Origin of the sequence: Luteirhabdus pelagi, assembly GCF_016827595.1 — a bacterium.
GTDB lineage: Bacteria > Bacteroidota > Bacteroidia > Flavobacteriales > Flavobacteriaceae > Luteirhabdus > Luteirhabdus pelagi.
In genome coordinates this window covers 1-54,468 of record NZ_JAECMS010000007.1, presented here as the reverse complement: position 1 = coordinate 54,468, position 54,468 = coordinate 1, and the positions used below count along the sequence as shown (strand labels likewise).

The 54,468-nt window shown below is 40.9% G+C and carries 54 protein-coding genes and 1 tRNA gene; 24 read left to right on the top strand and 31 right to left on the bottom strand.

The features are described from left to right. Positions 1 to 642: 642 nt before the first annotated feature. Entirely contained in the window at positions 643 to 1,041 is a 399-nt protein-coding gene (locus tag I4Q58_RS14970) for a DUF1573 domain-containing protein (RefSeq protein WP_203296717.1), read from the bottom strand. A 127-nt stretch (positions 1,042 to 1,168) separates the two neighbouring features. Here I4Q58_RS14970 and I4Q58_RS14965 point away from each other — a divergent pair, with 127 nt between their 5' ends. Together I4Q58_RS14965 and I4Q58_RS14960 are read left to right on the top strand one after the other, a co-directional pair. Beyond that, positions 1,169 to 3,799: a valine--tRNA ligase gene (locus tag I4Q58_RS14965; protein WP_203296716.1), complete on the top strand. Its 2,631-nt coding sequence runs from the start codon at positions 1,169 to 1,171 to the stop codon at positions 3,797 to 3,799. A 105-nt stretch (positions 3,800 to 3,904) separates the two neighbouring features. After that, positions 3,905 to 4,147, top strand: coding sequence for a hypothetical protein (locus tag I4Q58_RS14960; protein ID WP_203296715.1), 243 nt, complete (start codon positions 3,905 to 3,907; stop codon positions 4,145 to 4,147). Between the two features lie 5 nt (positions 4,148 to 4,152). Here the strand turns inward: I4Q58_RS14960 and I4Q58_RS14955 are convergent, their stop codons facing one another. The 6 genes from I4Q58_RS14955 to rsfS form a co-directional block, all read right to left on the bottom strand. Beyond that, on the bottom strand, positions 4,153 to 4,419 hold the full coding sequence (locus I4Q58_RS14955) for an acyl-CoA-binding protein (RefSeq protein WP_203296714.1): 267 nt from the start codon (positions 4,417 to 4,419) through the stop codon (positions 4,153 to 4,155). Between the two features lie 4 nt (positions 4,420 to 4,423). Then, a complete protein-coding gene (locus tag I4Q58_RS14950; RefSeq protein ID WP_203296713.1) occupies positions 4,424 to 5,074 on the bottom strand; it encodes a phosphatidylserine decarboxylase family protein in 651 nt (216 codons plus the stop codon). Then, positions 5,064 to 5,867: a phosphatidate cytidylyltransferase gene (locus I4Q58_RS14945; protein WP_203296712.1), complete on the bottom strand. Its 804-nt coding sequence runs from the start codon at positions 5,865 to 5,867 to the stop codon at positions 5,064 to 5,066. Before I4Q58_RS14945 ends, I4Q58_RS14950 begins: the two co-directional genes overlap by 11 nt. Positions 5,868 to 5,870: 3 nt before the next feature. Then, positions 5,871 to 6,476, bottom strand: coding sequence for an LUD domain-containing protein (locus I4Q58_RS14940; protein ID WP_203296711.1), 606 nt, complete (start codon positions 6,474 to 6,476; stop codon positions 5,871 to 5,873). 109 nt (positions 6,477 to 6,585) lie between these two features. Continuing rightward, positions 6,586 to 8,646 (bottom strand): ATP-dependent zinc metalloprotease FtsH, encoded by a 2,061-nt coding sequence (gene ftsH, locus I4Q58_RS14935; RefSeq protein WP_203296710.1) that lies wholly within the window; start codon positions 8,644 to 8,646, stop codon positions 6,586 to 6,588. A 14-nt stretch (positions 8,647 to 8,660) separates the two neighbouring features. Further along, positions 8,661 to 9,032 carry a ribosome silencing factor gene (gene rsfS, locus I4Q58_RS14930; protein ID WP_203296709.1) on the bottom strand — a complete coding sequence of 124 codons (372 nt, stop codon included), beginning with the start codon at positions 9,030 to 9,032 and terminating at the stop codon, positions 8,661 to 8,663. Between the two features lie 82 nt (positions 9,033 to 9,114). Between rsfS and I4Q58_RS14925 the strand changes: the two genes are divergently transcribed. Further along, positions 9,115 to 9,846: a biotin--[acetyl-CoA-carboxylase] ligase gene (locus I4Q58_RS14925; RefSeq protein WP_203296708.1), complete on the top strand. Its 732-nt coding sequence runs from the start codon at positions 9,115 to 9,117 to the stop codon at positions 9,844 to 9,846. Here I4Q58_RS14925 and I4Q58_RS14920 read toward each other — a convergent pair. Both I4Q58_RS14920 and pyrE read right to left on the bottom strand, forming a co-directional pair. After that, positions 9,843 to 10,235 (bottom strand): SRPBCC family protein, encoded by a 393-nt coding sequence (locus I4Q58_RS14920; RefSeq protein ID WP_203296707.1) that lies wholly within the window; start codon positions 10,233 to 10,235, stop codon positions 9,843 to 9,845. The two genes, I4Q58_RS14925 and I4Q58_RS14920, sit on opposite strands and share 4 nt — an antisense overlap. A gap of 35 nt (positions 10,236 to 10,270) precedes the next feature. Then, positions 10,271 to 10,912, bottom strand: coding sequence for an orotate phosphoribosyltransferase (gene pyrE / locus I4Q58_RS14915; RefSeq protein ID WP_203296706.1), 642 nt, complete (start codon positions 10,910 to 10,912; stop codon positions 10,271 to 10,273). Between the two features lie 8 nt (positions 10,913 to 10,920). Between pyrE and I4Q58_RS14910 the strand changes: the two genes are divergently transcribed. After that, positions 10,921 to 11,550 (top strand): NUDIX hydrolase, encoded by a 630-nt coding sequence (locus I4Q58_RS14910; protein WP_203296705.1) that lies wholly within the window; start codon positions 10,921 to 10,923, stop codon positions 11,548 to 11,550. Here I4Q58_RS14910 and I4Q58_RS14905 read toward each other — a convergent pair. After that, positions 11,512 to 13,275 (bottom strand): M14 family metallopeptidase, encoded by a 1,764-nt coding sequence (locus tag I4Q58_RS14905; protein WP_203296704.1) that lies wholly within the window; start codon positions 13,273 to 13,275, stop codon positions 11,512 to 11,514. The genes I4Q58_RS14910 and I4Q58_RS14905 overlap by 39 nt on opposite strands. Positions 13,276 to 13,379: 104 nt before the next feature. Here I4Q58_RS14905 and I4Q58_RS14900 point away from each other — a divergent pair, with 104 nt between their 5' ends. Then, positions 13,380 to 14,225 (top strand): T9SS type A sorting domain-containing protein, encoded by an 846-nt coding sequence (locus I4Q58_RS14900; RefSeq protein ID WP_203296703.1) that lies wholly within the window; start codon positions 13,380 to 13,382, stop codon positions 14,223 to 14,225. 100 nt (positions 14,226 to 14,325) lie between these two features. Here the strand turns inward: I4Q58_RS14900 and kdsA are convergent, their stop codons facing one another. Both kdsA and I4Q58_RS14890 read right to left on the bottom strand, forming a co-directional pair. Beyond that, entirely contained in the window at positions 14,326 to 15,144 is an 819-nt protein-coding gene (kdsA, locus tag I4Q58_RS14895) for a 3-deoxy-8-phosphooctulonate synthase (protein ID WP_203296702.1), read from the bottom strand. Between the two features lie 66 nt (positions 15,145 to 15,210). Beyond that, positions 15,211 to 16,605 carry a T9SS type A sorting domain-containing protein gene (locus I4Q58_RS14890; protein WP_203296701.1) on the bottom strand — a complete coding sequence of 465 codons (1,395 nt, stop codon included), beginning with the start codon at positions 16,603 to 16,605 and terminating at the stop codon, positions 15,211 to 15,213. A gap of 281 nt (positions 16,606 to 16,886) precedes the next feature. Between I4Q58_RS14890 and typA the strand changes: the two genes are divergently transcribed. Next, positions 16,887 to 18,680 carry a translational GTPase TypA gene (typA, locus tag I4Q58_RS14885; RefSeq protein ID WP_236002956.1) on the top strand — a complete coding sequence of 598 codons (1,794 nt, stop codon included), beginning with the start codon at positions 16,887 to 16,889 and terminating at the stop codon, positions 18,678 to 18,680. Positions 18,681 to 18,754: 74 nt separating this feature from the next. Beyond that, a complete protein-coding gene (locus tag I4Q58_RS14880) occupies positions 18,755 to 19,696 on the top strand; it encodes an NAD-dependent epimerase/dehydratase family protein (RefSeq protein WP_203296700.1) in 942 nt (313 codons plus the stop codon). On the opposite strand, the gene meaB is transcribed toward I4Q58_RS14880, so the two are convergent. Continuing rightward, the gene (gene meaB / locus I4Q58_RS14875) at positions 19,693 to 20,775 is read right to left on the bottom strand and encodes a methylmalonyl Co-A mutase-associated GTPase MeaB (RefSeq protein ID WP_203296699.1); all 1,083 of its coding nucleotides are present in this window, start codon (positions 20,773 to 20,775) and stop codon (positions 19,693 to 19,695) included. The genes I4Q58_RS14880 and meaB overlap by 4 nt on opposite strands. 87 nt (positions 20,776 to 20,862) lie before the next feature. On the opposite strand from meaB, the gene I4Q58_RS14870 reads away from it, so the two are divergent. Further along, positions 20,863 to 21,291 (top strand): organic hydroperoxide resistance protein, encoded by a 429-nt coding sequence (locus I4Q58_RS14870; protein WP_203296698.1) that lies wholly within the window; start codon positions 20,863 to 20,865, stop codon positions 21,289 to 21,291. A 90-nt stretch (positions 21,292 to 21,381) separates the two neighbouring features. Here the strand turns inward: I4Q58_RS14870 and I4Q58_RS14865 are convergent, their stop codons facing one another. Beyond that, on the bottom strand, positions 21,382 to 21,939 hold the full coding sequence (locus tag I4Q58_RS14865; RefSeq protein WP_203296697.1) for a PA2169 family four-helix-bundle protein: 558 nt from the start codon (positions 21,937 to 21,939) through the stop codon (positions 21,382 to 21,384). Between the two features lie 153 nt (positions 21,940 to 22,092). Here I4Q58_RS14865 and I4Q58_RS14860 point away from each other — a divergent pair, with 153 nt between their 5' ends. Genes I4Q58_RS14860 through I4Q58_RS14850 form a run of 3 tightly spaced genes read left to right on the top strand, consistent with a single transcriptional unit; the run spans position 22,093 to position 24,596 of the window. After that, complete coding sequence (locus I4Q58_RS14860) at positions 22,093 to 22,632, top strand: RNA polymerase sigma factor (protein WP_203296696.1); 540 nt, start codon at positions 22,093 to 22,095, stop codon at positions 22,630 to 22,632. Then, positions 22,622 to 23,215, top strand: coding sequence for a hypothetical protein (locus I4Q58_RS14855; RefSeq protein WP_203296695.1), 594 nt, complete (start codon positions 22,622 to 22,624; stop codon positions 23,213 to 23,215). The genes I4Q58_RS14860 and I4Q58_RS14855 overlap by 11 nt, the downstream gene beginning before the upstream one ends. Further along, positions 23,193 to 24,596, top strand: coding sequence for a hypothetical protein (locus I4Q58_RS14850; protein ID WP_203296694.1), 1,404 nt, complete (start codon positions 23,193 to 23,195; stop codon positions 24,594 to 24,596). The genes I4Q58_RS14855 and I4Q58_RS14850 overlap by 23 nt, the downstream gene beginning before the upstream one ends. A gap of 57 nt (positions 24,597 to 24,653) precedes the next feature. Here the strand turns inward: I4Q58_RS14850 and I4Q58_RS14845 are convergent, their stop codons facing one another. Continuing rightward, on the bottom strand, positions 24,654 to 25,004 hold the full coding sequence (locus I4Q58_RS14845; protein WP_203296693.1) for a DUF6249 domain-containing protein: 351 nt from the start codon (positions 25,002 to 25,004) through the stop codon (positions 24,654 to 24,656). A 119-nt stretch (positions 25,005 to 25,123) separates the two neighbouring features. Between I4Q58_RS14845 and I4Q58_RS14840 the strand changes: the two genes are divergently transcribed. Further along, positions 25,124 to 25,723: an RNA polymerase sigma factor gene (locus I4Q58_RS14840; RefSeq protein WP_236002954.1), complete on the top strand. Its 600-nt coding sequence runs from the start codon at positions 25,124 to 25,126 to the stop codon at positions 25,721 to 25,723. After that, positions 25,707 to 26,099 carry a hypothetical protein gene (locus I4Q58_RS14835; RefSeq protein ID WP_203296692.1) on the top strand — a complete coding sequence of 131 codons (393 nt, stop codon included), beginning with the start codon at positions 25,707 to 25,709 and terminating at the stop codon, positions 26,097 to 26,099. Before I4Q58_RS14840 ends, I4Q58_RS14835 begins: the two co-directional genes overlap by 17 nt. On the opposite strand, the gene I4Q58_RS14830 is transcribed toward I4Q58_RS14835, so the two are convergent. The 4 genes from I4Q58_RS14830 to I4Q58_RS14815 form a co-directional block, all read right to left on the bottom strand. Next, positions 26,100 to 26,576 carry a DUF4199 domain-containing protein gene (locus tag I4Q58_RS14830; RefSeq protein ID WP_203296691.1) on the bottom strand — a complete coding sequence of 159 codons (477 nt, stop codon included), beginning with the start codon at positions 26,574 to 26,576 and terminating at the stop codon, positions 26,100 to 26,102. Positions 26,577 to 26,660: 84 nt separating this feature from the next. Continuing rightward, the gene (gene secA / locus I4Q58_RS14825) at positions 26,661 to 30,017 is read right to left on the bottom strand and encodes a preprotein translocase subunit SecA (protein WP_203296690.1); all 3,357 of its coding nucleotides are present in this window, start codon (positions 30,015 to 30,017) and stop codon (positions 26,661 to 26,663) included. Positions 30,018 to 30,247: 230 nt separating this feature from the next. Continuing rightward, the gene (locus tag I4Q58_RS14820; protein WP_008272287.1) at positions 30,248 to 30,469 is read right to left on the bottom strand and encodes a DUF2795 domain-containing protein; all 222 of its coding nucleotides are present in this window, start codon (positions 30,467 to 30,469) and stop codon (positions 30,248 to 30,250) included. Positions 30,470 to 30,592: 123 nt separating this feature from the next. Then, a complete protein-coding gene (locus I4Q58_RS14815) occupies positions 30,593 to 31,171 on the bottom strand; it encodes a cob(I)yrinic acid a,c-diamide adenosyltransferase (protein ID WP_203296689.1) in 579 nt (192 codons plus the stop codon). Between the two features lie 121 nt (positions 31,172 to 31,292). Between I4Q58_RS14815 and I4Q58_RS14810 the strand changes: the two genes are divergently transcribed. Continuing rightward, complete coding sequence (locus tag I4Q58_RS14810) at positions 31,293 to 31,949, top strand: sulfotransferase family protein (protein ID WP_203296688.1); 657 nt, start codon at positions 31,293 to 31,295, stop codon at positions 31,947 to 31,949. Here I4Q58_RS14810 and I4Q58_RS14805 read toward each other — a convergent pair whose 3' ends face one another. The 3 genes from I4Q58_RS14805 to I4Q58_RS14795 all read right to left on the bottom strand — a co-directional run bounded on the left by I4Q58_RS14805 (position 31,950) and on the right by I4Q58_RS14795 (position 33,738). Further along, the gene (locus I4Q58_RS14805) at positions 31,950 to 32,117 is read right to left on the bottom strand and encodes a hypothetical protein (RefSeq protein WP_203296687.1); all 168 of its coding nucleotides are present in this window, start codon (positions 32,115 to 32,117) and stop codon (positions 31,950 to 31,952) included. A 104-nt stretch (positions 32,118 to 32,221) separates the two neighbouring features. After that, positions 32,222 to 32,920: an ABC transporter ATP-binding protein gene (locus tag I4Q58_RS14800; RefSeq protein WP_203296686.1), complete on the bottom strand. Its 699-nt coding sequence runs from the start codon at positions 32,918 to 32,920 to the stop codon at positions 32,222 to 32,224. A 68-nt stretch (positions 32,921 to 32,988) separates the two neighbouring features. After that, positions 32,989 to 33,738, bottom strand: coding sequence for an O-methyltransferase (locus tag I4Q58_RS14795; protein ID WP_236002953.1), 750 nt, complete (start codon positions 33,736 to 33,738; stop codon positions 32,989 to 32,991). A 165-nt stretch (positions 33,739 to 33,903) separates the two neighbouring features. Between I4Q58_RS14795 and I4Q58_RS14790 the strand changes: the two genes are divergently transcribed. The 3 genes from I4Q58_RS14790 (at position 33,904) to I4Q58_RS14780 (ending at position 35,956) form a co-directional block, all read left to right on the top strand. Further along, complete coding sequence (locus tag I4Q58_RS14790) at positions 33,904 to 35,052, top strand: trans-sulfuration enzyme family protein (RefSeq protein ID WP_203296684.1); 1,149 nt, start codon at positions 33,904 to 33,906, stop codon at positions 35,050 to 35,052. Positions 35,053 to 35,062: 10 nt separating this feature from the next. After that, complete coding sequence (gene bshB1 / locus I4Q58_RS14785) at positions 35,063 to 35,779, top strand: bacillithiol biosynthesis deacetylase BshB1 (RefSeq protein WP_203296683.1); 717 nt, start codon at positions 35,063 to 35,065, stop codon at positions 35,777 to 35,779. Between the two features lie 101 nt (positions 35,780 to 35,880). Beyond that, positions 35,881 to 35,956 (top strand) — tRNA-His (locus I4Q58_RS14780). Positions 35,957 to 36,060: 104 nt separating this feature from the next. Here I4Q58_RS14780 and I4Q58_RS14775 read toward each other — a convergent pair. Together I4Q58_RS14775 and I4Q58_RS14770 are read right to left on the bottom strand one after the other, a co-directional pair. Next, entirely contained in the window at positions 36,061 to 37,068 is a 1,008-nt protein-coding gene (locus tag I4Q58_RS14775) for a M28 family metallopeptidase (protein ID WP_203296682.1), read from the bottom strand. A 178-nt stretch (positions 37,069 to 37,246) separates the two neighbouring features. Further along, entirely contained in the window at positions 37,247 to 37,732 is a 486-nt protein-coding gene (locus I4Q58_RS14770) for a ferritin-like domain-containing protein (RefSeq protein WP_203296681.1), read from the bottom strand. Between the two features lie 209 nt (positions 37,733 to 37,941). On the opposite strand from I4Q58_RS14770, the gene I4Q58_RS14765 reads away from it, so the two are divergent. Beyond that, a complete protein-coding gene (locus I4Q58_RS14765; protein ID WP_203296680.1) occupies positions 37,942 to 38,091 on the top strand; it encodes a hypothetical protein in 150 nt (49 codons plus the stop codon). A 55-nt stretch (positions 38,092 to 38,146) separates the two neighbouring features. Here I4Q58_RS14765 and I4Q58_RS14760 read toward each other — a convergent pair whose 3' ends face one another. Together I4Q58_RS14760 and I4Q58_RS14755 are read right to left on the bottom strand one after the other, a co-directional pair. Further along, positions 38,147 to 39,100: a transketolase family protein gene (locus I4Q58_RS14760; protein WP_203296679.1), complete on the bottom strand. Its 954-nt coding sequence runs from the start codon at positions 39,098 to 39,100 to the stop codon at positions 38,147 to 38,149. 26 nt (positions 39,101 to 39,126) lie between these two features. Continuing rightward, the gene (locus I4Q58_RS14755; RefSeq protein WP_203296678.1) at positions 39,127 to 39,972 is read right to left on the bottom strand and encodes a transketolase; all 846 of its coding nucleotides are present in this window, start codon (positions 39,970 to 39,972) and stop codon (positions 39,127 to 39,129) included. A gap of 204 nt (positions 39,973 to 40,176) precedes the next feature. Here I4Q58_RS14755 and tgt point away from each other — a divergent pair, with 204 nt between their 5' ends. From tgt to I4Q58_RS14725, 6 genes are all read left to right on the top strand, one after another. Continuing rightward, positions 40,177 to 41,307 carry a tRNA guanosine(34) transglycosylase Tgt gene (tgt, locus tag I4Q58_RS14750; RefSeq protein ID WP_203296677.1) on the top strand — a complete coding sequence of 377 codons (1,131 nt, stop codon included), beginning with the start codon at positions 40,177 to 40,179 and terminating at the stop codon, positions 41,305 to 41,307. Between the two features lies 1 nt (position 41,308). Then, positions 41,309 to 42,388: an LptF/LptG family permease gene (locus tag I4Q58_RS14745; RefSeq protein WP_203296676.1), complete on the top strand. Its 1,080-nt coding sequence runs from the start codon at positions 41,309 to 41,311 to the stop codon at positions 42,386 to 42,388. After that, positions 42,375 to 43,277 carry a DMT family transporter gene (locus I4Q58_RS14740; RefSeq protein ID WP_203296675.1) on the top strand — a complete coding sequence of 301 codons (903 nt, stop codon included), beginning with the start codon at positions 42,375 to 42,377 and terminating at the stop codon, positions 43,275 to 43,277. The genes I4Q58_RS14745 and I4Q58_RS14740 overlap by 14 nt, the downstream gene beginning before the upstream one ends. Positions 43,278 to 43,331: 54 nt before the next feature. After that, on the top strand, positions 43,332 to 44,285 hold the full coding sequence (locus I4Q58_RS14735) for an acetyl-CoA carboxylase carboxyltransferase subunit alpha (RefSeq protein ID WP_203296674.1): 954 nt from the start codon (positions 43,332 to 43,334) through the stop codon (positions 44,283 to 44,285). A gap of 168 nt (positions 44,286 to 44,453) precedes the next feature. After that, the gene (gene dnaB / locus I4Q58_RS14730; protein WP_203296673.1) at positions 44,454 to 46,007 is read left to right on the top strand and encodes a replicative DNA helicase; all 1,554 of its coding nucleotides are present in this window, start codon (positions 44,454 to 44,456) and stop codon (positions 46,005 to 46,007) included. A 101-nt stretch (positions 46,008 to 46,108) separates the two neighbouring features. Next, entirely contained in the window at positions 46,109 to 47,368 is a 1,260-nt protein-coding gene (locus I4Q58_RS14725) for an asparagine synthetase B (protein ID WP_203296672.1), read from the top strand. 56 nt (positions 47,369 to 47,424) lie between these two features. Here the strand turns inward: I4Q58_RS14725 and rplT are convergent, their stop codons facing one another. The 5 genes from rplT to I4Q58_RS14700 all read right to left on the bottom strand — a co-directional run bounded on the left by rplT (position 47,425) and on the right by I4Q58_RS14700 (position 53,619). Continuing rightward, a complete protein-coding gene (rplT, locus tag I4Q58_RS14720; RefSeq protein WP_203296671.1) occupies positions 47,425 to 47,769 on the bottom strand; it encodes a 50S ribosomal protein L20 in 345 nt (114 codons plus the stop codon). A 96-nt stretch (positions 47,770 to 47,865) separates the two neighbouring features. Beyond that, positions 47,866 to 48,063 (bottom strand): 50S ribosomal protein L35, encoded by a 198-nt coding sequence (rpmI, locus tag I4Q58_RS14715; protein WP_203296670.1) that lies wholly within the window; start codon positions 48,061 to 48,063, stop codon positions 47,866 to 47,868. Between the two features lie 67 nt (positions 48,064 to 48,130). Next, positions 48,131 to 48,685: a translation initiation factor IF-3 gene (gene infC, locus I4Q58_RS14710; protein ID WP_317194075.1), complete on the bottom strand. Its 555-nt coding sequence runs from the start codon at positions 48,683 to 48,685 to the stop codon at positions 48,131 to 48,133. A 49-nt stretch (positions 48,686 to 48,734) separates the two neighbouring features. Further along, the gene (gene thrS, locus I4Q58_RS14705) at positions 48,735 to 50,675 is read right to left on the bottom strand and encodes a threonine--tRNA ligase (protein ID WP_203296669.1); all 1,941 of its coding nucleotides are present in this window, start codon (positions 50,673 to 50,675) and stop codon (positions 48,735 to 48,737) included. A 79-nt stretch (positions 50,676 to 50,754) separates the two neighbouring features. Beyond that, the gene (locus I4Q58_RS14700; RefSeq protein WP_203296668.1) at positions 50,755 to 53,619 is read right to left on the bottom strand and encodes a sulfatase-like hydrolase/transferase; all 2,865 of its coding nucleotides are present in this window, start codon (positions 53,617 to 53,619) and stop codon (positions 50,755 to 50,757) included. Positions 53,620 to 54,468: the final 849 nt, after the last annotated feature.

The window sequence follows — 54,468 nt, the reverse complement described above, 5'->3', positions numbered from 1 at the left end:
ACTACTGGTTCAGGGTCGAGTACACCGAGGACGGCGACGCCAGGGAGTTCAGGGGACATTTTACCTTAAAGCGATAAATGCTTAAGAGGTGTAAAAAAATAAAAGGCTGTCTTGTACAAGACAGCCTTTTTTTATGCCATTGACTGATGATTAAATAAAGAACTCCTACTCCAACCAAATGCCATATTAATGGTATACAATGTACACGGTTTCCGTTTAGGCTGTGGCTGAATGGATATTCCATGATATTAAGATCATTTAGTTATCCTAGGACTGCAATCCTATTAAACTGTGCAGAAATAATAGGTACAGATTATTATAGCGAATATTCTTCTTCATTATAGATTATTGTATATGTATTAAGTATCCGCGTTAGGGATAGCAGCGGCATCCTTATTTTGGGTGGCTTCGGCTTCGATAAGTCTGCCTGCTGGCGGACAGGCTAAGTAAATGAAATATGCACCAGCCCCCTAAAATAAGATATAGCGGATAGCCCGCCTTTCAGGGCTGCCTTTTGGCAGCTTTGGAAGGAACGCCCATACATCAATAATGAATTCGTGATTTGGGTTTATACGATAAGATGCATAAAAAAACCCTGTATCGATGATACAGGGCAATAGTGGTTAGGCGTGTAATGATATATTACTCCCCAGTTTTTTCAAGAACACTCTGACCTTCTGCCAAGATTGTTCCTTTAATTTTTAACGCTTTTACAGGTTCATCAGCATTAGAATAAACAGTTATCGTTTTGCGGATTGGCCCTACACGTTTCGTATCATATTTGACTTTAATAACACCCGTTTCACCAACGGCAATTGGTCCGTCCGGTTTTTCAGGAACCGTACAACCACAGCTAGATTTCACATCGGTGATGACCAATGGTTCATCTCCAACGTTTGTGAATTCGAAAGAGCGCACGCCGTCACTTCCTTTAGAAATTTCACCATAGTCAATGGTTTCCGTCTTAAATTCAAATTTTGCCTGAGCATTGGCAGCAAATCCAATAACGGACACCAACGCAATCATTAGTATTTTTTTCATAATTTCTAATTTTTGGAGTAGCTAAAGTAAGTATCTTTCTTACAAACTGCAAAAGAAGTTATTCACTTTCATAATCTTGCAGTATTAGCTACTTTTGCGTACTATTTTTCAAAAACCAGACCAAAGTATGGGCGTATCGGCAAAATATACAGCAAAAGACGTTGAATCTAAGTGGTATAACTACTGGATGGAACATGGTTATTTTCATTCAGAAGTTGATAATAGGGAATCCTACACCATTGTTATTCCACCCCCGAATGTTACGGGAGTGCTTCATATGGGGCACATGTTGAATAACACGATTCAGGATGTTTTGATACGACGTGCACGATTAAAAGGTTATAATGCTTGTTGGGTACCCGGAACCGACCATGCTTCCATCGCAACCGAAGCTAAAGTAGTTGCGAAACTGAAAGAGGAGGGTATAGCAAAAGCTGATCTTACTCGTGAGGAATTTTTGCAACACGCATGGGAGTGGACACACAAACATGGTGGCATTATTTTGGAACAATTAAAGAAACTTGGCGCTTCCTGCGATTGGAATCGAACTAAGTTTACCATGGATGACGATATGTCAGCCTCCGTTATCAAGGTTTTTGTCGATCTCTATAAGAAAGGGCATATTTACCGCGGATATAGAATGGTAAATTGGGATCCGCAGGCGAAAACAACGCTTTCCGATGAGGAGGTTATTTATAGGGAAACACAAGGAAAACTATATTATTTAAAATATAAGATTGAAGGTAGCAACGATACTTTAACGATTGCTACTACACGTCCGGAAACTATTTTGGGTGATACGGCTATTTGTATAAACCCGGATGATGGGCGTTTTACCCATTTGAAAGGGAAAAAAGCAATTGTGCCGATTTGCGATCGCGTGATACCTATTATAGAGGACGAATACGTAGACGTAGAGTTTGGTACGGGATGTCTTAAAGTTACACCTGCACACGATGAGAACGATAAAATGCTGGGGGATAAACACAATTTGAAAGTGGTGGATATCTTTAATGATGATGCGACCCTTAACAGTAATGGATTGCACTATGAAGGAAAGGACCGTTTTGATGTGCGTCGGGATATTGTAAAGGAATTGGACGAACTTGGTATACTTCAAAAGGTTGAAGATTATACCAATAAAGTTGGTACCAGTGAACGTACGGGCGCCGTAATTGAGCCTAAACTTAGCGATCAGTGGTTTTTGAAGATGAAGGAGCTGGCACAACCCGCATTGGATGCCGTGTTGGAAAAGGAAGTTCAGTTGGTACCCGAAAAATTTATCAATACCTATCGCCATTGGATGGAAAATGTTCGCGACTGGAACATTAGCCGTCAACTGTGGTGGGGTCATCAGATTCCAGCCTACTATTATGGCGATGGCAAAAATGATTTTGTCGTGGCCGAAACGGCTGAGGAAGCTTTGCGAGAGGCTAGAAAAGCTTCAAGTAACGACAGCTTGCAACTAGAGGATCTTATTCAGGACCCTGATGCATTGGATACTTGGTTTTCATCTTGGTTATGGCCCATTAGCGTATTTAATGGAATCTTGGAACCAGAAAATGATGAGATTCAGTACTACTATCCGACTCGTGATTTGGTTACCGCCCCGGAGATTCTGTTTTTCTGGGTTGCGAGAATGATTATTGCCGGCTATGAGTATCGTGGTGAAAAACCTTTCGAAAGTGTTTATTTAACAGGGATTGTTCGCGATAAGCAACGACGGAAGATGAGTAAATCTCTTGGTAATTCTCCAGATCCTATCGATTTGATGAATCAGTACGGTGCCGATGGTGTTCGTGTTGGAATGCTTCTAAGTTCCCCGGCTGGAAATGATTTGATGTTCGATGAAGAGCTCTGTAAGCAGGGGAGTAGTTTTGTAAATAAAATATGGAATGCCTACCGTTTGATTGATGGGTGGGAGGTTTCTGAAGATTTAGCGCCCTTGGAAACCGAAATGATTTCTTTAAGGTGGTATGAACAAAAATTTCAGAAAGCCTTACATGACATTGAGGATCATTTCAGTAAATACCGTATTAGCGATGCTTTAATGAGCAGTTATAAGCTGGTATGGGACGATTTCTGTTCTTGGTTGTTAGAAATGGTGAAGCCCGAGTATGGAAAGCCAATGGCTGCTGAAACGCATACTGCTGTTGTAAAGGCTTTGGAAAATAATTTACGATTGCTACATCCATTTATTCCTTTTGTCTCTGAGGAAATATGGCAGCATATTAAAGAGCGGTCTCCTAAGGAAGCCCTTATTGTAGCTAAATGGCCAGTATTGGAATCGTTTGATGAAGAACTTATTGGAGCATTCGATTTTGCTTCTGAGGTGATTTCAGGTATACGAACCATACGAAAAGAAAAGAATATTTCATTCAAGGAAACAATTGCACTTTCAGTTCTAAATGAGGAAAAGGTGGCACCTACCTTTGATGCCGTTATCCAGAAAATGGGGAATCTTTCTTCCTTATCGTATAGCGATGAAGCAATCGATGGCGCATTAACCTTTCGCGTGAAGTCCAATGAGTATTTCGTTCCAATTGAAGGAGCCATCGATGTGGATGCCGAGATCGGCAAGTTGAAGGAAGAACTTTCCTATACTGAAGGATTTTTGAAAAGTGTTCAGGGAAAATTGAAAAATGAACGCTTTGTTAATAACGCTCCCGAAAAAGTTGTTGAAATCGAGCGGAAAAAAGAGGCGGATGCCTTGGCGAAGATTGAAACCTTGAAAAAGAGTTTGGCTTCACTTCAGTAGAAAATTCCTATTCATCTGGTTAAATACTCTTAAAAACCCTTAAATCCACGTTAATTTTAGGTAGCTCCCTGCTTAGCGGTTGTAATTTCCATAAAAATTAAAATTATGGATCAAGCAACGTATGACAGGATGCAAGGGATGCTGAACAAGCTAGAGGACATCAAGAATAGCCAAGCCAGTATTTTGGATAAGATTAATCATGTTATCACAGATTTATTTCAGCATCCTGATAAGGATCTAGAAAAAGCCATGGAAAGTGCACACGAGCGTGCGTCGGCGAGTATTGAAAAAATCAACGAGGCGATAGACGATTACGAAATCAAGTTTAACAAGGCGCAGCAGGAATAGAAGTGCTACTTTCGATATAAAAAGTAGTGGTTAACCGTTTCAATATATTTTCGTTTCGCTTCTTCTGCGTTCATTTCGGGTGTTTGAAACAGTGCATTTATCTTAAAGGCAGAAATGAGTGGATTGCTTCCGCTAGGTCTGTCATCGTCGCCCGTAGCACGTTTATAATAAGCATATAATCGCAGCAGAACATCGGCTGGAAATGGCTCTTTGTGGTTGTTGATGCTTTCAACCGCATTTTCAAAAGCAATATCCAATTCTTCCGGCGTCATAAGATTATTTTGATGCAAGTATGGTGATACCACCTTTTACCTTTTCATTCAGCTTTACAGACACTTTAGCATCCAAGGGAAGTAATACATCTACACGGGATCCAAATTTTATGAATCCGCTGTCGCTTGCTTGCGCCACGTCGCTTCCTTCGTCCGCATAGTTTACGATTCGTTTGGCCATTGCGCCGGCGATTTGACGGTGCAATACTTCACCAAACTCTTTCGACTTCACTACGACGGTAGTTCGTTCATTTTCTTCTGACGATTTGGGATGCCATGCCACTAAATATTTCCCTGGGTGATATTTGCTGTAAACAACTTCACCTCCAACAGGATAGCGGGTAACGTGCACATTTAGGGGCGACATAAAAACCGAAATTTGAAGTCGTTTATCCTTGAAGTATTCTTTTTCAAAAACCTCTTCAATGACCACCACTTTACCATCTACCGGAGAGAGCACATGTTTTTCTTCGAGTGAAAACGCACGTTTCGGATTTCGGAAAAACTGCAAGATCAAAATCAGTAATATGATCAACGCAATTATAATTCCCCCCTTGATAATTGAATCTTCGACAAAATAATCGGCTACCAGACTCAAAACGATGCATGAGACGAGCGCGATTATAATAATTTTATATCCTTCTTTATGAAACATTTTTTAGTATTAATAGGAAAGCATACATGAAAGGCGCCGCATACACAATACTGTCAAGTCGATCATACAATCCACCATGTCCTGGCATTAAAACACCACTGTCTTTCACGCCTGCTTGACGTTTAAACTTCGACTGAATCAAATCGCCAATGGTTCCAAAAACGGAAGCTATTATGGCCAATCCAATCCAGGAAACCAATGATAATTGGTCCCATAGCTTAAAGATAACAAATGCTCCTAAGATAGCCCCGAGAACTCCGCCTATAAATCCTTCCACTGTTTTCTTGGGTGAAATACGCTCTAGCAGCTTGTGCTTTCCAAAGTTTTTGCCTATTAAATATGCGAAACTGTCGTTACACCAAATGAGAATAAAACAGCTGACGACGATTTTGGGCGAAAATTTCTCCTCAATATAGGGTAGTAATGTTATGAATACGAAGCCACTGATTAGGTAGAGGATAATAGCAACATATTTCTTTTTTTCAAACATTGGGATTTTACTCACCCACAATACATCCTTTAGTAGGAATAGATTGACGAAGCCGCATAAAATGAGTAGCAGGTATACGGCATTAATGTCGAAAATTTCGTAGCTGAAGAAATACAGAAAACCGATTAATAGAAAATACGCGAGGTAACTAGTAAGATGAATAAGCTTTAAAAACTCACTTAGGGTAATTATTCCTAGTATTAGGAAAAGGCCCATAAACCAATCGCGCGAGGTGAACATACTAAGCATGACTATCGAGATATATAACAGCCCCGATAGGGATCGCACGACAAGTTCCTTCATAAATTACAGGTCTTCCAAGAGCAACAAATATAGGTTTTTTGTGGTACTTCCATAGCTCATGAAGTCCTTTTCTTTGTCGCTTTCAAAATCCTGGATGGTCGTAATATTGGTCGGAATATGTTTTGGGTTTCTGTTTTTTATGATACGAAGGCCTTCGCTTATCGTTTCAACCAGCTGACTTGTAGTTGCGAAGATGATGAAATTAGAAGGGAACTCGCTTAGCTTTTTTTCCTTTATTTGGTTTGAACAGAGCAAGATGGAGCCGTTTTTTCCCACCAAAGATTCACAAGTAGATAAGAAAAATGCAGCACGTTGATTTATTCCAAAGGAAAGGTTGAAGCCATTAAAACGCTCTTTTAATTGTTCGTTAATACAAAAGGCTTCTTGTTCATACCAATCATTTTCCAAGAGGATATTATCAAAGGCTTCCAATACTTCATCCATATTCTCGCAGTATAGGAACTTTCCGCCATTTTTGTTGAAGTTGTATGTAAACCTTTCGTCTACGGGTAGTTTCTCTTCAGGATAATATTTACTTGTGTCAGCGTCTTTTTTAGCATCGTCTGACTTATTCTTCTTGGGGTTTAGAAGTCTTCTAAAAAGACTCATTAATTGAGGAAATTCAAATTTTTATTGCGATTACATTCAAATATATGAATTTAAAGGAAGTGTTCGAGATAAACAAACCCTTCTTTGCCTAACAACGCAAAAAAACAACTTATGTTGTAGCTATTTTTTCGGTTTCATTCCCGTCTTGGGTAGTATCGTCGTCCTGATCCTTTTCTTCATTTTTATCTTCACCGTTACTAGAGGAAGAGGTGGTTTCTCCAAGTGCAACGTGTTCTTTCTTCTTAAAGGGTCGTTCTCCAAAAATACGTTCAAGGCTTTCCTTAAAGATAACTTCCTTCTCGAGCAATTCATCGGCCAATTCTTTCAGTTTTTCCTTATTGTCCTCTAAGAGTTTAATGGCACGCTGGTATTGTTTTTCTACAAGGCTTGAAATCTCTTTGTCGATCAACTCAGCGGTTTTCTCACTGTAAGGTTTGTTGAAGTTGTATTCAGATTGGCCACTCGAATCGTAATACGTAAGATTCCCAATTTGATCATTCAGACCATATATAGTAACCATTGCCCGAGCCTGTTTGGTAATCTTTTCCAAATCGCTAAGGGCACCTGTTGAGATTTTATCGAACATCACCTTTTCAGCAGCACGTCCACCCAATGCGGCACACATTTCGTCCAACATCTGTTCTGGCCGAACAATTAAGCGCTCTTCAGGTAAATACCAAGCAGCACCAAGCGATTGTCCTCTAGGTACGATGGTAACCTTGACCAATGGCGCGGCATGTTCTAACATCCAGCTGACCGTTGCATGTCCTGCTTCGTGAACGGCAATAGCTTCTTTTTCTTCTGGAGTGATGATTTTGTTTTTCTTCTCTAAACCGCCTACAATACGATCTACGGCATCTAAGAAATCTTGCTTACTAATGTTTTTCTTGCCTTTTCTAGCGGCAATCAGTGCAGCTTCATTACAAACATTGGCAATGTCGGCACCCGAGAAGCCTGGTGTTTGCTTCGCTAGGAAATCGGTGTCTAGTGAATCGTCAATTTTTAACGGACGAATGTGTACTTCGAAAATTTCCTTACGTTCACGGACATCTGGAAGGTCGACGTAAATCTGTCGATCGAAACGACCGGCACGCATCAAGGCTTTATCCAATACATCGGCACGGTTGGTAGCGGCCAGTACGATTACATTTGTATTGGTGCCGAAACCGTCCATTTCAGTTAACAATTGGTTAAGCGTATTCTCGCGCTCGTCATTCGATCCGGAGAAATTGCTTTTACCTCTAGCACGTCCGATGGCATCTATCTCATCAATAAAAATGATAGAAGGCGATTTTTCTTTTGCTTGTTTAAAAAGGTCTCGCACCCTTGAGGCACCAACTCCTACAAACATTTCAACAAAGTCGGATCCTGAAAGTGAAAAGAACGGTACTTTCGCCTCTCCGGCGACGGCTTTTGCCAATAACGTCTTACCTGTTCCAGGAGGTCCTACCAATAAGGCTCCTTTCGGAATTTTTCCTCCAAGTGAGGTGTATTTGTCAGGATTTTTCAGGAAGTCGACGATCTCTTGTACTTCTTCCTTGGCGCCTTCAAGACCAGCAACATCCTTAAAACTTGTCTTTACATCGGTCTTTTCATCGAATAGCTTCGCTTTCGATTTTCCAATGTTGAATATTTGTCCGCCAGCGCCTCCGGCACCACCAGATGACATACGGCGCATGATGTAGATCCAAATTGCGATGATAACAATGAATGGTAGCAATGACCATAGGATTTCACCCCAAAGGTTGCTCTCGGTTTCCCATACCAATTGGGTGTCCAAGTTATATTGTTCCTTTATTTCATTAATATCGTTTTCAAAATTCTGAAGGTCACCAAATTCGAATTGGTAGGCGGGGTCGTTTGGACCCGGCTGGAAAATAGCAGGGGTATCCTTCTTGGCATGCACTTCTTTTTGTCGAGCCTCTTCTGTAAGATATACTTTCGCCAGTTTTTGATTGACAATCTTTACTTTCTCAACATCGCCATCGCGAAGAAACTTTTCAAATTCTGTCTGGGTAGTTTTGGGTGCTTCAGACCAGCTTCCGCCACCGAAAAAGTTAATACCTAAGAAAATGAGAAAGATCGCCGCATAAATCCAATAAGCACTGAATTTAGGTTTCCGTCGATCCGGTTTATTGTTGTTATTGTTATCCTTATTATTAGGAGCCATAGGGAGTCGTTTCTTTAAATAGTCGTTTCAATTTTCACAGATTTAGCATCGCCCCATAGCCCTTCGATATCGTAGAACTCGCGGATATGCTTTTGAAATACATGTACCACCACGTGTACAAAGTCCATAAGGACCCATTCAGCATTTTCGCTGCCTTCTACGTGCCATGGTTTTTCATGTAAAGATTTGCTAACGGCTTTTTGTACGGAATTTACAATCGCCTTCACTTGGGTGTTGGAGGTACCGTTGCAGATTACAAAATAGTCGCAAACGGTGTTTTCGATATCCCTAAGATCCAATATTTCAATATCTTGACCCTTAACATCATCAATCCCCTTCAGTATATGCGTTATAAGCTGATCTGTTTCTTTTTCTCTTTTCGACATTCAATCTTTTAATTTACGCAAAGTTATTACTTTTTTGTTTCTTGCAGCGCTAATTGCGTCCTTAACACCTTATTATTTACAGTTGAAGATAATCAAACTTAATGCCATCGAGTCGACCAACACCTACCTAAAGGAATTGGTGCGTGCCAATTCGATTTATGAAGATACGGTTGTTTGGACAACCCACCAAACCGAAGGTCGCGGTCAGCACGGCAATTCCTGGCTTTCAGAACTGGGTAAAAACCTAGCAATCAGCCTATATACTAGGCTTCGCGGAATTTCAATTGAAGATCGGTTTGCGCTTACAATGGCAGCTTCGCTTGCTGTCTGCGATATGCTTGAAACACTTCAAATTTCTAACTATGCTGTCAAATGGCCTAACGACATCTTGTCACGTAACAAGAAGATTGGTGGGATTTTGATTGAAAACACCGTGAAGAGGGATATTATTTCGGCTGCTATTGTTGGAATTGGTCTCAATTTGAACCAAAAGAGCTTTTTAGGATTACCGCAGGCTTCTTCACTTGCCAAGCTAACAAACCGGGCTTTTCAGCCTGAAAAAGTGTTGGAGATACTCGTGAATGCTTTGAAACGAAGGTTTCAGCAATTGCAATCGGTCGATTTCAGTTTGTTGAAAATGGAATATGAGTCGAAATTGTTTAGGAAAGATGAAGTTTCTACCTTTTCTTTTCCTGATCATTCTAAAAAGGTGGGTATCATCAAGGGCGTGACTGATGAAGGATTGTTATGCGTTGCGCATCCTGATGACGTAAACAAGAAATACGATTTAAAGGAAATCGCCTTACTTTACTAAAGCGTTTCCATCTTGGTAGTCAGCGTTTCCATAAATTTGGAAATCGGACTCTTGATCATCATGGCCATCATCGGGTTGAAGTCGCCTTCAAAAACCAATTCCACCATGCTTTCACTCGCACTCACTTCGGTAATGTTTGCTGTTAAGGTGAAGGAAAGCTTTTCGCTCATGGAGCCCAACTGTACCTTGTTTGGCGGAGTTACTTCTTTTACTTCCAATGCAATTTCCGGCATACCCTTTAAAGCGAAGACAAACGCTTTTTCATTTAGTACTTCAAATTTGCTGATGTTTTCGGGCATCAACTGTTCGAAATTGCTGACGTTCCCTAAAAATTGACATAGTTCTTCAGCAGATTTTTGAACGGTAACGTGTTTGCTGGTAAGTTTCATAATGGCTGTAAGGTTAAGAAATTAATACGATTTTGTTACTGTCCCCAGGTTTCTGGATTGCTCCGCCACTGCGACAAGGTTTCTTTTTCGTCAGCTTTTATGTAGCCTGACTTTTCCGCTTGCGATAGCAGATGGTCATAGTCGCTCAGCGTATGCAAGGCAACATCAGCTTCTTTAAAGTTGTCGGTGGATACCGCAAAGCCATAGGTGAAGATCGCTACCATGCCTTTAACATTAGCGTTGGCTTCACGTAAGGCTTCCACCGCTAGTAAGCTGCTTTTTCCAGTACTGATGAGGTCTTCAATAACGACCACGTTCTGATGTGGTTGCAATTGACCTTCAATTTTATTTTGTCGTCCGTGTTTCTTTGCCTCGGGCCGGACATAGCAAAAAGGAACATTCAGATAATCGGCTACCAAGGCGCCGATGCCAATAGCTCCCGTTGCCACACCTGCAATCATATCTGGCGTACCGTAGAGGTATTCCACCTGTTTGGCGATGGTTTCGCGCAAGTAGTTCCGGATAGGAGGGTAGGATAGCGTTATTCGGTTGTCGCAATAAATAGGCGATTTCCAACCAGAAGCCCAGGTAAATGGGTTTTGTGGTTGTAATTTTATTGCCTTAATTTGTAAGAGAAGTTCCGCTGTTTTTTGGGCGGTTTCAGTATTCAAAATCATAGCTGCAAATGTATAAAGTTTTTGTGAAAGACATCCCCATAATCCTTTCAACCAAAAAAAATATTGGCGCCCAATATACTTCGATTCCGCTAAAGCTTGCGCGTTTCAAAAAGCTTATAAAAAAAATCAACAAGGGGAAATTGTTGTATGTAAACTTGTACCATCGCAATGAAGAAAAGCTAGAAAAATTTCTTCGGAAGAAATTGCCGGTAGTAGAAGCTGCTGGTGGAATGGTATACAATTCAAAAAAAGAGATTCTTTTTATATATCGAAAAAAACGATGGGATCTTCCCAAAGGCCGAATCGAAAAGAAAGAAAGCCATGAAGAGGCTGCTATTCGTGAAGTAGAGGAAGAAACGGGAATCAAGGGATTAGAAATTCGGAAATTCTTGACGACGACCTATCATGTTTTTAAAAGAGGCGGAAAATATAAGTTGAAGATTACCTATTGGTACGAAATGTACTCCGATTTCGATGGTGAATTCACACCTGAAAAAAGTGAAGACATCACCAAGGTAAAGTGGAAAAACTTCGAAAAATCGCAAAAGGCATTGCGTAAAAGCTACGAAAACATAAAATTGCTCTTTCCAAAGGAATATCTAACCACCCACCCGAACGATCGGGTAACGGAGGTGTGAGGCTTCATAATGATCTGATTGCTTATGAAGCCAATCCAATTGCGCATACCAGTTTTTAGCAAAGGTAGGATCCTGCTTTTTCTTTTCTTCAAACCGTCCTTTTAATTCAGAATCGTTATTTAATAACTCTAATGCCTTGTCTTCCCACACATACGGAGAGAATCCTTCTTTCTGCTGAAGAATCGCATCGAAATAATTCCAATTGAAATATGAATCCGGTGCTTCTGGCTCTAGCGTTTCCAATAGAAACCGAACCCCTGGTTGTTGCGTATCGATCCAATAGTCTCCTGCATTTACTTTTACTTCAGTGGTGCTAGCCGAAACTTCGGTATTATAGTGAAGGTAATGCCCTTCATAAGGTCGGTTTACGGTTTCGTAATCCTCAATATGATAGACAGTTGCCGTTATGCTCGTGTCTTTTCGCATTTCCTTCATTTGGATTCTATTGGCACGTAAGCGATCAATAACATCCCAATATCCTTTCGGTATTATATAGGCGCTAGGAATGCTAATGCTTTTCTTGGGCTCAAAATAATTGTTGTATGCCACTTTCTTTGTGAACGGTTGGTTGCGATCGTATTGCAGTCGATCCGCTCCGGTGATATCACTTTTTTTAGTAATACCTTCGAAGCCTTTAAAGTTGAGTGTATCGGCACGAGTACTATCCACTTGCCACTGAATGGGGTAGCTGTTGCCCGGCGCATATAAAGAATTGGAATTCTTGCGTAATTCGAGGATTGCTTCGGCATCGCGGTCTAGGATTTCTATCATGGATTGTAATAAGGCATAGGTTCCTTCCACACGATCTTTATATGGTTTTAGCATATGGGTTTCTACCATCATTCCCAAGGTGTTGAACAATGTTGTATAGCCTGTGGAGTAGCGCGGACTATCCATAAACTGTTGAAAGCCGCTTTCAGGCGTGCGGTTGAATACATTTACATAAGGTGTAATATCCCAGTTTCTAAGTTGAAGCGAATCTTCTAGTTGTGGCATCATGTTTTTATGAAGATAATCGCCTAAAGGGCCTCCTAATTTATTATGTTGGGTGAAGAGGTGCGTTAGTACATATTGATAGTCGGCACCATTGCTTACATGCGTATCTATAAAAACATCGGGTGAAACATTATGGAAGACTCTCGCAAATGATCGGGCGTTTTTGGAATCCATTTTTATAAAATCGCGGTTGAGGTCGTAGTTTCGTGCATTTCCTCGGAAGCCATATTCCTTTGGTCCATTTTGATTGGTGCGCGTTCCGCTATTTCGGTTTAAGGCACCTCCAATGTTGTACACGGGAATTACCGCAATAATTACATTTTCAGGTGTCTTAAGAGTGCCTTTAGCTAAATCCCGCATCAACATCATACTTGCATCGATGCCGTCGCTTTCTCCAGGATGAATACCATTGTTGATAAGCATGACTACTTTGTTTTCGTCATTAGCGAATTCTGATTCAAAGCTTCGGTTGGGGTTGAAAGTTACTAGGTGTAGGGGCTTGCCGCTATCAGTTTGGGAAAGCTCATACATCGCTATATCGGTGTACCCTTCCGACAAATTATCATAAAAGGAAATGATCTCGTCATAGGTTGCTGTTTCCAATCCATCTGACTGCTCAAAAACAGTTGTAAAGTCATAATCGGTCTTTGTTTGGTGTTTAGAACAGCTAACTATTAATGCTACAGTTACTGCTAAGGTTGAAAGAACGGAAGAGTGATGATGGCTCATATTTGTTATTGTCAGAAATTTATATTTTGCAATTAAATGATGATATTTAAATGTACTTTTATATATTTGAATTACCAATATTAAACTTTTAAACACATTTTATTATGAAAAAAATTACTTTGTTGGCAGCTTCATTGCTTATTGGAGTTGCATCTAATGCCCAAGTAACTTTATCTCAGAGTGTAGATCCCTCTACAATCGATACTGGTGGGGTGGCATGTTGGAATAGTGGTAACGGTGAGTACCGCGACAATGCATTTGCAAGAACATACGACTTGGAAGGAGATTTCTCTATCACTGGTGATTTTGAGGTTTCTGCTGTTGAGTTCGGACAAGGTTCTGCTGATGATGGAAAAGTTGTTCAGGTAAATATTTATGAAATTGACACTGAAGATTTATCAGCTGCTACTTTTACTTTAATTGAAACTGTAGATGTTGACTTGGAGGCAGCAAATGATCTGACATTAATTTCAGCACCAATTACAGCTACTATTCCTGCTGGAACTACCGTTGCTGTAGAGGTTTTCGCTCCAGACGAAGGAACTGCTACTTTTATCCGTTACTTCCCTGGGTTTAACACAGCTGGTCAGAATAACACTGCTTGGTTAAAGTCTGATGGATGTACAATTCCTTACTCTGATTCTAATACAATTGTTTCTGATCCTCAGGAATATGTTATCAACCTAGTAGGTGAAGAAGTATTGAGCGTAGGCGACAATGCACTTTCTCAAGTTTCTGTATTCCCTAACCCAGCTGATGCCAAGTTGAATATCGACGCTCCTGCATCTGTTGAAATCAACAGCGCTACTCTTTATGACGTATTAGGTCGTAATACTGGAGTTGCTTTAGTTGAAGGAACAATGAACATTGCTGACCTTTCAAGAGGGGTGTATGTTCTTTCAGTAGAAACTTCTGCTGGTACCTTGACTGAGAAAATCGTTAAGAAATAAGAAAGCATTTTTATAATGCTAAAAAGGCTGTCTTACGACAGCCTTTTTTTATTGATAAAATTTTGGTGAATTGATACTGCTTTCTTCGGATTCCGTTTTTTTAGAGTGAATTTACGGCCTGCCGTATTTTCACCAAGTCGGTAAGCACTTTTTCAAGCTTGCTTAAATCGAGCATATTAGCTCCATCACTTTTGGCATTTGCCGGATCGAAATGGGTTTCCATAAACAAGCCATCAACTCCTGCTGCTATTCCAGCTCGAGCGATAGTGCCGATCATGTCGGGTCGTCCTCCCGTTACTCCAACGCTTTGGTTCGGCTGCTGAAGGCTATGGGTAACATCCAGAACGGTAGGGGCAAAGGCCTTCATCGTCGGAATGCCCCTAAAATCCACAATCATATCCTGATAGCCGAACATGGTGCCGCGATCGGTAATCATGACCTTATCATTTCCACTGTCCGTCACCTTTTTAACCGCATGCTTCATACTTTCCGGACTCATAAATTGTCCTTTCTTGAGATTTACGGTTTTTCCGGTTTCTGCGGCTGCTACCACTAGGTCGGTTTGACGAACAAGAAAAGCTGGAATTTGTAATATATCTACATATTCGGCAGCCATGGCGGCATCGCTGCTTTCATGAATATCGGTTACGGTGGGAACGTCAAAGGTTTCCGATACTTTTTGAAGGATTTTCAAGGCTTTTTCATCGCCAATTCCGGTGAAGCTGTCGATACGGCTGCGATTTGCTTTTTTAAAGCTGCCTTTAAATACATAGGGTATTTCCAGTTTATCGGTGATCTTTATGACTTCTTCGGCTATGCGAAGCGCCATGTCTTCGCCTTCAATGGCACAAGGACCAGCTAAAAGAAAAAAGTTTCCTGAAGTCGTATGTTTTATTTTAGGTATGGAGGATAGATTCATATCGAGCTAATTTATGATAGCAAAGATACTGAATCCATCGTTGGAATATTCATTAATAGAGAAGACCTATTTTTTAATTATTTTTCTTTTTACCATTTCATCCGAATCTGAAATAATCGTGAGGTAATAGATGCCTGAAGATAGGCTACTGACATCTAAACGGTTTTGATTGAATAGCACTGTTACCAATCTTCCAGTAGCATCATAAAGCGCACATTCCTTTACCTGAAGATCAGTTATGATAAAAAGTTTATCCGATACTGGATTTGGATATAAGGTGAATTGGAAATTATTTTGCTCTTCCAATCCCAATTCTTCACCTGGGTACCACGCGATAATATTGTCGCCGACCGATGTTGATACTAGATCTATATAACCATCATCATTAATGTCGGCTATAGAGAGTGCCCTAGGAGCATCTACCTCGTCCGTAATAAGTTGTTGTTCTCCAAAAAGGCCTAGGCTATCTTCATTTCGATACCAAAATATAGTGTCCAAAAACCCATTACGCCCCAATATGTCTATGTCTGTATCGTTGTCGATATCGCCCAATATATAATTAAATGAAAAATTGAATAGGTTGTTAATAGGACCAAACCCAGTCCCGTCATTCGATCCCTTAAACCAACTAATCGTATTGGTTGTATCGCTATTGGTTGTTGAAATGACTAAATCGTTGATGCCATCGGTATCAAGATCTGCCATTTCCATATGGGTGACGCTGGTATTATCTGAAATAAAAAATTCGAATTGATAAATCTCCTGAGGACTGTCGAATGTAATATTACTGTTGTTCCGAAGCCAAAAAATTCTTGCAGGTGCATGTTCGTCTTCTGCGATAAGTAAGTCCGGTAGCGAGTCATCATTCATGTCTGCAAGTAACGGTTTTGTATACTGAATATCTTCGTCTAAAAGAACTGTTTCGGGGCCAAATGTGCCAATGCCTTCCAAATTTTCAAATGCCACGATACGATCACTAAAAGTATCGCCATATTCTACAACCAAATCTAAATCGCCATCTGAATCTAGATCCGCTGGGAGCACCGAGTATTTGTATTCCGCTTCCTCTTCAAAGAGTATATGTTCTACAGAAAACTGCCCGTTACCATCCGTGTTCTCCAGCCATAGTAGTCGGTTCGGGTTATTTTCTAATAGCAGAAGGTCCTTATCATTATCGCCATCCATATCAACAAAATCGATAGAGAGATAATAAGCTGGTTCGGCGGTAATGATGTTTTCATCGCTAAAAGTACCTTCGCCATCCGTATTCTCATACCAAGAAAGGGAAAACGTTTCTCCAGAGGCTGTAAGTACATCAATATCACCGTCGGCATCGACATCCCATGTTTTGGCCTGGTACGGACTTATCGTAGCTGTGGAAATAATCTGTTGGGAGCCAAATTGACCAAAAGCTGTTAGCGTACTTCCAACTAGCAAAAGAAGTAGAAGGCTATTTTTCATATGTATAAAGTTTGACGGGGAGTCTGTAGTTAAAGATACTAAAAAATTGGACGCTGTCCGCATTAGGGGTTGAGGCGGCATCCTCTTTTTGAGTCGGGAAAGACCTGCTGGGTTTTCAATACCCGGCAGGTCTAAATTGGGTTGGAGCAAAAAGAGATATAGCTGAAGACCCGGCCCACGCATAAGCGTGGGAAATGCCCAAAAAAATAATTAACGAAAATAACACCCAAACTATTGATAATAAGCGTTACTTTTGCACCGCCTTAAAAACAGGTACCATTATGGATATCAAAAACATCGCAATTATAGCTCACGTAGACCACGGCAAGACCACCTTGGTAGATAAGATTATGCACCATTGTAGCCTTTTCCGTGAGAATGAGAAGACAGGAGAGCTAATTCTCGATAATAACGACCTAGAACGTGAACGCGGGATTACTATTACCTCGAAGAACGTATCAGTTACATATAAAGACACTAAAATTAACATCATCGACACCCCTGGTCACGCCGACTTTGGAGGGGAAGTAGAACGGGTGTTGAACATGGCCGATGGCGTTTTGTTGTTGGTCGATGCCTTTGAGGGCCCGATGCCACAAACACGTTTCGTGCTTCAAAAAGCGATTTCGCTTGGGTTGAAGCCTTGTGTGGTTATCAATAAGGTCGATAAGGAAAACTGTACGCCCGATGAGGTGCATGAAGCGGTGTTCGATTTGATGTTCGAACTCGGTGCTGAAGAATGGCAGTTGGATTTCCCAACCGTGTATGGAAGTGCAAAGAACAATTGGATGAGCGACGATTGGCAAAAGCCGACCGATTCGATTGCACCAGTATTGGACATGGTGTTGGAGCATATTCCTTCGCCAAAGGTTGAAGAAGGAAGTACCCAGATGTTGATTACATCCTTGGATTACTCTTCCTTTACGGGGCGAATTGCTATCGGACGTTTACAGCGAGGCGTGTTGAAAGAGAATATGCCCGTTTCTTTAGTGAAGCGTGATGGAAAAATTGTGAAATCCCGAATCAAGGAGCTACATACATTTGAAGGACTTGGCCGAATTAAGGTTTCTGAAGTAAAAGCTGGCGACATCTGTGCGATTGTTGGTCTGGAGAGTTTCGATATCGGCGATACGATTGCCGACGCCGAAAATCCAGAGGCATTGAAGACCATCGCTATCGATGAGCCAACGATGAGTATGTTGTTTACGATTAACGATTCTCCTTTCTTCGGAAAAGATGGTAAGTATGTAACCTCTCGTCATATTAAGGAGCGTTTGGAGCGTGAATTGGAAAAGAACTTGGCACTACGTGTTGAAGAAACTGGAAGTGCAGATAGTTTTATGGTATACGGACGTGGAGTATTGCACCTTTCTGTATTGATTGAAACCATGCGTCGCGAGGGATACGAACTACAAATTGGTCAGCCACAGGTGATTATTAAGGAAATTGACGGTGTTAAGAGTGAACCTGTAGAGGAATTGACGATCGATCTTCCTGAAAGCGTAAGCGGACGTGCGATTGATATGGTTACGACTCGTAAGGGTGAAATGACCAGTATGGAAGCCAAGGGCGATCGGATGGTCTGTAAGTTCGAGATTCCTTCACGAGGAATTATAGGCTTACGAAACCAGTTGTTGACCGCTACGGCCGGTGAAGCCATTATGACACACCGATTTAAGGAATACCAGCCGTTAAAAGGTGGAATTCCTGAGCGTTTGAACGGAAGTATGGTTTCTATGGAAAAGGGAACTGCGATTCCGTATTCTATTGATAAGCTACAGGAACGGGGTCGATTCTTTATCAATCCCGGAGAAGATATCTATGAAGGTCAGGTAATCGGTGAGAATTCTCGTCAGGATGATATGGTGGTAAATATTACCAAGACCAAAAAACTGACGAACGTTCGATCTGCAGGAGCCGATGATAAGGCGCGAATTGTTCCGGCCATTAAGTTTTCGCTGGAAGAAGCGCTTGAATACATCCAAAAGGATGAATATGTTGAGGTTACGCCAAATCATCTTCGTCTTCGTAAAATTTTATTGAAGGAAGTAGACCGTAAGCGAGCAAAGGTATAAGGATTTGTTTCTAGGGAAGAATTCTGTAGGATTCAATTATTACCGCTATTTTTGAAGATAAAGCCTAAGGCATTATGAAAATATTGGTGACCGGCGCTGCTGGGTTTATTGGATCGCATACTGCGGAACGTTTACAAGAAATGGGACATGAGGTAATTGGCGTCGACAATTTCGCGCCTTACTACGATGTTCGGTTGAAAGAGCGGAATGCTGAGGTTTTACAACAGAAGGGTGTCGATATCTTACGACTCGACCTCCGTAAAGCGGATACGTATGATGCACTGCCAAAGAATATTGAGATTATTTTTCATTTCGCTGCTCAACCGGGTATTTCGGCTACTTCAACCTTTGAAGCGTATTTTTCGAACAATTTCCTAGCTACTCAGCAGCTTATTGAGTATGCCATGGCGATGAAGAAATCGCCCTATTTTGTCAATATAGCCACTTCTTCAATTTATGGATTAGAAGCTACTTTCCCCGAGTCTGCTGCTCCTAAACCTGCTTCTTGGTATGGGGTGACGAAATTAGCTGCCGAGCAATTGGTACTTGCTCGAGTGCGGGAGCATAAACTAAGGGGAACTTCTTTGCGATTGTATTCGGTTTTTGGTCCGAGGGAACGTCCCGATAAGTTATATCCCAGGCTTATTGAAAGTGGATTAAAGAATACACCTTTTCCTTTATATGACGGCAGCGAAAAACATCTTAGAAGCTTCACGTATATCGATGATATTGTTGATGGCATCGTTAGTATCATAAAGCATCAGGATATTGCCAATGGTGAAATCTTCAATTTAGGAACGGAAGAGGAAAATAGTACTGCTATCGGTATTGCTACGGTAGAAGAAATACTCGATACCACAATTATCACCGAAATAACCCCTCCACGGGCAGGCGACCAGTCGCGTACTAAAGCCAATATCGATAAAGCTCGAAAACTGCTGGGATATAATCCTTCTGTTAGTCTACGGGAAGGGTTGGAGCGGCATGTGGAGTGGTGTCGTAAACAACCTTCTTAATCATTCAAATTCAATAAAATTTCAGCTGCTTCAAAAGCTGTTATCTCATTTCTGTCGATCCGCTCAAGTTGTTCTTTTAATTCTTTCTTGATTTCCGGTCGGTTGAAAAAATCACTTTGCAATCTGCTCTCGATAGTTTGAAGTAGCCAGTATTTATTTTGCTCTTTTCGTTTTGTGGAGAAATAGTGATTTTCTTTCACTGTTTCGAAATAGGATTGTAGCTCTTTCCAAACTACATCAATTCCAGTATTGTGTAACGCACTGCAGGTTATCGTCTTAGCTGGCCAATCGCTTTCCTTAGGAGGATATAGATGAAGCGCTCGATTAAATTCTTGTTTTGCAAGTTTTGCCGCTTTCACATTTTCGCCATCTGCCTTATTGATGACGATAAGATCGGCCATCTCCATGATACCTCGTTTTATGCCCTGAAGCTCATCTCCAGCACCTGCTAACTTCAACAATAAAAAGAAATCGGTCATACTATGAACCACCGTTTCACTCTGGCCGACTCCAACAGTTTCTATGATAATAGCATCGTAGCCTGCTGCTTCACATAACAAGATGGTTTCACGTGTCTTTCGCGCTACACCCCCCAGCGAATCGCCACTAGCGGAAGGCCTGATAAAAGCATTTTTCTCCTTTACCAATTCCTCCATTCTGGTTTTGTCGCCCAAAATACTTCCCTTGCTCATACCACTAGTAGGATCTACGGCTAAAACAGCCACTCTTTTTCCTTCGGAAGTGAGCAGTTTCCCAAATTGTTCGATAAAGGTGCTTTTTCCAACACCTGGAACACCCGTTATTCCAATCCGAATAGATTTGTTGGCATGGGGAAGACAACCGTTAATGAGGGATTGTGCATCTTCTTGATGCTTTTTAGCGGTGCTTTCTATAATCGTAATGGCGCGACTCAATGCCGTTGAATCACCATTTAAAATCTCTTTTAATAGTTCTTTTGTATCTAAACGGTTTGTCCGCTTCGATTTTATTTTATCGGCTGTAGTTTTACTTACATGTGAAGGTTGCGATATACCTTTTTTTTCTTGTAATGCACTCTGCTTTTTGTCGGATGCTGCCATTGCTGAAATTTATGACAATTTTATGAATATCGGTTTCCGTTCCTTTTACAATCCTAGTATATTGAAAATATTCAAGAAAATTCAGCCATGAAAACATTTTATAAAGAAAAATCTACCGCTGTGGGCGGACGTAAAGGTCATGTGTCATCTGAAAATGGACCCATCGACTTCGATTTATCAATGCCTAAAGCCATGGGAGGCGATGGCGGTGACGGAACAAATCCCGAACAGCTCTTTGGAAGCGCTTACGCTGCTTGCTTTGGAGGAGCTGTTGAAGCGGTCGCCAAGGATAAAAATATCGCGATTGATGGCGATATTAGTGTGTCCGCAACTATAGGTATTGGAAAAACAGAAAAAGGAAATCTTCAGCTAAATGCCATTTTGGATTGCTATATTCCAGGGGTTTCTGTTGAAGATGGAGAAGCATTGGTGAACAAGGCGCACGAGGTATGCCCTTTCTCACGAGCTACACGCGACAATATTACGGTAACGCTTAACTTATTATTGGAAGAATAATAGATAGCACAGAATTAAAAACAATACACCCCGTTGAAATTTCAACGGGGTGTATTTTTGTGGGGTGAGGAGTATGTATTAGTATATAGATTAAATAGCTCTAAGCGATCTTATTTTTCCGCCGGACATGTTATCATCGTCGTTTCCCTTGTTCTCATCATTTTTCGGTTTCTCGTTTTTTTTTGTGTCCGAGTCAATTTTAAAATGGGACTTTTTATGTTGTTCGGCCTGTTTGGTATACCATTCAATTTTATCACGTTGTTTCATCAACAGTGTGATGATCGCTTCCGGGAGTTCTCGTCGTTCGATCAATTCATCGTAGCGTTTTACATTATTGAGATCGCGATTTACACATTGATTGATAATTACATCTTCATTTAGATTTTCAAGGGTTTCTTTTATTTCTTGCCACGTACGATTGATGTTACCTTTTTCAGCATCTTCCTTCAGAGGTTCAATGCCACGGGAATGAAGTTCATTGGAAATATCATGACTCATCCTATTTCGTTCCGTCGCCATATAATTGAGGAATCGCTTTAATGTAGTGGTGTTGACGTCTTGAGCTGCATTATAATATAACTTTTCAGCCTCAAAACTAGCTACCAATAAGCGGTTCAACTTGTTGAAGTCAGCGTATTTCTTACTCATTCCATATAATTTTCTTTTTTAAAGATAGTGTGAATTACATTGTCCTAAATGCTATTTACCATTATTTTAAGCTAAAATTTCGTTAAGTGCTGAAACAGTACAGATATTGTGTCGTCTTTAAACCGAACAGCAACCAAAAAAACCATCAAAGCCTTGTCCACTCAGGTACTTGTAGAACAATGCAAAGCCAATAATCGTAAAGCGCAACTGGCGCTCTATAATCAGTATTGCGATGGCATGTATATCGTAGCAAGCAGATATTTGAAAGACCAGGCGGCCGCTGAAGATGCTATGCAAGTAGCATTTATCAAGGCATTCAAAAAGCTAGAGCAATTCAAAGGGGACGTCACCTTTGGCGCCTGGCTAAAGCGTATCGTTATCAATACGTGCTTGGATGTCATCAAAGCCAAAAAAGCACAGTTCCAATCGTTGGAAGAGGAAACCCTGCATATCGTGGATGACAATGATGATTGGGAGGTACCAGATGAAACAACCATCGACGCCGTTAAGGCGGCGATAGAGAGCCTTAAGGAATCCTATCGAGTAGTGGTGAAATTGTATCTCTTAGAAGGATACGATCACCAGGAGATAGCCGATATCTTAGGAATTACCGAAAGTGCATCTCGAACAAATTTGCACCGGGGAAAACAAAAACTGAAACAACAATTAAAACATTTGCGTCATGGCACGTGATATTCGAGAACTTTTAAAGGAACAGGACGAGCAGACACCGAAGTTGTCTGAAGGACATCTTGGCCGTTTCGAAGCTAAGTTGGAAGCGCTGCATCAGGAGAAAATTGTAGTTTCCAAGCCTTGGTATAAGGAGCAGTGGCTTCAGGTAGCAGCGATGATTGCTGTTATCGTAACAGTGGGCTTGATTGGCTACCAACAGTTTTCTACGCCAAGTGAATTGAGCGGAGAAGAAATTACGAGTACAGATGAAAACTCCGATGCTGCGCAAATTCAATTGGGGGACCTTTCTCCCGATTTGAAAAAGGTCGAAAACTATTATATGGCCGGTATCAACATGCAACTAGCATCGTTGGAAATCAATCCCGATAACAAAGAATTGGTGGAAGGCTATATGGAACAACTAAAGCAATTAGACCAAGAATATAAAACCCTTACGGTAGAATTAAATGAAATGGGCCCTACCGAGGCAACCATCACAGCCCTTATTGAAAACTTACAATTGCGTTTGGATCTGCTGTTCAAACTCAAAAACAAATTAAAAGAACTTAAAAAAGCAGACAATGAACCACTTAACATCATTTAAAATTGTTGCCGTAATAGTAGCCCTTACTGTTTGGGTGGGCTCTAAAGCGCAACATTCGCGAACAGAGACCTTTTCGGTCGATGATCCCGTAACCGTAATCGTAAATACGAATCAAACGGACGTAATATTTGAAACTTGGAACCGTAATAAGGTTGAAGTTACCGCTTCTATTGAAGGAGAAGACCTAACCGATGAGGAAAAAGAGACTATCTTCAATAATTGGGATGTGTCGATAATGGGGAATAGCAACCAAGTAAGCATCCAAGCGAAAGGGGGAAACATGTGGCATGGAAGTCGCCCGATAGCTATCAATGGTAATTTGGGTGACATGGAATTTTTAGGCCCTATGCTGGAAGGCTTGGTAAACCCTATCATTACAGAAATGCGTGTACCAGCCTTACCAGAGGATGTGCTTCAGCGGATGGGAACTATTAATTTCGATTATGAAGAATTCATGAAAGATAAGGAAGCCTATATGGAGAAGTTTGAGGCCCAAATGGATCAAAAATTTGGAAAGGAATTTGAAGTTAAAATGCAGAAATGGGGCGAAGAATTCGGGAAGCAATATGAAGAACGGTACGGCCCTGAATTTGAAGCTAGAATGGAAGAATGGGGTGAAAACTTTGGAAAGCAAATGGAGGCCTGGGGCGAAAACCTTGCACGCCAAATGGAAGCCCAATTCGGTGAGGATGGGAATTATTCCAAAGAGGTGATAACCACTCCTAATGGTCAGACTATTATTTATAAAGGCTCTAAAGGCAGTTCAAAAAAGTCAAGTAGGAATGGTAAGAAAACCATTCGTATCAAAATGCCGAAAGAGAGTAAAACAGAGATTAATGTGCGCCATGGCGAAATAAAAATGGCCGATGCACATAATGTGAAAGCAACGCTGCAATATGCACCGTTTCGGGCAACTAGTGTTGATGGGGGGAAGACCCTCATCAATGCTGCCTATGCTCCAGTAATAGTAGAAAATTGGAAAGAGGGTACGCTCTACGTGAAATATGTCGATCAATGTAATATTGCCAGGACTGGAACCATTCATCTGCAAGCTAATTCAAGCGATGTCGCCATTCAAAGCTTGGGCAAGGAAACAGCCTTATCTGGGTCTTTTGGTCGACTAACAATCGGAGGTGTTTCCAATGATTTTCAAACCTTGGATATTATCCTTGAGAATACCGATGCCATTATCGATGTGCCTGATAGTGCGTTTTCATTTTATTTCAATGGAAGAAAATCGACACTCGCCTATCCAAAGACTATGGAGTTGACGCCTACAAAGATGAATGGTCGTGTACTTGTAAAAGGATTTAATACTTCAAAAAATCCAGATCGTTTAATGACCATCAACGCGTCATTTAGCGATGTCCGCCTTCAATAAAAATACCATCCGAGGAAGGTATTTCCTCGAATGGTATTTTCTTTTTCTTCAGAAATATTAGGCGTCTTTATTCAACTTCTTTGTGAAATAAAAGCCCGAGAACAACCCAGCTCCAGCCATAAGGAAAATCGTTCCTGGATACGCCACATCTTCTTCCACACCAAAGTTATAGTGTAGTAACGCGGCAATAAAGATTCCGATTCCTATGCCCATAAGTAGTAGCGCAAGATTGATAACAATAACTTTCCAAATAGGCGTTACCTTTCGATCCTTTCCGTAGAAAATAGAAGCATCGGCACCTTTGTCGATTAAGGCCAAACGTTCCCGATTTCTTGCGGTAATAAAGAGATACACAATTCCAAATAGTACACCGAACATGATCGGTACGATAATTACTTCAGATCCCATACATTAAAATTTAATAAGTGTTCGTATTAATTGATGTGCTCATAGGACGGAAGCTATTTCAATTCGGTTACAAAACATTTCAATTTTTTTTAAAAACTATGTAACCAATCCGTTCGTTTATGCGTCACATGTATAGCATGTGTACCGAAACTGACCAACAACTAATCAAGGCAACATTGCAAGGGGATACCCGTGCCTATGGTAAATTGGTCGAAAAGTATCAATATTTTGTATACACGGTCATAGTTAGAATGTTGAAAGTGCCAGAGGAAGCGGAAGAGGTGGCGCAGGATACTTTTGTGAAAGCATATGATGCCTTACCAACATTTCGTGGTGATTCAAAATTTTCGAGTTGGTTGTATCGAATTGCCTATCGAAAGGCTTTAGACGCGCTACGGAAGCAAAAAAGAATACCGTTATCTGATGTTGAGGTAGAAACAATATTGGTGGCTGATCTAGATACCGCTTTGGAGCAACTTCAACAGAAAGAACGAACGAGAATTATCAAAAAAGCTATCGCTAGTTTGCCTTCTGAAGATGCAGCATTGATGACGTTTTACTATTATGAAGATCTTTCAGTGCGTGAAATAGCCGAAATAATGGAGCTAACAGAAGATAATGTAAAGGTGAAACTCTTCCGAAGTAGAAAAAAATTGAAGGGAATATTGAAGGAGTTTATCCTTCCAGAAAAAACAAAGCACAATGGAAAAGCGATTTGAAGATGATGCTTTTATGCATTCATTGATGAAGAACGGTGGATTGGAACGCCCATCGCCCGATTTCACTAAAAATGTTATAACCCTTATTGAAGCACAAGCTTCGGCAACTTCACATACGGTCTACAAACCACTGCTGTCTCAAAAAGCATTGTTTTGTATCGCTTTCGCTTTCGTATGTATTCCTTTAGCGGCCTACTTTTTACCAACCGAACCCAATAAGTATATAGCTTCTATAAATATTGTGTGGAATACGATTTCTTCCTTGTCAATTCCTGAAGTATCAACCTCTCAGACCATGCTATATGCCATAGCCTTTTTGGGATTATTTTTGATGGAAATTCCTTTTCTGAAAAGTCAGTTGTTGAAAAAGGATTAACTACGACCGCTTTGTAAAAATTGCCACGATGGCAGCCGTAATAGTGCCCATTAGTATTGCTCCAATAGCAGATTGCCATATATAGGAAGTAAGGTTGAAGTAGGCTTCCGCCTCTTGCTGCGTACTTTTACCACTGCTAACGGCATGCGCTATCATATTATCGAAAAAGTCTGGAGAAATTACGGTATGGATAAAATATTGGGCAAATGGTGAAAGGATGGCAACAAAGACTGCTATTTTAACACCTGTTACAAATCCCTGAAGCCATGTCATTTTTCCCGAAAAGAACCGTCGGCGCTTTTCACGCAAGGCAAGCAAATATAAAAAGATAGCAATAGGAGTGAAGAGAAACGTCCCCCAAGAATGGTCTTCTATGTGGCTGTCGTGCCAACCCAGGGTTTTTTCAAGCCATGACCATGCCAATAGCGTAATCGTAAATAGGATGGCCCATTTCAGTTCAATTTTAATAGTCTTCATGGTAGGTTGTTTAGCCGCTGTAAAATACTAAAAAAACAAAGCCCGAAATGGAATATTTCGGGCTTTAGCAGTTAGGGTGTTTTCTTATTCATCTACTAATACCCATTCACCTTTATCTAATAGTGGAAGGGCTTGTTTGTACTTCATCGATTTGTTTTCACCACTCATCACATTTTTGATGGTTACCTTGTCGTTACGGCCAATCTTCGGACGTTCACGTACGATGGTTTCGGTAACTTCTTGTTGTTTTTGCGTATTTCCAGCAGCACGATTTTGTGCTGCACGCTCGTCCATGTTTGGAATTTCCTCTTTTTCTTCACTGAGTTTTTCCTTCGGACGCGTCTGACGCGCTTCTCGAATCTGTTCTTGGTTTTCCTGTGGAAGTTCACCTTTAAACAAGAACGAAATAACATCTTTATTCACCTTTTCGATCATTTCCTTGAACAATTCGAAGGCTTCAAATTTGTAAATTAGAAGCGGATCCTTCTGTTCGTGCACTGCCAGCTGAACGGATTGTTTTAATTCATCCATTTTACGTAAGTGCGTTTTCCAAGCATCATCGATTATGGCTAGCGTGATATTCTTTTCGAAATCCTGAACCAATTGCTTTCCTTCCGTTTCATACGCTTTCTCTAAGTCGGTTGAAACATTCAAGGTCTTCACCCCATCGGTAAACGGCACCAGGATACGCTTGTACTTATCCTTATGGTTTTCATATACATTCTGAATTACAGGATACGCCATTTCTGCATTGCGAAGCATTTTTTCTTGATAATGCTTGTACGCAGCTTTATAAATGGTGCCCGCAATTTTCTTTGCGTCCATTTTTTTGAATTCTTCTTCAGACACAGGGGAGGACATCGAGAAATAGCGAATCAGTTCAAATTCAAAATTCTTATAGTCCTGCGCCAGTTTGTTGCTTTCTGCAACTACTTCAGAAGTGTCATAAATCATATTGGCGATGTCTACCCGCAAACGTTCTCCAAACAATGCATGGTAGCGGCGTTTATACACTACTTCACGCTGGGCGTTCATCACATCATCATATTCCAACAATCGCTTACGGATTCCGAAGTTATTTTCCTCAACTTTTTTCTGGGCGCGTTCAATCGACTTGGAAATCATGGAATGCTGAATCACTTCACCTTCCTGAAGTCCCATACGGTCCATAAGTTTCGCTATTCGCTCACTTCCGAAGAGACGCATTAGATTGTCTTCCAAAGAAACGTAGAATTGTGAGCTACCCGGATCTCCTTGACGACCGGAACGACCTCGTAACTGACGGTCGACGCGACGAGAATCGTGACGTTCGGTACCTATAATGGCCAAACCGCCTGCCTTTTTTACCTCGTCACTTAACTTAATGTCGGTACCACGACCTGCCATGTTGGTAGCGATGGTAACCATACCGCTTTTACCGGCTTCGGCCACAATATCCGCCTCTTTTTTATGCAGTTTCGCGTTCAATACGTTGTGCGGAACGTTTCGGATGCTCAACATTCGGCTAAGCAATTCCGAAATTTCAACAGAGGTAGTACCGATTAGTACGGGTCGGCCGGCTGCGGATAGTTCCGATACTTCTTCAATTACCGCGTTGTATTTTTCACGCTTGGTTTTATAGATCTTGTCTTCCTTATCATCACGGGCGATGGGCTTGTTGGTTGGAATTTCAACCACATCCAATTCGTAGATTTCCCAAAGCTCGCCCGCTTCCGTTACTGCAGTACCCGTCATACCCGAAAGTTTACGGTACATACGGAAGTAATTCTGAAGGGTAATCGTTGCAAACGTTTGTGTAGCAGCTTCAATCTTCACATCCTCTTTCGCCTCGATTGCTTGGTGCAATCCGTCGCTATAACGACGTCCGTCCATAATACGACCTGTTTGTTCGTCGACAATCATCACCTTGTTCTCCATCACCACATATTGGGTGTCTTTTTCAAACAGGGCGTATGCCTTCAACAATTGGTTCATGGTGTGAATACGTTCACTTTTCACACCAAACTCGCGGAATAATTCTTCTTTTTCCTCGGCTTCTTCTTCAGGTGTTAGGCCTTTTCCTTCAATCTTGGCGATTTCCATTCCCATTTCTGGCATTACAAAGAAATCGGGATCGTTTTCACCTGAAAGATAATTTACCCCTTTATCGGTAAGTTCGATTTGATTGTTCTTCTCATCAATTACGAAATACAACTCGGCATCAACCTTTGGCATATCGCGGTTGTTGTCCTGCATGTACTGGTTTTCTGTTTTCTGAAGAATTTGTCGTACGCCTTCTTCCGATAAGAATTTAATCAATGCTTTGTTCTTCGGAAGTCCACGATATACGCGAAGCAGTTGGAAACCACCTTCTTTGGTGTCGCCTTCACTGATCAGTTTTTTAGCTTCCGCTAAAACTCCTGTTAGATATTTTCGTTGCACGTTTACGATATCCTGAATACGAGGTTTCAACTCGTTGAATTCATGTCGGTCGCCTTCTGGAACGGGTCCAGAGATAATCAATGGGGTACGCGCATCATCGATCAAGACACTATCCACCTCATCCACGATTGCGTAATGGTGTGGACGTTGCACTAAATCGTCTGGTTTGTGCGACATATTATCGCGCAGATAGTCGAAACCAAACTCGTTGTTCGTACCGTAAGTAATGTCAGCATTATAAGCTTTGCGTCTAGAGTCGCTATTCGGACGGTGGTGGTCGATACAATCGACACTCATGCCATGGAATTCAAAGATGGGAGCCATCCAGGCACTATCACGCTTTGCCAGGTAATCGTTTACGGTTACAAGATGTACCCCATTTCCTGCGAGGGCGTTGAGGTAGACGGGAAGGGTCGCTACAAGCGTTTTACCTTCACCTGTTTGCATTTCGGCCACTTTTCCTTGGTGAAGTGCGACCCCGCCGATAAGCTGTACATCGTAATGTACCATATCCCAGGTTACTTCTTTACCAGCGGCATCCCAAGAGTTATTCCAGATTGCTTTTACTCCATCTAGAGTAACATAATCCTTGCTGCCAGAAAGTTCTCTATCGAAAGCAGAGGCTGTAACCGTAAGCGTTTCGTTATCCTTAAATCGTTTTGCGGTTTCTTTTACAACGGCAAAGGCTTCGGGAAGAATTTCGTCAAGGGTAGTTTTTTCAATTTCGTATCGCTGATCTTTTAGTGTATCGATTTCGTTGTAGATATCTTCTTTTTTATCGATATCCTCTTCAGCGTTGGCTTGTGCCTGTAGTTCGTCTATTTTGGATTGTACTTCTTTTTGATCTTCTTTTATTTTATTTCGAAAAGCATCCGACTTCGCGCGGAGTTCGTCTAAGGAGAGGGAAGCCATATCGGCTTCATATTTTTTTATCTCATCAACATAAGGTTGAATTTCATTAATATCCTTTTTCGACTTGTCGCCTACGAATACTTTTAAGATGTTGTCTAAAATTCCCATCGGTAATATTTATCGGTACTTTCGAAGTACCATTCGTCTCAGTTAGGTTGCGGTTAGCGCTGGGTTGGTATACCTTACAAAAAAAGTGTAAAAATACCAGTTTCCCAAAGCCAATCGCAACTTTTATATGTTGTTTGTCTTCCTAGGAAAACGCTTGGTTTTTGCACAAAAAAAAGCCTCGTTTGGCGAGACTTTTTAGCTATTGGTTACATGTATAATAACATGTGGAGTTAATATTCATCTTCATTCCACAGATAATCCTCATCTGTAGGGTAGTCTGGCCAAATTTCCTCAATGGAATCATAAGAATCCCCTTCATCCTCAATCGCTTGAAGGTTTTCCACAACCTCTAATGGTGCTCCCGTTCTAATGGCATAGTCGATGAGCTCGTCTTTGGTCGCCGGCCATGGCGCATCACTTAAATACGATGCTAGTTCTAAGGTCCAGTACATAGTAAATCAGGGTTTTAAATTTCTGCAAAAATAAATTTTTAGCTGTAAAAGTCAAGAAAAATCGTATTTATTTCTGCATGATTTTAAAGAACGTGGTCAAAAAGCTAAAAATCAACTCTTTAATCAGGCGTTCGATTTCTTTGGAATCCATTTAATCTCTTCCGCCTGCAGCTCTTGGGTCAATTTCCGTGCCAGCACAAATAGATAGTCAGATAGTCTGTTTAGATACTTTAAAACCAATTCATCGATAGGTTCTTCATGGTGAAGTAGTGTTGCCAAGCGTTCGGCACGACGGCAGACACAGCGTGCAATGTGACAATATGACACGGTTGGATGACCACCTGGAAGGACGAAGTGTGTCATTTGCGGTAGTTCTTCATCCATAGCGTCCATCTGTTTCTCTAAAAAAGTGATGTCTTCTTCTGAAATACGCTGAATATCCAAACGATCTTTCCCGCTTTTCAATTTCTCTTTCTCAGGGTCTGTGGCCAATATAGCACCAAGCACAAATAATTTATCTTGTATGTTGATAAGGTTCTTTTTGTGTACTTCGGAAATGTCCTGATCCCGAATAAGTCCTAGGTTCGAATTGAGTTCATCTACGGTTCCGTAGCTATCAATTCTGATATGATATTTCGGTACCCGTGTTCCCCCGAAGAGGGCCGTGGTACCTTTATCGCCCGTTTTGGTATATATTTTCATAGCATAACTTTCTATCACAAATATACGGAGCCATAATGACAATCGGTGTAAAGTGATACTTTTGTGTGAAGATTTCCTTACAATGATGTTTCCGGAATTTCATTCTAAAGAACAAAACAGCATGCGACCCTCGAGTGCCTGGTTAAAGGGATTATGGCGGCGCGTGACCAATAGTCGGAGCCAAAAGGTTTTTATAATCGGGTTTCATAAAACAGGCACTACGACTATTGGAAAAGCACTGCTTATGCTTGGATATACCGTTTGTGGAAGTTTGAAGGAAGGGTATGGCTATTCAAAATTTTCGAAGGAAATAAAGAATGACTTAATGGAACATGCCGGTCCATTACTGAAGCGATATGATGCCTTTCAGGATACGCCTTGGTATTTATTATATGAAGAGCTTTATAATCTATATCCCGATGCCCATTTTATTTTGACGGTGCGTGAAACGGATGCCTGGTTGAAAAGTGTGCAAAAACATTTCGGAAAGGGAAGGTATCCTTACCATGATGTAGTGTATGGAAGTCATAATCCGATCGATTCACCAAAAATATATAGCAATCGTATTGAAGACCACAATAATTCGGTGCGTAAATTTTTCTCGGAAAAAGGAAATTTTATGATGTTTTCGGTAAAGGAAGACGGATGGAACAAATTGTGCGAATTTCTACAATGCTCCAAACCTATTTGGAAATTCCCTCATGCCAATAAAGCGGGAGCAGTCCCAAAGGGTCTTCGAAAGCTAAAAACAGGTATTAAAAATATCTTCTATAATTGATCAGTCTTTCTGATCCTCGCGTTTCTTTTCGTAATAATTTTTGCGGAAACTACGGCGTCTTCGGTCTCGATTTCGACGCGTATTGTTTTTGTTCCAAAGAAATATGATAAGGAGGAGTAAAATTCCACCTACCGCCAAAACGATAGGATTGTTGAGCCATTGTTCCATAATAGGTGAAGATAGAAAGCAACGATTTAAATTGCAAAGAATTTAAATGGGAACTTGAAATTGAACTCGAACTCGAACTCGAACTTGAAAGTAACTTAATAGTATTAAGTACTCGCTACTTGCTTCTTCTCATCGCTTTCCACAATTCCATCCCGTAAACGGATAACACGATGGGCATGCTCGGCGATATCCTCTTCGTGGGTAACTAGGATTACAGTATTTCCGGCGGCGTGAATGGCATCGAAAAGATTCATGATCTCTATCGACGTTTTTGAATCTAAATTACCAGTAGGTTCATCGGCTAAAATTATAGAAGGTTTGTTTACCAAAGCACGGCCTACAGCTACCCGCTGGCGTTGACCACCCGATAACTGATTGGGCTTATGGTCCATTCTATCCGCCAAGCCCACATCGGTCAATACCTCTGCTGCTCGCTTCTCTCGTTCGGTTTTGGAAGCCCCGGCATAAATCATGGGTAAGGCTACATTATCTAGCGCCGTGGTTCGTGGCAACAAGTTGAAGGTTTGGAATACGAAACCGATTTCCTTATTTCTAATGTCTGCAAGCTCGTCATCGGTTAGATTGCTAACATCCTGTCCGTTTAGTTCATAACTTCCAAAGGTTGGAGTATCTAAGCAGCCAAGCAGATTCATCAGGGTCGATTTTCCTGAACCGGAAGGTCCCATTAATGCGACATATTCACCTTTTTCTATATCGAGATCGATTCCTTTTAGCACTTTTACTATTTCTTGTCCAAGCGGGAAATCCCTTCTAATATCTCGAATTTTGATGACCAAGCTCATATCAAATGATTGTTTTAAGGTTGTTGGCGAATGCTAGCCTTCAATGTGACGCAAAGGTACAATAGATGTTACAATCGGATGGTAAAATGTTGTTTTTGCTGTTCCTTTCTGAAAAATACAATGCCCCATTGATAGGTATCGATACTGACCGTAACCGACGGGTGCCCGATGATTTCCTTCCAAGCTGCCGTCATTTCCCGACTCCAATAAATATCGTCAAAAATAAATACCGAGTCATTATGTGTTTTATTCACTAGCTCCTGAAAAATGTCTAATGTTTGGTCTTTATCATGACCACCATCGATGAAAGCAAAGTCTATGGTTTCTTCCGAATACTGTTGCAAAAATTCCTGAAAGGGTTGGTTGTGAATATTGATATTCTCCATGTCGAACTCCTTAAAGTACGCAGCAGCTGTTTTTGCGGTTTCGGGACAACCTTCTACTGTATTAATTGTTGACCCTGGTGCTGCCAAGGCCATGGCAAGGGTGCTTTTACCTAGTGAGGTCCCAAGTTCCAAAATTGTTTTTGGATGAAAGTAGGTTACCATTCTGTATAATAGTCGTTGCCGCTTTTTTGGAATACCTGCGCGTTTCGCAATCGCTTTTACCATTCTTTTATTTGAAGTGAAAATGCGTGAACCTGCTCCAAAATCGGTCACTTCCAACAACGTTTTATCTTTTTTCAGTGCTTTTTTGTGCTGTCGCAGAATGCGGTAGTCTAATTTCTGCTGTCGGTCGTTAAAACATTCGGTCACTAGTTTATAGACAAATGGCGAATGTACGCCATGCTTATTTTTTGCTTGGCGTAAAAACTTCATATAAGAAAGTGCCTGATAGACCATTCGAAGCTACTGAATTTCGGTAAAAATAGACGATTTGAGGAGAATGGGTTACCATGTCATTAAATCTTTTTCGATCCCTTCAAGTTGTTTCGAAAAGAATTTCTGTTATGCATACCTTTACGCTACCAGAAAAATACCGTTATGAATAAAGATACTTTCGGTGCCAATACCATTTGTACCCATGTGGGAGAGGTAGCCGATGAACAATTTAAAGGGGCGGTTTCACCTATATTTCCATCCAGCTCGTATGCCTATGAAAATGTTGATGTGAAGCGTTATCCTAGATATTTCAATACGCCCAACCAAGAAGCACTATGTAAAAAAATAGCTGCGCTCGAGAAAACAGAAGAAGCGTTGATTTTCGGTAGTGGAATGGCAGCCATCAGTACCACGATGCTTGCCTTTCTTCATAAAGGAGATCACGTGGTGCTTCAGAAAACATTGTATGGAGGTACTTATAATTTTGTAGTTGAAGAGTTCGATAAATTTGGAATCGAATATAGTTTCACCGAGGGTTTCAGAAAAGAGGACTTTGAAGAAAAAATTCAACAGAATACCAAAGTGCTATTTGTTGAAACGCCCAGCAATCCGTTGATGCTTATCACCGATTTGAAAATGATCTCGGGGTTGGCCAAGGAACATGGGCTTGTCAGTATGATCGACAATACCTTCGCATCCCCTATAAATCAAACGCCAGCGGATTTTGGAATCGATATTATGTTACATAGCGCAACGAAATATATGGGAGGCCATAGCGATATTTGTGCGGGAGCGGTTGCTGCTTCCGAAGAACATATCAAAACGATTTGGAATGTCGCTAAGAATTTAGGTGGAAGCCTTAGCGATTATACCGTGTGGTTGTTGGAGCGAAGTATGAAGACAATGAAGCTTAGGGTAAAGGCACAGAACCGAAATGCGAAGAAATTGGCAAAATGGCTTCAGCAACATCCAAAAGTGGAAAAGGTATATTATCCCGGATTAAAGGACCATCCCGATTATGCTTTGGCAAAAGAGCAGATGAAGGGCTATTCAGGTATGCTTTCCTTTGAGTTGAAAGAAGGATTGAATGCGTCGAATTTTATGAAATCGCTACATTTAATAAAGGAATCGATGAGCTTGGCAGGAGTGGAGAGCACCATACTTTCACCCGCAAAGACTTCCCATGCATTGTTAACTGTTGAAGAGCGCAAACGACAAGGAATTTCTGAAGAGTTGATGCGATTTTCGGTTGGGATTGAAGACAAAAAGGATTTAATCGCCGACTTGGAGCAAGCTTTGGATAAACTGTAAAAGAAATTGTATGAAACTAGATATTTTAGCCATTGGCGCCCATCCCGATGATGTTGAATTAAGTTGTTCGGCAACGATTGCAAAGGAAATTGATCGTGGCAAGAAAGTCGGTATTCTCGATTTAACGCGTGGTGAATTGGGAACACGTGGTTCTGCAGAACTACGTGCAGAGGAAGCCGCCAAGGCAGCGGAAATTTTGGGAGTTTCTGTTCGTGAAAACATTGGTTTAGACGATGGATTTTTTCAAAATGATAAAACATCACAATTGAAGGTAATTGAAGTATTGCGTCACTACCAACCCGATATCGTATTGTGCAATGCTGTCAAGGATCGGCATATCGATCATGGAAAGGGGAGCGATTTGGTCCATGACGCCTGTTTTTTAAGCGGATTACGTAAAATTGAAACGAAAAGGGATGGTAAGCAGCAAGAGGCATGGCGGCCCTCCCATATCTACCATTACATTCAATGGATTGATTTACAGCCAGATTTGGTGGTTGATGTTACCGGTTATTTGGATAAAAAAATCGCTTCGGTAATGGCATATAAAAGTCAGTTTTACGACAAGGACTCTAAAGAACCGATGACGCCAATAGCTACTGCAAATTTTAAGGATAGTTTGACGTATCGTGCGCAGAATTTGGGTCGATTGATAGGGGTAGACCATGGTGAAGGATATACCGTAGAGCGGTTGATAGCGGTAGACTCGCTATTCGATTTGATTTAAAAAATCTGTAAGCTTGATATTGTACATAGAATTTAAAAGCATTATATTTGCACCCGCCTGTGCCAGCACGGGCAGATTCGCTTTTTAAGTGAATCACAAATGGTGGTTGTAGCTCAGCTGGTTAGAGCGCTGGATTGTGGTTCCAGAGGTCGCCGGTTCGAACCCGGTCTTCCACCCAAAAGTTCAAATCCCTTCAATTGTGAAGGGATTTTTTTGTTATAAGCAGAAGACCTCACAGGTTGCCGAAACCTGTGAGGTCTTTTTTTAGTATTTACTTTCAATTACAGTTTGTCTGCCGTAATTCTACCTTCGCGATTCGCGATTTCCCAAGCAGTTTGGAAAATTAATTGTGTACGCTTGGCCAATAGGTCGTATTCAATTTTATCGGGAGTATCGGTGGGTTTATGGTAATCTTCATGTACACCGTTGAAGTAGAAAATAACGGGAATGTTATTCTTAGCGAAGTTATAATGGTCGCTTCGATAGTAAAAACGATTTGGATCGTTTTCATCGTTATATGTATAGTCTAGTTCCAAATTCACGTATTTTTCATTTACCGCTTCTGAAACATCATGAAGTTCTTGACTAAGCTTATCACTTCCTATTAGATATACATAATTAGGATTGTCTTTCTTATCAGGGTCGATACGACCAATCATATCGGTGTTGAGGTTAACAACTGTATTTTCTAATGGGAAAAGTGGATTGTCGGTATAATATTTCGACCCGAATAGGCCAATCTCTTCTGCTGTTACATGTAGAAAAAGGATAGAGCGTTTTGGTCCATCACCATTCTCTTTAGCCATTTTAAACGCTTCTGCCATTTCAAGCATCGCCATGGTTCCGCTACCGTCATCATCGGCACCATTATAAATAGTACCATCCTCGCGCATCCCAACATGGTCATAATGTGCGGAAAGGACAATAATTTCGTCAGGTTTTTCAGTTCCTTCTATAAAAGCCACCACATTTTCGGATGCTTCATATTTATCTGAGCTTCCAAAATAAGACGCTGGAATTTCCTGATAGTAATTATTGGGCTCGATAGGCGAAGGGATGTTATGGTCCTGATAGAAATTACGGAGATATTCGGCGGCTAATTTTTGACCTTTAGTTCCGGTCATACGTCCTTGCATTTCATCACCGGCAAAAACATATAATTGCTCTTTCAGTTCTTCAGCTGTTATCGTGTTGGCATAGTCTTCTCGAGTCATTTGAGATGCCTTATTCTGAGCAGAATTGCAGGATAAGGTGATGATTCCCAAAAGCGTTAAAAGTATTTTTTTCATAAGAATTATGTACTGTATTATATTTTCAAGTCGCGTAAAGATACAGTTTGGAAGCAGTGTTTTTGCAATTTTTTTGAGAAAAATCGAGTTCAGGTAATGAACCTTACCGAATAAATAAAAAGAAACCCTGAAATTGGAGGCTTTCAGGGTTTCATCTTACTACGATCTATCTACATAATCAATTCCAATCGTCAGCAAGGTCTTCTAAACTTTTTACTTTTGAAACGGTACGTTCAATTTCAGATTTTTGCTTCGTTAGCGTTTCGGCAATCTTCGGTGGAAAATTGTGTTTTCCTAATCGCTCTTGGTATTCCTCCAAGCTTGCCTTTTCACCTCGAATACATTCTTCCAAAACAGCTTCGTCATCATTTCCTGTGAAGGCGGTTTTAATATCGATCCAAGTTCGGTGAAGATCTCCAGTAGTACTTCCTTTTTCTTTTGGTTGTTCATCCAATTGACGAATCTCATCGGTCAGTTCGGTAGCAAACTGGCTATGCTGTGCCGATTTATATTTTAAGTACTCTTTCAATCGTTGACTATCGGCATCTTCCATTGCTTTTTTAAAGCCTTTTTCCGCGTCATAATTCTTCTCCAAAAGTTCTTGAAGATTATTTACTAAATCTTTATGGACTTTTTCTTTTGCTTTTTCCTGTGTCGTTTTCATAATCAATTTTTTTATGTGAAATAAAGGTAGTTATCTAATACAGGTAATTTCCTTAGCGAAGTGTGAATTGAGAAGGATTTAACACTAGAAGGAAAAGTGGCAAGAAGGTGAAAAAATCTTTAACAGATGGGTGTTAAGGTTTGCTAATCAACAGCATCTTTATACGAAAGCTAACTATATTTATATTGAAACCAATAAATTTTATTGTTATGAGTACTGATAAAACACCAGAACCAAAAGATAAAAAGAGTCGTAAAGAAAGTGCGATTAATATAAAACAGAAAGAATCGGATGGTCGTGAAATTAACCATCAAGTAGAGCAGCGGAAGGAACAACACCAACCGCGCGATACCGCATAAAACAAAAAAGCCCTGAAGGAATTCAGGGCTTTTCTAATTTAAACGAGGAATGAAACTATTTTCGATTCATTACTTTAGTTACAGCCTTTTCAATGGCTTCAGCATTTAGACCATATTTATCCATTAACTGATCGGGTGTTCCGCTTTCACCAAAGGTATCCTGCGTTGCCACAAATTCCTGTGGAGTTGGATGGTTTTCAGCAAGCACTCTTGCTACACTTTCACCCAAACCACCTAAGTAGTTGTGCTCTTCAGCAGTTACAATACAGCCTGTTTTTCCAACGCTTTTTAAAATTGCTTCATCATCTAACGGCTTAATCGTGTGAATATTTAATACCTCTGCTTCAATTCCTTTTTCAAATAACGATTCAGCAGCTTGTAGTGCTTCCCATACCAAATGGCCCGTAGCTACAATGGTAACATCCTTTCCTTCCTGAAGCGTCACTGCTTTTCCAATATCAAAGGTTTGATCTTCTGGAGTGAAGTTGGCCACTTTCGGGCGACCAAAGCGAAGGTATACGGGACCTTCATGTTCGGCAATTGCCAGCGTAGCGGCTTTTGTTTGATTATAATCGCAGGTATTAATAACCGTCATTCCCGGAAGCATCTTCATCAATCCGATATCTTCCAAAATTTGATGTGTTGCTCCGTCTTCCCCTAGGGTAACACCGGCGTGGGAAGCGCATATCTTAACATTCTTTCCGCTGTAGGCGATACTCTGGCGAATTTGATCGTATACCCTTCCTGTAGAGAAGTTGGCAAAGGTTCCAGTGAACGGAATTTTCCCACCGATTGTCATTCCAGCTGCAATGCCCATCATATTTGCTTCTGCGATCCCTACTTGGAAAAACCGTTTTGGATGATTTTCCTTAAACTCATCCATTTTCAACGAACCCGTTAGGTCTGCGCATAGGGCTACTACATTTTCATTTTTTTGACCTAGTTCGGTCAAGCCCGCTCCAAATCCTGAACGTGTGTCTTTTTTTCCGCTATCTGTATATTTTTTCATGTCTTTATTTTTTGAAGCTGAAATGGTTAGTAATCGCCCAGCGTTTCTGGATTTTGTTCGAGTGCAGTTTCCAACTGTTCGTCATTTGGAGCTTTCCCGTGCCATGCGTGGGTGTGCATCATAAAATCGATGCCATTCCCCATTACGGTGTGAAGTAGCACTAAGACCGGTTTATTGTTTCCAAGGCGACTTTTAGCTTCTTTCATTCCCTTGATGACAGCTTCTAAATTGTTGCCTTCTTCGATTTCCATTACATCCCAGCCAAATGCTTCAAACTTTGCTTTCAGATTTCCTAATGGAAGCACATTCTCGGTTGCACCATCAATCTGCTGACCGTTCAAATCGACCGTCACGATAAGATTATCTATTTTGTTGGCAGGTGCATACATTATGGCTTCCCAATTTTGCCCTTCTTGAAGTTCACCATCGCCACAAAGTGCATAAACGATATGGTCGTCTTCATTTAGGGTTTTCGCCTGTGCCGCTCCAATGGCTACTGAAATCCCCTGTCCTAGAGATCCAGAGGCTACGCGAATGCCAGGTAAGCCTTCGTGTGTGGTTGGATGACCTTGTAAGCGTGAATCGATATGACGGAAGGTGTTTAATTCCTCTACAGGGAAATAGCCTGCTCGTGCCAAAACGCTATAAAAAACGGGTGAAATATGTCCGTTCGATAAAAAGAAGAGATCTTCACCCTTTCCATCCATTTTAAAATCTGGATTATGATCCATCAACTCATTGTAAAGTGCCACGAAAAATTCGGCACAGCCCAATGAACCGCCGGGATGTCCAGAGTTTACACGATGTACTTGTCGAAGGATATCTCTACGTACCTGTACGACCAGCTTTTCAAGTTCTTGTATGTCTGCCATGATTTGAATTGTTATGCCTGCAAAAGTACAGTATTCACAAGGCCTCTCAAAATGGAATTTTGGGCAGTTATCAACGATTTAGGGGTTTTAATTAACATCAATTTTAGCCATTTCACGTTTTTTATCATTAAATCACTTGAACCCATAAATCGTTTTATCTTTGCAGCGCCCGATGATGGGTATAATTCTTGAAGACTACTTTTTATGACCTTTACCCTTCATGCCACCGATAGCGAAAGCCAAGCGAGGGCCGGAACGCTGCAATTAGATCACGGACCGGTTGAAACGCCCATCTTTATGCCAGTCGGAACCGTTGGAACGGTAAAGGGAGTTCATCAACGCGAACTTACCGATGAAATCAATCCCGATATCATTTTGGGAAATACCTATCATCTGTATTTGCGCCCACAGATGGATATTCTAAAAAAGGCAGGTGGACTCCATAAATTCATGAATTGGGACCGAAACATTCTAACAGATAGTGGCGGGTATCAGGTCTATTCGCTTTCAGCAAACCGGAAAATCAAAGAGGAGGGCGTAAAGTTTAAGTCGCATATCGATGGAAGTTTTCATTTTTTCACCCCTGAAAACGTGATGGAAATACAACGAACCATTGGTGCCGATATCATCATGGCCTTCGATGAATGTACACCCTATCCTTGCGATTATCAATACGCGAAGCGAAGCATGCATATGACACATCGCTGGTTAGACCGATGTATTTCACATTTGGAGAAAACACCTTTGCCATACGAGCACAATCAAACCTTGTTTCCCATCGTGCAGGGAAGTACCTATAAAGACCTTCGGAAACAGTCGGCAGAGTATATCGCTTCTCGTGAAGCGGAAGGGAATGCGATTGGTGGGCTTTCCGTCGGTGAACCGGCCGAGGAAATGTATGAAATGACGGAAGTGGTTACTAATATACTTCCTAACGATAAGCCGCGTTATCTTATGGGTGTGGGAACCCCTATCAACTTATTGGAAAATGTAGCATTGGGAGTCGATATGTTCGATTGTGTGATGCCTACACGAAATGGTAGAAACGGAATGCTGTTTACCGCCCATGGAACCATCAACATAAAAAACAAGAAATGGGAAGACGATTTTTCACCCATTGATGAAATGGGTATAACCTGGGTAGACACTGCTTATAGCAAAGCATACGTACGACATTTATTTACGGTGAATGAAATGTTGGGAAGGCAAATCGCGACCATCCATAATCTTGGTTTTTACCTATGGCTCATGCGTGAGGCTAGAAAGCATATTATAGCTGGCGATTTCACCTCATGGAAAAATAAAATGGTCACCCAAATGGATAAACGATTATAACATGCTCAGCATCCTCGATCGATACATATTGAAAAAATACCTCGGTACGTTCGTGCTGATGCTGCTGTTATTCATTCCTATCGGGATTACCGTAAACCTGGCGGAAAAGATTGATAAGATTCTTGAAAACGAGGTGCCATTCGTAGAAGTCGCCAAATATTATTTGGATTTTACGGTTTATTTTGCAAACCTACTATTTCCGCTGTTTCTTTTCTTGTCCATTATTTGGTTTACCTCCAAATTAGCTAACAATACTGAAGTTGTTGCATTTTTAAGTAGCGGAGTATCCTATTATCGATTCCTTCGACCGTATCTTATCGGTGCAACAATCGTGTGTATTGGAGCACTTTTTTTGGGTATGTACCTGGCGCCTATGGCAAGCAAAGGCTTCAACGAATTCAAGTACGAATATTTAAAAAAGGGACATAAAGATAGAAGTCAGAACAACGTCTACCGTCAGATAAACCCGAAGGAATATATCTATGTAAGCTACTTCAACGTGCAGCAGCAATCGGGTAACAACTTTACGCTAGAGCATTTTGAAGGTAATGAAATGACCTATAAGATCTCTGCAAGTCGAATAAAATATAATAAGGAAGATAGTACCTATAGTCTTCATATGTATTCTAAGCGGAAAGTGGGTAAAAATGGTGATATACTAGAGACGGCCAATAAGAAGGATACCGTATTTTCTTTTGAGATGGAGGATCTTACGCCAGTTGAATATATCGCAGAAACGCTAAATTACACCGAGCTTAACACGTTTATCGAGCGTGAAAAAGCAAAGGGGTCAACCTTTATCAATCGATACGAGGTAGTTCGTTATAAGCGTTGGAGCTTGCCGGTTTCGGCCTATATTCTAACAATTATTGCGGTATCGGTATCCTCGGTGAAGCGAAGAGGGGGAATGGGTGTGAACCTAGCTATCGGACTTTCCATAGGAATGGTATTTATCTTTTTCGATAAGGTATTCGGGACCTTGGCAGAGCAAAGCGATTTCTCTCCCTTTATCGCAACATGGTTTCCCAACTTTATCTTTGGTATCTTGGCTATTTATTTGCTAAACAATGCCAAACGATAAGCTAACACAGTACCTACATTTACATTTTATCGTTTTTATTTGGGGCTTTACGGCCGTTTTAGGCGCCCTTATTTCAATTGGAGCCATTCCTTTGGTTTGGTACCGCATGCTTATAGCGTCTTTATTACTATATCTTTGGGTACGGTTGAAAAAACAACAGCTAAGATTTCCACCTAGAGTCTTACTGGGGTTCTTTCTTGCTGGCTTTCTAATCGCTGCACATTGGTTATGTTTCTTTGGTGCTGTTAAAGTTTCTAATGTATCCGTAACCTTGGCGGTTATGTCAACAGGAGCTTTTTTCACTTCGCTATTGGAGCCTATATTCTTTAAACGAAAAGTGATAGGCTATGAAGTGTTCTTCGGAATATTGGTGATCATCGGTCTGTATATCATTTTTAATGTTGAAACGGAACACCTTTTAGGAATGGTATTAGCATTGGGAGCCTCGCTATTGGGCGCCCTCTTCACTTTATTGAATGGGAAGTATGTTGCAACCTACACCGCTTCGTCCATTTCCTTTTATGAACTTAGTTTCGGAATGCTTTGTATTTCGGTATACCTCGGAATCTCAGGGGGTTTTTCAAGGTCATTTTTTGAACTATCCGCAAGCGATTGGGGATTGCTGTTGCTATTAGCATCAGTATGTACGGCCTATGCTTTTTTGGCCTCGGTGCACGTTATGCGTTGGTTAAGTCCATACACCGTTATGCTAACAGTTAATTTGGAACCGGTATATGGAATTATTCTCGCCCTGCTTATTTTGGGTGAAGATGAGAACATGAGCGATAGCTTCTATATCGGTGCGGTAATTATTGTGCTGACCGTCATTGCGAATGGCATTCTAAAACATCGACTTGAAAGAAAAAAACGTCGACAGCATCTTAGCTAGGAACAAAATTTTATCTTTGTAGGCTAAGCAAAATACTAACATAGGATCGCAACGATGGAATATCTTGAATTTGAACTCCCTATAAAAGAATTGCAGGAGCAATACGATAAGGCATGTAAGATTGGTGAAGAGAGTGATGTAGATGTCACCAACACCTGCAAGCAAATTGAGAAAAAACTCAACGAAACCAAAAAAGAGTTATATAAGAATTTAACCCCTTGGCAACGAGTTCAACTGTCTCGTCACCCCAATCGTCCCTACACTATGGATTATATCAATGCCATTTGTGGGGATTCTTTTTTGGAGCTCCATGGCGATCGTAGTTTTAAGGACGATAAGGCAATGGTCGGGGGTCTTGGAAAAATAGGCGATCAGAGCTATATGTTCGTGGGTCAACAAAAAGGATATAATACCAAGACACGCCAATACCGAAACTTTGGAATGGCGAATCCTGAAGGCTATCGCAAAGCCCTTCGACTGATGAAATCGGCTGAAAAGTTTAATATTCCAGTCGTAACCTTCGTAGATACGCCAGGAGCCTATCCCGGTCTGGAAGCGGAAGAGCGCGGACAGGGAGAAGCGATTGCTAGGAATATTTTGGAAATGACCCGCCTACAGGTTCCGATTATCGTAGTGATTATTGGTGAAGGTGCCAGTGGCGGAGCCTTAGGGATCGGTGTCGGCGACCGTGTATTAATGCTCGAAAATACTTGGTATTCGGTAATCTCGCCTGAAAGCTGCTCCTCTATCTTATGGAGAAGCTGGGAATTTAAGGAACAGGCCGCCGAATCCTTAAAACTTACTGCCAAAGACATGAAACGTCAAAAGCTCATCGATAAAATCGTAAAAGAACCTATAGGTGGTGCGCATAGCGATCGACCTAAAACGTTCGAAACCGTTGCGAAGGAAATCGAGAAGGCTTTCACGGAATTGAAAAAATTATCTACAACCGAATTGGTAGACCAACGGATGGAAAAATATTCCAATATGGGAGTCTTTAAAGGCTAATTCCAACTATATCCACGTTTCCGTCAATTCAGGGAATTCCGACAACTTTTTTTCGTATCTTATTAACAGCTTTTTGAAGTTATCAACAATCAAATTGTTGACGACTAGTTAACAATCGTACCTCTCTAAAAGGGGATTCAACTTAACATTTTCTTTACATTCGCTCCCATGGAAAAAGTGCAACCCAAAACCTCATACAAAACTCGTGCTTCGCAGGTAATCGCATTGGAGAAAGGTAAATTACCTCCACAAGCTACTGATTTAGAGGAGGTTGTGCTCGGAGCAATGATGATTGATAAAAAAGGGGTCGACGATGTCATCGATATCCTACATGCTGAGGTTTTCTATAATGAGAAGCATCAGTTTATCTTCGATGCTATCCATACGCTCTTCGAAAACAGCGAACCGGTCGACTTATTAACGGTTTCTTCCCAATTGAAGAAAGAAGGAAAACTGGAAGCTGCAGGAGGGGAGTTTTTTTTGGTGCAATTAACCCAAAAAGTGGCGTCTTCGGCACATATCGAGTTTCATGCGCGCATCATTCTTCAAAAATATATTCAGCGTAGTCTTATCAAAATTTCGAATGAAATAATTGAAGAGTCCTACGATGAAACCACCGATGTATTCGACTTATTGGATACGGCTGAAGCGAAGCTCTACGAGATTACGCAGGGAAATATCAAGAAATCTTCTGAAACAGCTCAGCAACTTGTCATTCAAGCCAAGAAAAAAATTGAGGAAATCGCCAATCGCGAGGGACTATCCGGAATTCCGTCTGGGTTCGAGAAGGTTGATAAACTTACATCTGGATGGCAACCAAGCGACCTGATTATTATCGCTGCCCGTCCAGGTATGGGAAAAACCGCCCTTACCTTATCGATGGCCCGAAATATGGCCGTTGAACATAATATACCCGTTGCTTTCTTCTCTTTGGAGATGTCCTCGGTACAGTTGATTACACGACTTATTTCCTCGGAAACACATCTTTCAAGTGAAAAACTGCGTACTGGTAATCTTGAAAAACACGAATGGGAACAGTTAAATGTGAAAGTGAAAGGACTTGAAAAAGCACCGCTATTTATTGATGATACGCCATCGCTCTCTATATTCGATCTTCGTGCAAAGGCTAGACGACTATCTTCACAGCATGGTATCAAGTTGATTATTGTTGATTACCTTCAGTTGATGACTGCTGGTGGGAATCAAAAAGGAGGGAACCGTGAACAGGAAATTTCAACTATTTCGCGTAACCTTAAAGCATTGGCTAAAGAACTGAACGTCCCCGTTATTGCGCTTTCGCAGCTTTCACGTGCGGTGGAAACGCGAGGTGGAAGTAAGCGTCCGTTGTTAAGTGATTTACGTGAATCGGGTGCGATAGAACAGGATGCCGATATCGTTTCGTTTATTTATCGTCCAGAATATTATAAAATTGATGAATGGGACGATGAAGAGCGATCTCCTACCGAAGGACAGGCTGAATTCATCGTAGCCAAGCACCGTAACGGTGGTTTGGATGAAATTCGATTGAAGTTCGTTGGACATCTTGGTCGATTCGAGAACCTGGATACCTTTGGTGACACAGGTGAGTTCGAAAGTAGAATGAATGCTGCTGCAAATGACGATACTTTCAAGACCGACGATTTGCCTTCACCAGGTGAAGCCTTCGGTAGCTCCATGAACGATATTTCACCCGAAAACAATGACGATGAGGTCCCGTTCTAACCAACAATACAACTATTACAACAAAGCCGATACGATGAAAATCCTATCGGCTTTTGTCTGCTATAGAAATATGGAACATTTTTTGTCGTTATCTTAGCACTATGAAGAAGTTATTATCCCTTATATTTTTACTATTTATTACCTTTTCTGTTTCTGCTTCCTATATTCTTATCCCGATGGATGCCGATGGTCAGGAAGAACACTTAAAAGCATACGGAATTACCTATTGGACCCTTGAACGACAACAAAAGGTAAAATGGTTGTTGAATTACCGCGGAGGCTCCTTTTTGTTGCCGGATGTAGAAGAAATACGGAAGGAATGTCAGATTCGAGGGGTCTCATTTGAAGTAATTTCGGATAGTAAAACGGAAGAGATCCTATCCTTTATCAGCAGTCCATCCCAAAATATGGAGGCGGTGGTCTTGGAAAAAGCACCGAAAATTGCGGTGTATTCACCGAAGGGGAATCAGCCATGGGACGATGCCGTAACCATGGTGCTTACCTACGCCGAAATACCTTATGATGTGGTATACGATACTGAAGTATTGAACGACCAGCTAATCCTATACGACTGGCTTCACCTACACCATGAGGATTTTACTGGTCAATATGGGAAATTTTATCGCGCCTATCGCGCGGCGCCTTGGTATATTGAAGACAAGCAAAATGCAGAGGCACTAGCATCAGAACTTGGCTTCAATAAAGTCTCGGAGGCTAAGTTAGCGGTTTCTAAAAAGATTCGGGATTATGTAATCGGTGGCGGATTTATGTTTGCCATGTGCAGTGCTACCGATAGCTTCGATATTGCGCTTTCCGCTGATGGAGTAGATATTTGCGAGCCTATGTTCGATGGCGATCCTAGCGAGCCTGGATATCAAAGTAAGATCGATTTCAATAAAACATTTGCCTTTACCGATTTCACCTTAGAAAGAAGTCCGATGGTATATGAATTTTCGTCTATCGATATGACAAGCAAGCGTCGAATTCCGAAGGAAACCGATTACTTTACCTTAATGGATTATTCTGCAAAATGGGATCCTATTCCTACGATGTTAGTACAGAACCATACGTCCTTGGTAAAAGGTTTTATGGGTCAAACTACTTCGTATGATAGAAGTACCGTTAAAGCGAATGTTCTAGTGATGGGAGAGCATAAGTCGAATGGTGAAGCAAGATACATTCACGGAGTGAAGGGGAAAGGTTTCTTTACATTTTATGGCGGGCACGACCCAGAGGATTACCAACATAGGGTAGGGGATGCGAAAACCGAATTGGCGCTTCATCCAAACTCGCCCGGATATCGCTTGATATTAAACAATGTATTGTTTCCTGCTGCTAAGAAGAAAAAACAAAAAACATAAGAAATAAAAAAGCCGCTCAATCGAGCGGCTTTTCTTTGTGAAATAAACAATGAGTTTTACTTAACTTTATCTACTAGGGCTTTAAACGCCTCAGGGTGATTCATTGCCAAATCGGCCAAAACCTTGCGGTTCAATTCGATATCGTTGGCTTTCAATTTCCCCATGAACTTAGAATACGACATTCCGTTCTGACGAGCACCCGCATTGATACGAGTAATCCAAAGCGATCTAAAGTTACGTTTCTTTTGGCGACGGTCGCGGTACGAATACTGCATGGCTTTATCCACTGCATTCTTGGCAATCGTCCAAACATTTTTACGTCGACCAAAGTAACCTTTGGCTTGTTTGATGACTTTTTTTCTTCGTGCCCTTGAGGCAACTGCATTTACTGATCTTGGCATTTCTTTTTAATTTTTTGTAGCAGGCGCTCCGACTTCGGAAACTTTAAAGGCCATACTCCAGGGTTAATAAAATGGGTAAATAACCAGTTAAGGAATTTACTTAAGGTTAAGCATTTCCTTAACGTTGTCTTCATCAGCCTTATGTACCAACGTGTCGTGAGTAAGGGCTAACTTTCTTTTCTTGCTTTTCTTAGTCAAAATGTGACGCTTGAAAGCATGCTTTCTTTTAATTTTTCCAGTTCCTGTCAACTTAAAACGTTTCTTGGCGCTGGAGTTTGTTTTTTGCTTAGGCATTACGTTTATTTTTCGAGTTTATTTCACACATCCTTCCATCGAAGGAATATTTTAAATGGCTTGCGCCTTATTTACTTTTCTTTGTAGGAGCCATGAACATAATCATTCGTTTCCCCTCTAATTTTGGCATTTGCTCAACTTTTCCAACATGTTCCAAATCCTGAGCTAAACGCAATAATAAAATTTCGCCTTTATCCTTAAAGACAATCGAACGACCTTTGAAAAACACATACGCCTTCAACTTAGCGCCATCTGAAAGAAATTTTTCAGCATGCTTTTTCTTGAAATCGTAATCATGGTCATCCGTATTCGGACCAAACCGAATTTCTTTCACTACTACTTTCGAAGCCTTGGCTTTCATCGCTTTTTCACGCTTCTTTTGTTCGTAGATGAATTTTTTATAATCCATCACCTTCACTACCGGTGGATCGGCATTAGGCGAAATTTCAACTAGGTCTAAGCCCATTTCTTGAGCGATACCCAGTGCTTTTTTGGTTGGATAAATATCCATTTCCACGTTATCACCAACCAAACGCACCTTATCGGCACGGATTTTTTCGTTGATCCTGTGTTGATCTTCTTGTTTACGCCTGCTAGGGCCTCTTCCTCTTTTTCTTCTAATTGCTATGACTTTAAATATTATTCCCGCTTTTCCGGGAGGTTAGACTTTTTTAAAAATCTACTGTATTTTTTGCAATTTCGTTGTTAATTAATTCAGAAAATTCAGCGACCTTCATGGTGCCCATATCTCCTTCACTATGCTTCCTAACGGAAACCGTGCCGTCTGCTTCTTCCTGTTCCCCTACAATTAACATATATGGGAACTTAGAAAGTTCGGCCTCTCTAATTTTCTTGCCAATCGTTTCATTCCGATTGTCGACAAGGGCGCGAATTTCGGCATTTTCCAACAAATTTAAAACTTTTTGAGCGTAATTTTCATATTTCTCGCTCAATGATAAAATGGCAACTTGTTCGGGCATAAGCCATAAGGGGAAGTTTCCTCCGGTATGTTCTAACAAAATAGCGATAAAACGCTCCATGCTGCCAAAAGGCGCGCGGTGTATCATTACCGGTCGATGCAATTCGTTATCGCTACCCTTATAGGTTAAATCGAAGCGCGTTGGTAAGTTGTAATCCACCTGAATAGTACCCAACTGCCAACTTCTTCCCAAAGCATCTCGAACCATAAAGTCGAGTTTTGGCCCGTAAAATGCTGCTTCTCCAGTTTCCACCACATACTTCAATCCTTTATCTTTTGCGGCGTTCAAGATGGCGGCTTCCGCTTTCTCCCAATGTTCATCATCTCCGATGTATTTCTCGGGATTCTCGGGATCGCGAAGTGAAACCTGTGTCACGAAATCTTCAAACCCTAAAGATTTAAAGACATATAGCACCAAGTCGATTACCTTTTTAAATTCTTCATCCAACTGATCGGGTGTACAGAAAATATGCGCATCGTCTTGGGTAAAACCGCGAACACGTGTTAAACCATGAAGTTCACCGCTCTGTTCATATCGATATACAGTACCGAATTCGGCATACCGCTTCGGAAGATCTTTATATGACCAAGGTTTGCTGTTGAATATCTCACAGTGATGCGGACAGTTCATTGGCTTCAATAAAAACTCTTCACCTTCAGCAGGAGTACTGATAGGTTTAAAGCTGTCTTCACCATATTTCGCATAGTGACCAGAAGTTACATATAATTCCTTTTGACCGATATGAGGCGAAACAACCATTTCGTAACCCGCTTTTTTCTGGGCTTTTTTCAAGAAGTTCTCCAGGCGCTCTCGTAAAGCAGCGCCTTTAGGCAACCATAACGGAAGTCCTTGACCTACCTTTTGCGAAAAAGTAAAAAGTTCCAATTCTTTTCCTAACTTTCGGTGATCGCGTTTCTTGGCTTCTTCTAAAAGTTCTAGGTATTCCTTCAGTTCCTTTTGCTTCGGAAAACTGATGCCATAAATGCGGGTAAGCTGTTTGTTATTTTCATCGCCCCGCCAATACGCTCCGGCAATGCTCATAACCTTAACGGCTTTCACGATGCCAGTGTTCGGAATGTGGCCCCCGCGACAAAGATCTGTAAAGGTGTCATGGTCGCAGAACGTAATGGTACCATCCTCCAGATTTTCGATCAGTTCTACCTTGTACTCATTATTTTGATTCTTATAAAAAGAAAGTGCTTCCTCCTTTGAAACCTCACGCATGGAAAATTCATGCTTGCCTCTAGCGATTTCAAGCATTTTAGCTTCAATCTTCGGCACATCCTTTTCAGAAATTGTATGCTCGCCCGGATCAATATCGTAATAAAAACCGTTTTCAATCGGAGGTCCGATGGTCAACTTAATGCCAGGGTATAGCTGCTGAAGTGCCTGCGCCATAATGTGGGCAGAGGAATGCCAGAAGGCTTGCTTTCCCTCATCATCATTCCAAGTATATAATACCAATGTACCGTCTTCGGTCAGCGGCGTGGTCGTTTCAACCGTTTCGCCATTATAAGAGGCTGAAATCACGTTTCGGGCCAGGCCATGACTAATGCTCATGGCGACATCCATTGGAGTGGAGCCCTTTTCCATTTCTTTAACGCTGCCGTCGGGTAAAGTAATCCCTATCATATCCTTGAAAAATTTTAATAAGGGGCAAAGATAATAGGTATTCGTGGGATGGGCAACGGATTCTGAATGATGTGAAAAATTATTCTGCTTTTTCTTCTGTAGACCGCGTATCTGGAAAATCCCAAAAATCGGCATACATGCCGTAGACATAATCCATTTCATTTTCAACAACAAAATTCTCGTCACGGCCCTTATCAAAATTCACGTGAAATACATATGTTTTTATACCGGCATCTCTAAGCTTTTTTAGCAGGGATAATTCATCTTTTATGATACGTCTTGAAATGGCTACGTAGTTTACATCTAGATCATTAAATAGAGTGATTACATTCCCTCTGGATCTTTTTAACACACCTTCTGATGCTAAAACCCCTCTGATTTCTAATTGCTGTGCTTCCTTTAAAGCCTTCAACGAAAAAAGTTCCATCATCAACCTATTTCTATATCTAAAATTTGGTACGAAGTCTAATGGTCTATTTACTTTGTCAGTAACCAAAATAGCGTCTGAGTGCTTTTCGAACCAATTATTTACCCCGTTCATGTCGAGTGGGGTCAAAGTATCTATCGGCGATTCCATAAACTGTTGTCTGCTTGGTGGAAGTGCACCTGAGTATTGCGTATTCTTTGCCCAATGTTCCCAGTCATGAGCAGCGACATATGCACTGTCAGATGTTTTGATGAAATCTAGTTCGAATATTCTAAAGCCTTTAGCGTAGTTTTGTTGTAGGGCTTCCAATGAGTTGGTATAAGTGCGTCCATTTACGGCACCCCCCGCATGTGCGATAAATCGCATTGTGTCACTCTTTCGTATTACAATTTCCGGATCCTTAATGGGTGTAATTTTAAATTGTTTTGTTAGGGACTTTTCATCCGAAAATTCTTCGATATTACCATCACGGTAATAGCCGATGTAGGCCTCCCGTTTAGTGAGGGCTGATAGCGATTTAAACCCGAGCCTTTTGAACTCAGTTGATAATTTCTGCAACTCCTTTTCGGCGGAATCGTGGGAGACTATATAGAAGTTTAAGTTAGCTCTCTTTAAATCTTTAATTAAGGCGAGCAGGTCTTCTACATCTTGAAATTTTGAATAAGTATCAAAATTACGCACTCTAAATTTATTATTATGAAGATAAAGGACATTCAGACCACGAGTTACTTCATGGGGCTTATGTCCTGTATAAATGACGCTGGTACCATAACTTTTTATATAGTCATATCCGGTACTGCGAAGAAAGATTTTATCACGTTCGGGGGTTAAACTTGGCTTGAGAATATTCCAAGAGTCGAATATTTCAATGTCAGAGTCATTTATAACAATTTCTCCTTCGCCAAACCGAGTAATACCAAGTCCATTTATAGTTTGAAAGTACGCGATTATTGAGTCCCCCTGTCGAGAAAAAATTAACCGTGCATAATCTTCTTCAGATTTAAACGCTTTTTTAAGTTGTTCATTTGTATATCCAAATTGATTCCTTTTCCCTAATATAGAATCCATTCTTAGTAAGCGCATATCTTTACTGAAATCAAGGGTCTTAAGAATATTTTCCGATCCTCCGGGTATTGATACTTGATGCGATCCATTTAATGAAGAGAGTAAAAAACTAGTATCGCCATCATAAGAGAGTCGAAAGCCTTTAGAAAAGTTTGTTCGTTTTAAGGCAGCTTCATTTAAGCTAAGAAGGTTTTTTTTATTTCGTTGAATGAATCTATGTTTTTCAGTACCGATATAGTCGGTAATAAATGTTGCATTCGTGCGAACTTTTGCGCCATTAATAATCATTCTGGGAATATCAATCTGCAATATCGGCTCTTGTATATTCCCTAGCAAGATGTTTTCCGGCACATTGCTAATGAAAAACAAACCGCGCTTATTCTTAAATTTTTTAAGAACTGCCGACTGATTTTTCATTAATGTATGATCTGGGAAAATGTATATAGCGGTATTGTCAATTAAATTTTCCCTTTCTAAAAACGCTATTAAATCCCCTATGTAATAGTCCACCGCAGCAGTCATAAATTCGAGGTTCGATTCCTGGGCAGGAAGGATATTTTCCATGCGGCTATCATATACTCCGTCAGGATAATGACCAGAGATAGTCGATAAAAACAAAGCAAAGGTTTCGTCGTTACTTTTATGGGATTTGATTTTTTTCTTCGCTTCTTCAAAGAGATCCTTATCGTGAATTCCCCAATTGATTTTTTCGTATGAGGTATCAAAGTCACGCTCAGAATAAACATCAAAATTTAGGGCTTCTAACATATGCATAATACCGGAGAATTCTTTATTACCGATTAGGTATGAGCATTTGTAATCTGCACTCCTTAGAATCTTTCCAAGGCTTGGAAGGGAAAAATGTTTGGTGTCCTGGAATATCTCATTGCCCTCCGATTTAAAATAAGAGGGCATCCCTGTCATGACGGTATACATAGATCCGGTCGTCCATTGACTACCATCGTTTTGACGCATAGGTAACAATGTATTGCTGGAGCCAAACTTCCGTAAATTTGGGGTGAGGTGTTCCAACGGCGCCTCCAAATAACCCCTTTCAAAGGATTCTAACGAGAGAACTATGATGTTCTTTCCTGCCGTGGCTTCTATGTCCTCTGCTACAACATATTGCTCTGGGTCAATACCGAGATCCTTTAAGGCCTGCGAAAAGTCCTTTTCCTTTGCGGTCTTTAAATCTATTATGCTATAGATATTATTTGCAATTCCATCTGGCAATATCATTAAGAATAGCCCAATAAGAATAGGGATGCCCAAAACCCACTTTGGGAGCACGATTTGGCGCAATTTCCGGCTCCCTGCATATAGGATAACGCTTATTGCTACAAATAAAAGGCTAAACAGAATAATCTCCTTTAAGAAAAAGCCACCTACAGATGTGACAATGGAAATATTCGCATGCTCGTAAAACTTATAATCGATCAAATTCCCGTTCATGTATACCGATAGCGACTGAAGGGTTAAGAATAGCGAGAGTAATAAGGACAATAAAAAGGAGACAGTCTTGTTTTTGAAAAGCGTAGTAATGCTAATACCCACTATGAATAATAGCAACAATTGGAAAATAACAAACATAAGGCAAATTCGATATAACGTTTGGGTAACAATTACCTAACAATTCGCAAATATAGCATAACCATCGGACATCTTTGAAAATTTGGAATCATATAAACCCTACTTGTAATATAGTGTTGGGCGTTCCCTCCCAAGCTACCTTCCGGTAGCATAAGAGGGCGGGCTATCCGCTATATCCCCGATGTAAATCGGGGGATGCCGCTGCTATCCCTAACGCAGGATATTTAGTGCATATATAATAAGGTATAAAAGCGACAAAAAAAGTTTCGAGAGTAATGAACGACCAATCAGCGACTTGTAAAAAGGCTTTAAAAAAAACTTTAAAATAAGGTTGTGGAATTGAAAAAGGCCGCTATCTTTGCACCCGCTTAGAAAAACAATCCACACGGATTTCAGGATAAGCAGACGTTCATTAAAAACATTGAAAATTTATTTTAAAAAGGGTTGTAGGTTTCAAAAAGACTTGTAAATTTGCACCCGCTTTCAAAACGAAAAGTTGCCGCTCGAAAGGGTAACAAAAAATTTTATGAAAATTATTTTTGAAAGTGTTTTTGAAATAAAAAAATGTTGTATATTTGCACCCGCTTTCGAGAGGGGGCGATATTGTAAGATGGCCGGGCGGGCAGCCCGGGGATGGGGTTCGACTCCCCGTCGGCCGACAGATTGATGCCGGGATTTTTTTTGACCGGCGAGTTCATTGAGGTATTGTAA

Coding starts and splice junctions, on each gene's coding strand:
- I4Q58_RS14970 (WP_203296717.1), bottom strand. CDS start 1,041: ATGAAAAAAATACTAATGATTGCGTTGGTGTCCGTTATTGGATTTGCT.
- I4Q58_RS14965 (WP_203296716.1), top strand. CDS start 1,169: ATGGGCGTATCGGCAAAATATACAGCAAAAGACGTTGAATCTAAGTGG.
- I4Q58_RS14960 (WP_203296715.1), top strand. CDS start 3,905: ATGGATCAAGCAACGTATGACAGGATGCAAGGGATGCTGAACAAGCTA.
- I4Q58_RS14955 (WP_203296714.1), bottom strand. CDS start 4,419: ATGACGCCGGAAGAATTGGATATTGCTTTTGAAAATGCGGTTGAAAGC.
- I4Q58_RS14950 (WP_203296713.1), bottom strand. CDS start 5,074: ATGTTTCATAAAGAAGGATATAAAATTATTATAATCGCGCTCGTCTCA.
- I4Q58_RS14945 (WP_203296712.1), bottom strand. CDS start 5,867: ATGAAGGAACTTGTCGTGCGATCCCTATCGGGGCTGTTATATATCTCG.
- I4Q58_RS14940 (WP_203296711.1), bottom strand. CDS start 6,476: ATGAGTCTTTTTAGAAGACTTCTAAACCCCAAGAAGAATAAGTCAGAC.
- ftsH (WP_203296710.1), bottom strand. CDS start 8,646: ATGGCTCCTAATAATAAGGATAACAATAACAACAATAAACCGGATCGA.
- rsfS (WP_203296709.1), bottom strand. CDS start 9,032: ATGTCGAAAAGAGAAAAAGAAACAGATCAGCTTATAACGCATATACTG.
- I4Q58_RS14920 (WP_203296707.1), bottom strand. CDS start 10,235: ATGAAACTTACCAGCAAACACGTTACCGTTCAAAAATCTGCTGAAGAA.
- pyrE (WP_203296706.1), bottom strand. CDS start 10,912: ATGATTTTGAATACTGAAACCGCCCAAAAAACAGCGGAACTTCTCTTA.
- I4Q58_RS14910 (WP_203296705.1), top strand. CDS start 10,921: ATGTATAAAGTTTTTGTGAAAGACATCCCCATAATCCTTTCAACCAAA.
- I4Q58_RS14905 (WP_203296704.1), bottom strand. CDS start 13,275: ATGAGCCATCATCACTCTTCCGTTCTTTCAACCTTAGCAGTAACTGTA.
- I4Q58_RS14900 (WP_203296703.1), top strand. CDS start 13,380: ATGAAAAAAATTACTTTGTTGGCAGCTTCATTGCTTATTGGAGTTGCA.
- kdsA (WP_203296702.1), bottom strand. CDS start 15,144: ATGAATCTATCCTCCATACCTAAAATAAAACATACGACTTCAGGAAAC.
- I4Q58_RS14890 (WP_203296701.1), bottom strand. CDS start 16,605: ATGAAAAATAGCCTTCTACTTCTTTTGCTAGTTGGAAGTACGCTAACA.
- typA (WP_236002956.1), top strand. CDS start 16,887: ATGGATATCAAAAACATCGCAATTATAGCTCACGTAGACCACGGCAAG.
- I4Q58_RS14880 (WP_203296700.1), top strand. CDS start 18,755: ATGAAAATATTGGTGACCGGCGCTGCTGGGTTTATTGGATCGCATACT.
- meaB (WP_203296699.1), bottom strand. CDS start 20,775: ATGGCAGCATCCGACAAAAAGCAGAGTGCATTACAAGAAAAAAAAGGT.
- I4Q58_RS14870 (WP_203296698.1), top strand. CDS start 20,863: ATGAAAACATTTTATAAAGAAAAATCTACCGCTGTGGGCGGACGTAAA.
- I4Q58_RS14865 (WP_203296697.1), bottom strand. CDS start 21,939: ATGAGTAAGAAATACGCTGACTTCAACAAGTTGAACCGCTTATTGGTA.
- I4Q58_RS14855 (WP_203296695.1), top strand. CDS start 22,622: ATGGCACGTGATATTCGAGAACTTTTAAAGGAACAGGACGAGCAGACA.
- I4Q58_RS14850 (WP_203296694.1), top strand. CDS start 23,193: ATGAACCACTTAACATCATTTAAAATTGTTGCCGTAATAGTAGCCCTT.
- I4Q58_RS14845 (WP_203296693.1), bottom strand. CDS start 25,004: ATGGGATCTGAAGTAATTATCGTACCGATCATGTTCGGTGTACTATTT.
- I4Q58_RS14840 (WP_236002954.1), top strand. CDS start 25,124: ATGCGTCACATGTATAGCATGTGTACCGAAACTGACCAACAACTAATC.
- I4Q58_RS14835 (WP_203296692.1), top strand. CDS start 25,707: ATGGAAAAGCGATTTGAAGATGATGCTTTTATGCATTCATTGATGAAG.
- I4Q58_RS14830 (WP_203296691.1), bottom strand. CDS start 26,576: ATGAAGACTATTAAAATTGAACTGAAATGGGCCATCCTATTTACGATT.
- secA (WP_203296690.1), bottom strand. CDS start 30,017: ATGGGAATTTTAGACAACATCTTAAAAGTATTCGTAGGCGACAAGTCG.
- I4Q58_RS14820 (WP_008272287.1), bottom strand. CDS start 30,469: ATGTACTGGACCTTAGAACTAGCATCGTATTTAAGTGATGCGCCATGG.
- I4Q58_RS14815 (WP_203296689.1), bottom strand. CDS start 31,171: ATGAAAATATATACCAAAACGGGCGATAAAGGTACCACGGCCCTCTTC.
- I4Q58_RS14810 (WP_203296688.1), top strand. CDS start 31,293: ATGCGACCCTCGAGTGCCTGGTTAAAGGGATTATGGCGGCGCGTGACC.
- I4Q58_RS14805 (WP_203296687.1), bottom strand. CDS start 32,117: ATGGAACAATGGCTCAACAATCCTATCGTTTTGGCGGTAGGTGGAATT.
- I4Q58_RS14800 (WP_203296686.1), bottom strand. CDS start 32,920: ATGAGCTTGGTCATCAAAATTCGAGATATTAGAAGGGATTTCCCGCTT.
- I4Q58_RS14795 (WP_236002953.1), bottom strand. CDS start 33,738: ATGAAGTTTTTACGCCAAGCAAAAAATAAGCATGGCGTACATTCGCCA.
- I4Q58_RS14790 (WP_203296684.1), top strand. CDS start 33,904: ATGAATAAAGATACTTTCGGTGCCAATACCATTTGTACCCATGTGGGA.
- bshB1 (WP_203296683.1), top strand. CDS start 35,063: ATGAAACTAGATATTTTAGCCATTGGCGCCCATCCCGATGATGTTGAA.
- I4Q58_RS14775 (WP_203296682.1), bottom strand. CDS start 37,068: ATGAAAAAAATACTTTTAACGCTTTTGGGAATCATCACCTTATCCTGC.
- I4Q58_RS14770 (WP_203296681.1), bottom strand. CDS start 37,732: ATGAAAACGACACAGGAAAAAGCAAAAGAAAAAGTCCATAAAGATTTA.
- I4Q58_RS14765 (WP_203296680.1), top strand. CDS start 37,942: ATGAGTACTGATAAAACACCAGAACCAAAAGATAAAAAGAGTCGTAAA.
- I4Q58_RS14760 (WP_203296679.1), bottom strand. CDS start 39,100: ATGAAAAAATATACAGATAGCGGAAAAAAAGACACACGTTCAGGATTT.
- I4Q58_RS14755 (WP_203296678.1), bottom strand. CDS start 39,972: ATGGCAGACATACAAGAACTTGAAAAGCTGGTCGTACAGGTACGTAGA.
- tgt (WP_203296677.1), top strand. CDS start 40,177: ATGACCTTTACCCTTCATGCCACCGATAGCGAAAGCCAAGCGAGGGCC.
- I4Q58_RS14745 (WP_203296676.1), top strand. CDS start 41,309: ATGCTCAGCATCCTCGATCGATACATATTGAAAAAATACCTCGGTACG.
- I4Q58_RS14740 (WP_203296675.1), top strand. CDS start 42,375: ATGCCAAACGATAAGCTAACACAGTACCTACATTTACATTTTATCGTT.
- I4Q58_RS14735 (WP_203296674.1), top strand. CDS start 43,332: ATGGAATATCTTGAATTTGAACTCCCTATAAAAGAATTGCAGGAGCAA.
- dnaB (WP_203296673.1), top strand. CDS start 44,454: ATGGAAAAAGTGCAACCCAAAACCTCATACAAAACTCGTGCTTCGCAG.
- I4Q58_RS14725 (WP_203296672.1), top strand. CDS start 46,109: ATGAAGAAGTTATTATCCCTTATATTTTTACTATTTATTACCTTTTCT.
- rplT (WP_203296671.1), bottom strand. CDS start 47,769: ATGCCAAGATCAGTAAATGCAGTTGCCTCAAGGGCACGAAGAAAAAAA.
- rpmI (WP_203296670.1), bottom strand. CDS start 48,063: ATGCCTAAGCAAAAAACAAACTCCAGCGCCAAGAAACGTTTTAAGTTG.
- thrS (WP_203296669.1), bottom strand. CDS start 50,675: ATGATAGGGATTACTTTACCCGACGGCAGCGTTAAAGAAATGGAAAAG.
- I4Q58_RS14700 (WP_203296668.1), bottom strand. CDS start 53,619: ATGAACGGGAATTTGATCGATTATAAGTTTTACGAGCATGCGAATATT.